The following is a 49843-nucleotide window of genomic DNA, read 5'->3' as shown; positions in this document are numbered from 1 at the left end:
ATGTTCCGGAGACGGGGGGGGTGGGGGGTGTGCGTTCGACGGTGCGGGACGGAGTGGGGGTCGGGGGCCGTCCGGACCGGGTCGGCGCTGTCCCGGTCGGTGTGGGAGCGCTCCCGTCACGGGAGCGCTCCCAAGCAGTGCCGAAAAGTTAACACCGGAGGAAAGCCGCTGCAATGGGGGTAACGAGAAGGATTGCGCGCGGAACTCACACCTCGCGCACGGCCGCGGGGGCGCCGCGCGAGGGTGTGCGGACGAAGGACCTGGTCGTCGTCGTGGTGGGCCTTCCGGGCGGCCCCCCGCGGGGCGCGGGGTCCGCCGGATCGGCCCCGGCGGTGTGGCGGCGGTGGTGATCCGGCCGACCTCCCGGGCCCGGTCCGCCGCCGGCGCCGCCCACGCCGCGGTCCGGCCGGGCGAGGGATTCCCCACCCGGCGGCCGGTCGGCCACGGCCTCAGACGGCCAGGTCGGCCTCGGGCGCGGGCAGGGTCGGCAGGCGGTGCGCGACGGCGCCCGGGTCACCGCTCCAGTCCATGGCGGCGATCTGCCGCGCGCTGCGGCGGCCTGTCACGGCGCGCGCGATCTCGAAGGCGCTGCCCCGCCACTCCAGGTCGGCCCCCTCGCCCAGCCGCCACTCCTGCCCGGTGTCGGTGGCCAGGACGCGTACCCCCGGCAGGTCCGGGGTCCAGCCGCGGGCCAGTCCGCCCAGGACGAAGTGCGCGAGCTGGTCGGCGTCCTGTGTCTGTGCGCCCAGGCCCAGCGCTCCGCGGACGTCGTTCTCGTGGTGCCACACGTCCAGGGCGGGCAGGCGGTAGCGCGCCCGGGTCTCGCGTGCGAAGACCTCCAGCAGGGCGGGGGTCTCGCGGCGCCACTCGGCGCACACGGCGTCCAGGTCGGCGTCGGCGCGCTCGGCGACCTGGCGGGCCGTGACGGTGTCGTCCGAGGGCGGCACCAGACCGCGGACCACGTCGGCGCACACACCCGCCATGTGGGCGTAGGCCTGCAGGACGTTCCAGGCCGGGAGGGCGGGCACGGGAGTGGCGGCCTGCTCGGGGGTCAGCCCTGCGGCCAGGTCGAGCAGGCGGTCCTGGCAACGGGTGTAGACGCTCGCTGAATCCATGGCGACACGTTACCGAACGCCGTTCGGTCAACGCCGCCCGGCCCGCGCCTGGCAGCGGGCGGCGAGATCGGTCCGGCGGGGCCGCGCGGCGCGGCCCCGCCGGACCAGCGGGTCAGGCGCCCAGGCCGGACATCAGGTCGGCGAAGGGCGTGGGCTCGTCGTAGGGGTCCCTCGTCCGGGACTCGTGCTCGGCGACGAACGCCGCCAGCTGGCCGGCCGCGCGTTCGATGCGCTCGGTCAGCTCACGGCCCCCGGCCTCCCCCGCGCCCCAGTCCTCCGACGCGGCGTAGACGCCGGTCGGCGCGACGATCGAGCGGGTGTGGGAGAACAGCGGGCGCAGGGCGTGCTCCAGCACCAGCGAGTGCCGCGGGCTGCCGCCGGTCGCGCCGACCAGGACCGGTTTGCCGTCCAGCGCCTCGGGGTCGACCACGTCGAAGAACGACTTGAACAGGCCGCTGTAGGAGGCGTTGAACACCGGGGTCACGGCGATGACGCCGTCGGCCGACGCGAGGTCGTCCAGGATCCCGCGCAGGTCGCCGGTGGGCACGGCGGTGGTCATGGCGTTCATGACGTCGTGGGCCACGTCGCGCAGTTCAACCGTGCGCGTGCGCACGTCCTCGCCGCGGTCGGCCAGGGCGCGCTCGGTGGCCGCGGTCAGCCGGTCGGCGAGCAGCCGCGTCGAGGACGGATTGCTCATACCGGCCGAGACGGTGACGAGCGAACGGGTGGTCATGAGAGCTCCTTGGTTCCTTCGGCCCCCTGCCCCCTGGCCGCCAGGAGGGAGGAGTGGGTGGGTGCGTCGGGGACGTGGGCGGGCCGGCCCGCGGCGAACTCCTTGCGCAGGACGGGCACGACCTCCTCCCCCAGGATGTCCAGCTGCTCCAAAACGGTCTTGAGCGGCAGCCCGGCGTGGTCCATCAGGAAGAGCTGGCGCTGGTAGTGGCCGAAGGAGTCCCGGAAGCCCAGGGTACGGTCGATGACCTGCTGCGGGCTTCCCACGGTCAGCGGGGTCTCGCGGGTGAACTCCTCCAGGGAGGGGCCGCCGCCGTAGACCGGCGCGTTGTCGAAGTAGGGACGGAACTCCTTCACCGCGTCCTGGGAGTTCCTGCGCATGAACACCTGACCGCCCAGTCCGACGATCGCCTGGTCGCCCTTGCCGTGGCCGTAGTGCTCGAAGCGGCGCCGGTAGAGCGAGATGAGCTTCTTGGTGTGGGTCGCGGGCCAGAAGATGTTGTTGTGGAAGAAGCCGTCACCGTAGTAGGCGGCCTGCTCCGCGATCTCCGGGCTGCGGATGGAGCCGTGCCAGACGAACGGCGGGACGCCGTCCAGCGGGCGCGGGGTGGAGGTGAAGCCCTGCAGGGGCGTGCGGAACCTGCCCTCCCAGTCGACGACGTCCTCGCGCCAGAGCCGGTGCAGGAGGTTGTAGTTCTCCAGCGCCAGCGGGATGCCCTGGCGGATGTCCTGCCCGAACCAGGGGTAGACGGGACCGGTGTTGCCGCGGCCCATCATCAGGTCCACGCGGCCGTCGGCCAGGTGCTGGAGCATCGCGAAGTCCTCGGCGATCTTCACCGGGTCGTTCGTGGTGATCAGCGTGGTCGACGTGGACAGGATCAGGTCCGTGGTCCGCGCGGCGACGTAGCCGAGCATGGTGGTCGGGGAGGACGCCACGAAGGGCGGGTTGTGGTGCTCACCGGTGGCGAAGACGTCGAGGCCGACCTCCTCGGCCTTGAGCGCGATCGTGACCATGGCCTTGATGCGCTCGGCCTCGGTCGGCGTGCGCCCGGTGGTGGGGTCGGTGGTGACGTCGCTCACCGAGAAGATTCCGAACTGCATGGCCGCCCTCCAGTTAACTTCCAAAGAAGTAGTTTCCAATTAAACTATCATCTCGAACGGTCCGGCCCACGCAGGTATTCCCCGTGCGCGCACGCGTACCACGGGCGGCCCCCGCCGTGCTCCCGCACCCCACGGCGGTCGCCCTCCGTGTCCGCTCTGTCCACAGGCCGCCCGGTGTGCGTTCACCCGGATGTGGTGCGCGGGTACGACAATCCCAACGGATCGGCCCCTCCGGGGAACGCGGAGCCCGACGGAACCGGTGAACCGTCGTCACCGCGTGCTATCCCTGGAGGAGTCGGCCCACGGTCACCGGCGGTGACGGCGACCACGACGGCTGAGAGAACGTGAGCACACGAGAAGGAGGAGGGCGCGGCCCACCGGACGCGCCCGACATCCCATGGCCACCACCCTCGATCCCCGACGGCACCCCTCCCCCACCGACACCCCCCGCGACGTCCCCAGCGACATCCACTCGACCGAACGCGAGCCCGTGGTCCTCTCCGACGCCCTCGGAGACGTCATGGCCGCCCTCACCGCCGTGGACCCCGACCTCGCCCTCGTCCACGGCGGCGACGCCGCGTCCGGCCCTCAGCCGCGCTCGATCCCCTCGGGGTGACCGGGCAGGAACGACCGGACGAGCGTGATGGGCCCGCACAGGTGCGCGTTGAACGCGGCCAACTCCTGTGCGGGCACCCACAGTTCCAGGATCGTACGCCCGCCGACCTGCCGCACCGGGTATCGTCCGGCGTAGTGCGCGTCGACGCGAAAGCGTGTGACATGGCCCTCGCCGTCGCGCGGCAGGTTCCACTCCCGGGCGATCCGCGCCGCGTGGTCCTCGTTGAGCACCGGATAGAAGATCGGCTGGCCGGGCAGCCGGGGCGGCCACTCCCGCCAGCCGGAAGCCCGCACCAGCGCCAGTTCCGCGGGCCCGGTGGGGCGCCACAGGGTCAGTGTCTCGGTCACGGGAACGTTCCTTCCGTCGTGGGGGAACGCGAGCATAGGGACCCGTGCCCGAGTCCGCACTCGCTTTTTACCGAAGGAATCGAAAATCCATCGACTGGTCGGGAACACTGGTTGTAGGCGAGGCGTTGTCACAGGTGAAAGCGCCCCAGACTGACTCCCGAAAGCCCCAGCCACCCATCCAGTACCTGTGAGGGCGTTCTCCACACAAACCATGCGCGGATGCGCGCGCTCGTGTCGGCAATGGGGGTTTCCGACACGTATTCAGTCGCCGCATCCGCCTTCCCAGCGGCCAGACCGCACCTTGTGCACACTGGCCGCGCACGCTGTGGCCCGCGTTGGGGGACGCGGGCCACAGCCATGTCCGGGGTCGTACCGGTGCGCCGGTGCGGCCCCGGACCCGTGTCGCACCTCAGCCACCGGCAGGCCGTCCCCCGCCGTTCAGCCGCCACGGTCGGCCGCCTCCGTGGCCGTCAGCCACCGGACGGCCGCCTCCGTGGCGGACCCGGCCGGCCGCGTCCGTCGCCGCTGAGGCGACCTGGGCGGCCGCGTCCGCCGCCGCTCAGCCGGCCGGGGCCGCCACGCTGTCGCGTTCGACGAGGGTCGGGGTGATCACCCGGCGGGTGGAACCGGCCACCTCGCCCGAGATCACCGACAGCAGCACGCTCAGGGCCTCGGCGGCCACGCTGTCGAAGTCGGGTCGCACGGTGGTCAGCGGCGGGATGAAGAAGGGGGCCTCGGGAACGTCGTCGAATCCGACCACGCTCACGTCGCCCGGCACGGACCTCCCGTGCTCGAACATCGCCCGCAGGATCCCCAGCGCGAGGTGGTCGTTGGCGGCGAACACCGCCGTCACCTCGGGCATGCGGGCGAGCATCAGCCCGGCGCGGTAGCCCGAGGCGGCGCTCCAGTCGGCCGCGTTGACGGGCGGCACCTCCGCGCCCGCCTCCTCCAGGGCCCGGCGCCAGCCGCGCACGCGCCCGGCGGCGTCGAACCAGTTGGCCGGACCCGACACGTGCCAGACCGTGCGGTGTCCGGCGTCCAGCAGGTGCCGCGTGGCCAGCCGGGCACCGGCCTCCTGGTCCACGGTCACCAGGGTGGCGTCGCGTTCGGGGTCGCCGTCCACCGCGACCAGGGGGACCTCGGTCGGCACCTCGCCCAGCGCCTCGGCGGCGGCCGCGGTCGGCGCGATCACCACGATCCCCGCCACCCGCTGTTCGCGGTGGTGCTCCACGGCGGCGGCGATGGAGCCGCGGTCCAGGACCCGCACCCGGCGCACGCTGACCACGAACCCCTGCGCCGCCGCGGCCAGCTCGAACGCGGCCAGGAGCGAGGAGGGGCCGAACAGCGTCGAGTTCTGGGCCACCACGCCGATCAGCTGGGACCGGCCGGTCGCCAGGGCGCGGGCGGCCCGGTTGGGGCGGTAGCCCAGTTGTTCGATGGCGGCGCGCACGCGCAGCCGGGTCTGCTCACGGACGTTGGGGTGCTCGTTGAGGACGCGGGACACCGTCTGGTGGGACACGCCCGCCAACCGGGCGACGTCCGTCATGGCGGGGTCGCGGTTGACCCGGACGGACGAAGGCGTGTGGTCCACCCATGACTCCTCGGCTGTCGGCGTGGTCCGCCCACTGGGTCGTCGGCGGCCACCAGGCTATGTGATCGGCCGTTCGGTGCCGCGGCGGCGGACCGGTCGCGGCTCCGGGATCGGGGTCCGGTACGGCCCGCATCCCGGGCGTCAGCTCCCGAAACACGGTTGGCGCTAACATACGCCGTTCCGCGACGGGGAGCAATGTCGTCGAATCGTGCCGCCCAGAGGGGTTGACTCACAAAATGTTAGCGCTCACTATATTGGCCACGTGATCCTGATCACCCCCACATCCGAGGGATCACCGTCGAGATGGAGGCTCCCCCCAATGAAGAGGTTCACCACGGTCGCCGCGGCGCTCGTTCTCACGACGGTGACCGCCTGCGGTTCGGGCGGCTCCGGCGGCTCGGACGAGGCCGACGACGGAACGATCACCATGGGCTTCGCCCAGGTCGGCGCCGAGAGCGGCTGGCGCACCGCCAACACCCAGTCCATCCAGCAGGCCGCGGAGGACGCCGGGATCGAACTGCAGTTCTCCGACGCCCAGCAGAAGCAGGAGAACCAGATCCGGGCCATCCGGTCCTACATCCAGCAGGACGTCGACGTCATCGCCTTCAGCCCGGTCGTGGAGACCGGGTGGGACGCGGTCCTGCTGGAGGCCCAGCGCGCCGACATCCCCGTCATCCTCACCGACCGGGCCATCGACTCCGACGACACCTCCCTGTACGAGACCTTCCTGGGCTCCGACTTCGTCGAGGAGGGCCGCAAGGCCGGGCAGTGGCTGGTCGAGAACGCCGAGGGCGAGACGAACGTGGTGGAGCTGCAGGGCACCACCGGCGCCGCCCCCGCCATCGACCGCAAGGAGGGGTTCGAGGAGGTCATCGCCGACAGCCCGGACATCGAGATCATCGCCACCCAGACCGGCGACTTCACGCGGTCGGGCGGCAAGGAGGTCATGGAGGCCTTCCTGCGCTCCCACGACGACATCGACGTGGTCTACGCGCACAACGACGACATGGGTCTGGGAGCGATCGAGGCGATCCGCGCCGCCGGCATGGAGCCCGGCGAGGACATCCAGATCATCACGGTCGACGCCGTCGAGGCGGGCATGGAGGCCCTGGCCGCGGGCGAGATCAACTTCATCGTCGAGTGCAACCCGCTGCTGGGCGACCAGCTGATGGAGCTCGCCGAGCAGGTCGTGGCGGGTGAGGAGGTCCCCGAGCGCGTGGTGGTGGAGGAGACCACCTTCACCCAGGAGGAGGCCGAGGCGGCCCTGCCGGACCGCCAGTACTAGGCGCTCCACGGGTCCACGACCCCGGCGGCGCCCCGGCCGGCGGGCACCCCCCGCACCGCCGCCCGCCGGGCCCCGCCGGTGACCGACCCCGTTCCCCGGCGGCCCTGGCGACAGCGGCGCCGGGGAACGCTCACGACGACGAAAGCAACGGGCCATGACCGATTCCCCAGCGCCACCGACCGACCCGGTGGTCGACATCCGCGGCATCACCGTCGACTTCCCGGGCGTGCGGGCGCTCTCCGGCGTCGACTTCCAGCTGTTCCCCGGCGAGGTGCACGCGCTGATGGGCGAGAACGGCGCGGGCAAGTCCACTCTGATCAAAGCCCTCACCGGCGTGCACCGCCCGACCGCCGGCGAGATCCGCCTGCACGGAGAGCGCGTGGAGTTCACCGCACCCGTGCAGGCGCAGAACGCCGGGATCAGCACGGTCTACCAGGAGGTCAACCTCTGTCCCAACCTGTCGGTGGCGGAGAACATCCTGCTGGGCCGGGAGCCGCGCCGCCTGGGCGCCATCGACACCCGGGCCTGCCGGGCCCGGGCCGCCCGGCTCCTGGAGCGCATCGGCCTGTCCATCGACCCCGGCTCCGGCCTGGACAGCCACCCCATCGCCGTCCAACAGCTGGTGGCCATCGCCCGGGCCCTGGCCGTGGACGCGCGGGTCCTGGTCCTGGACGAGCCGACCTCCAGCCTGGACACCGACGAGGTCGCCGAGCTCTTCCGGATCGTGCGCCAGCTGCGCGACGAGGGCGTGGCGATCCTGTTCGTCTCGCACTTCCTGGAGCAGGTGTACGAGATCGCCGACCGGATGACCGTGCTGCGCAACGGCGCGCTGGTCGGCGAGTACCTGCCGAGCCGGACCGACCGCCTGGAGCTGGTCTCGGTGATGCTCGGCCGCGAACTGGGCGTACTGGAGGAGGTCGAGCGCCGCTCCGAGGACCGCGCTCCCGGCACCGAGCCGGTCCTGACCGCGCACGGGCTGGGCCGCTCGGGGTCGATCGCCCCGTTCGACCTGGAGATCCACGCCGGCGAGGTGGTCGGCCTGGCCGGCCTGCTCGGCTCCGGGCGCACGGAGATGGCCCGGCTGCTGTTCGGGGCCGACCGCGCCGACACCGGGACGCTGAGCGTCGGCGGGCGGACCGTCCGCCCGCGCGGTCCGCGGTCGATGATCGCCCGCGGCGTGGCCCTGTGCTCGGAGGACCGCAAGGCGGAGGGGCTCATCGCGGACCTGACCGTGCGCGACAACCTCATCCTGGCCCTGCAGGCCGCGCGCGGATGGATGCGCCCGGTGTCCCGGCGCGCGGCCGACGCGCTGGTGGCGGAGTACATCGACAAGCTCGACATCCGCCCCGCCGATCCGGGCGCCGTCATGAGCACCCTCTCCGGGGGCAACCAGCAGAAGGTGCTGCTGGCCCGCTGGCTCGTCACCCAGCCTGACCTGCTCATCCTCGACGAGCCCACGCGCGGCATCGACGTCGGCGCCAAGGCGCAGATCCAGAAGGTGGTGGCCGACCTGGCCGCGGACGGTATGGCGGTGCTCTTCATCAGCGCCGAACTGGAGGAGGTGGTCCGGGTGTCGGACCGCGTGGTGGTCCTGCGCGACCGTCACAAGACCGCCGAACTCACGGGCGACGCGATCAGCGTGGACGACGTGATGGGCGCCATCGCCGCGCACGACGGCCAGGGCACGGCGGTGGCCTCATGACGCGGCACCCGCTCTTCTGGCCGGTCGCGGCCCTGGTCGGCCTGATCGTACTCAACGCCGTGGTCAACCCCTCCTTCCTGGAGGTCCGGATCCAGAACGGAGCGCTGTACGGCGGTGTGGTCGACATCCTCCGCAACGGGGCGCCGACACTGCTCATCGCGGTGGGGATGACCCTGGTGATCGCCACCCGCGGCATCGACCTGTCCGTCGGTGCGGTCGCGGCGATCGCGGGCGCTATCGCCTGCTCCTGGATCGCCGCGGGCGGGGACGCCCCCACCGCGATGCTGCTGGCGCTGGCCGTGTGCGTCCTGCTGGGCCTGTGGAACGGATTCCTGGTCTCGGTGGTGGGCATCCAGCCGATCATCGCGACCCTGGTCCTGATGACGGCCGGGCGCGGCGGCGCGATGCTCGTCACCGAGGGCCAGATCATCACGGTGGACGACCCGGTCTACCGCCAGATCGGCGCGGGCTTCGTGGTCCTGCCGATCGCGATCCTCATCAGCCTGGGCGTGCTGCTGGCCGTCGCCGCGCTGACCCGCGGCACCGCCCTGGGCATGCTCGTGGAGTCGGTCGGCACCAACCCGCGGGCCAGCCGGCTGGCCGGGGTGCGCTCGCGCCGGATCGTCTGGACGGTGTACGTGTTCGCGGGGCTGTGCGCGGGTGTGGCCGGCCTGATGATCAGCTCGAACGTCAACGCCGCCGACGCCAACAACGCGGGCCTGTGGATCGAGATGGACGCGATCCTGGCCGTGGTCATCGGCGGGACCTCGCTGGCCGGCGGGCGGTACTCGCTCACCGGCACCCTGGTGGGCGCCCTGGTGATCCAGACGCTGACCACGACCGTCTACAGCATCGGCGTGCCGCCCGACGCCATCCTCGTGTTCAAGGCGGTCGTGGTGATCGCCGTGTGCCTGCTGCAGTCCCCCCGCACATCCGAGCTGTTCCGGCCCCGGCGCCGAGCCGAACCCGCCGACACCCGCGCCCAGGAGGTGGCCGCGCCATGAACGTCCTGGACGTCCGACGCGTGAAGGACCGCGTCGACCGCATCCCCCGCCGGTTCCTGCCGGTCATCGCCACGTTCCTGGTGTTCGTCCTGACCTTCGGCACCGGGTCGGTGCGCTACGAGGGCTTCGCCTCGCCCCAGGTCATGACGAACCTGTTCGTGGACAACGCCTTCCTCATCGTGCTCGCGGTGGGGATGACCTTCGTGATCCTCACGGGCGGGATCGACCTGTCGGTGGGCGCGGTGGCGGCGCTGTCGACCATGATCGCCGCGGCCACGCTGGAGGCGGGATGGCCCCCGCTCGCCGCGGCCCTGGCCGTGCTCGCCTCGGGCACGGCCCTGGGGCTGCTGATGGGGCTGGTGATCCACTTCTTCGACGTGCAGCCCTTCATCGTCACCCTGGCGGGCATGTTCCTGGCGCGCGGGCTGTGCTTCCTCATCAGCGTGGAGTCGGTCTCCATCACCGACCCGGTCTTCCGTGAGCTGGCGACGGGCACGATATCGCTGGGTGAGGGGGTGACCCTGACCTACAGCGTCCTGATCGCGCTGGCCGTGGTCCTGGTGGCCGTGTACGTCCTGCACCTGACCCGGTTCGGGCGCACGGTGTACGCGGTGGGCGGCAGCGAGTCCTCCGCCCGGCTGATGGGGCTGCCGACCGGCCGGGTCCGGGTGGGCGTCTACGCGGTGAGCGGGTTCTGCTCGGCGCTGGGCGGTCTGCTCTTCAGCCTCTACATGCTCTCCGGCTACGGACTGCACGGGGTCGGCATGGAGCTGGACGTGATCGCCGCGGTGGTCATCGGCGGCACCCTGCTGTCCGGCGGGGTGGGCTACGTGGCCGGGTCGGTGGCGGGCGTGCTGGTGCTCGGCACCGTGCAGACCATCATCTCCTTCGAGGGCACGCTCAGCTCCTGGTGGACGAAGATCGTCATCGGGGTGCTGCTGCTGGTCTTTATCATCTTCCAGCGGATGATGATGCGCCGCCCCGGCTGACACGTCGGGAGGGAGGGCCGGGGTACGCCCCGGCCCTCCCTCCCGGTGCCGTCATCCCCCGTTGAGGGTGCGGCTGCGGCCGCGGAACTCGGCGACGACCTCCTCGCCCCGGCGGACGGTGACGTCGTAGAGGCCGCTGCGGCCGAAGACCACGCGTTCGGCGGCGGTGGCCACCAGCAGGTCGCCCTCGCGCACGGGCGCCACGAAGGTGATCTCCGCGCCCGAGGCGACCGTCACCCCGCGGCCGTCCGCGTTGCAGGCGCACGCGAACGCGGTGTCGGCCAGCGTGAAGACGAACCCCCCGTGCGCGATGCCGTGCCCGTTGACCATGAGCGGGCCCACGGCCATCTCCACGGTGGCGGTGCCCTCCCCGAGGCCGACGAGCCGCATCCCCAGGTTCTTCGACGCGCGGTCGGACTCGAACATCCGCCGCGCCGCGCTCTGCTCCGCCCCGCTCACGAGTCGAAGTCCACGGTCAGGGTCCCGGTCTCGGGCAGCGACTGGCAGGCCAGCGCGTACCCGGCCGCGACCTCGTCGTCGCTGAGCGCGTAGTTGCGGCGCATGCGCACCTCGCCCTCGCGGACCCGGACCCGGCAGGTGCCGCACACCCCGCCCTTGCAGGCGAAGGGCAGGTCGGGGCGGTAGCGCTGGGCGGCGTCCAGGACGGGTGTGTCCCGCGGCAGGGTCAACGTGCTGGTGCGGCCGTCCAGGACGACGGTGACCTCGGTGGCCGGGCCCTCCACGCCGGGTTCCTCGTGGCGCGCCTGCGGCGGCGGCTCGTCGCCCTCGACGAAGAACAGCTCCTGGTGGACGCGCTCGCGCGGCACGCCCCGGCGGGCCAGGACCTCCTGGGCGTCGGTGACCATGCCGAAGGGGCCGCACAGCCACCAGTGGTCGGTCGCGTCGGGGGCCACGATCGTGGACAGCAGCGCGTCGAGCTTGGCGGCGTCCAGGCGGCCGGTGAACAGCTCGGCCTCGCGCGGCTCGCGGGAGAGCACGTGCACGAGTTCCAGGCGGGCCCCGAAGGCGTCCTTGAGGTCGGCCAGCTCGTCGGCGAACATGACCGTGTCGCTGCGCCGGTTGCCGTAGAGCAGGGTGACGTGGGAGTCGGTCGCCCGCAGCAGGGAGGCCGCGATGGACAGCACCGGCGTGATGCCCGAGCCGGCGGCGACCATCACGTGGCGGCCGGAGGCGGTCAGGTCGGGGCTGAACCGCCCGGTGGGGGTGCCCACCTCGATCTCGTCGCCCGGCGCGACCTCGGTGACCAGCCAGGTCGAGAACAGGCCGCCGGAGACCAGGCGCACACCCACGCGCGGCGCGTCGCCCACGGGCGCGCAGATGGAGTAGCTGCGCCGCTCCTCGGCCCCGTCCACCACGCGGCGCAGGGTCAGGGACTGACCGGGCGCGAAGGCGAACTCCTCGGCCAGGTGGTCGGGGACGTCGAAGGTGACGGCGACGGCGTCGTCGCACAGGCGCTCGACGGCGGCCACGCGCAGGCGGTGGAACGCCGCCGCGCGGCGCGGCGGCGCGGGCGCGTCGGTGACGGGTGTGGTCACGGTCAGATCTCCTTGACGTGCTCGAACGGTTCGAGGCAGGACCGGCAGCGGTGCAGCGACTTGCAGGAGGTGGCGCCGAACCGGGACAGCTCCTCGGTGTCGGCGGCCCCGCACAGCGGGCAGCGCGGGGCGGTACGGGTGGGCAGCAGGGTCAGCGGCACCGGGCCCGGGGCGCGCCGCGGCGCCCGCCCGGGCGGGGAGATGCCGTGCTCGGCGAGCTTGGCCCGGCCCTCCTCGGTGATCCAGTCGGTGGTCCAGGCAGGGGAGAGCGCCATGCGCACCCGCACGCGGTCGAACCCGGCCGAGCGCACGGCCCGGTCCACGTCGGCGCGCATCTCGGCCAGGGCCGGGCACCCGGAGTAGGTGGGGGTGATCCACACCTGGACGGTCCCGTCCCGGTCGAGGTCGACCCCGCGCAGGATGCCCAGGTCGGCCAGGGTGAGCATGGGCAGCTCCGGGTCGGCCACGGCCGCGGCCGCCGCCCGGGCGCGCTCGGCGGCGGTCCGGTCCCCGGCGGTCGGCCCGGCGTGCGCGGCCGCACGGCCGGTCTCGTGCGCTGTGGTCACCATGTCGCCTCCGGGTGCTCCCGGGCCACCCGTTGGAGTTCGTCCAGCAGGGGCGCCAGGTCGGGTGTGTGGCGGCCGTCGCGGCCCGCCACGGCCGGCTCGGGGAAGGGCGCGGGCGCGGCCAGGGTCGCGGTGGTGAGGACCTGGGCGAGCACGCCGTGCACCTCGTCGGCGAGCGCGGAGGGGTCCACGCCCGCGCCCTGGGCGGCCAGGCGGGCCTCGACCGGGTGGGCGGCGAACAGCTCGCCGGTCAGGGGCCACACGTCGGCGACGGCGGCGGCCATGCGCTCGTGGGAGTAGGGCGTGCCGTCGCCCAGCCGCAGTGTCCAGGACACCGCGTACTCGCGGTGGTAGGCCAGTTCGTTGACGGCCTTGGCCGCGATGGCGGACAGCACCGGGTCTGCGCTCTCGACCAGGCGGGTGAACACCGCCAGGCGGGCGGTGGAGAGCACCAGCAGAGTGGCCACCGCCCGGGCGAAGTCGCCGCGCGGGGCCTCGGCCAGGTGGACGTTGCGGAACTCGGCCGGTCCCCGCCCGTAGGCGAATCCGTCCTCGTCGCGGCCGGTGCCGTCGGCCTGCCCCGCACGGGAGAGCAGCAGGCGCGCCTGGCCGAGAAGGTCGAGCGCGATGTTGGCCAGGGCCACCTCCTCCTCCAGCTCGGGGGCGTCGGTGACCCAGTGGACGAGGCGCTGGGCCTGTACGAGCGCGTCGTCGCCGAGCATCTGGCAGTACAGCGCCAGGTCGTCGCCGTCGACGCCCTCGGGCAGGGTGGTGTCCACGCCCGCGAGGGCGTCGGTGAAGCCGGTGCCGAAGGCCCAGCGGTCGTCGCCGCCGTGTTCCTGGCCCAGGACCGAGTAGATGTGGTCGTCGCCGCTCATGGACCGTTCCTTAGATGTGCGGGACATCGTCGGGGATGGAGTAGAAGGTGGGGTGCCGGTACACCTTGTCGCCGCTGGGCGCGAAGTAGGGGTCCTTCTCGTCCGGGCTGGAGGCGCTGATGTGCTCGGCGCGCACGACCCAGATGCTGACGCCCTCGTTGCGGCGGGTGTAGAGGTTGCGCGCGTTGTGCAGCGCCATCTGGTCGTCGGGCGCGTGCAGGGAGCCCACGTGGACGTGGTTGAGCCCCCGCTTGCCGCGGACGAAGACCTCGTACAGGGGCCACTCGGGCCGGGACGCGTCCGCCGTGCCGTGTTCGGTGCTCATACCGCGGCCTCCCGGTCGCTCTGGTGCTTGGTGGCGTAGGCGGTGGCGGCCTCGCGGACCCACGCGCCCTTCTCGTGGGCGGCGCGGCGGCGTTCGATCCGCTCGGCGTTCTTGGGGCCGCTGCCGGAGATGACCTGCTTGAACTCGACCCAGTCGGGTTCGCCGAAGTCGTAGCGGCCGCGCTCCTCGTTCCAGGCCAGCTCGGGGTCGGGCAGGGTGACGCCGAGCTTGTCCGCCTGGGGGACGGTCATGTCGACGAACTTCTGGCGCAGGTCGTCGTTGGTGTCGCGCTTGACGCGCCAGGCCATGGACTGCCTGGTGTTGGGCGAGTCGGCGTCGGGCGGTCCGAACATCATCAGCGACGGCCACCACCAGCGGTCGACGGCGTCCTGGACCATCGCGCGCTGGTCCGCGGTGCCCTCCATCATCCGCATGAGCAGTTCGTAGCCCTGCCGCTGGTGGAAGGACTCCTCCTTGCAGATGCGCACCATCGCGCGGGCGTAGGGCCCGAAGGAGCTGCGGCACAGCGGGACCTGGTTGCAGATCGCGGCGCCGTCGACCAGCCAGCCGATCACGCCGACGTCGGCGAAGGTCAGCGAGGGGTAGTTGAAGATCGACGAGTACTTCTGGCGGCCCTCGATGAGCCGCGTCGTCAGGTCGGCGCGGTCGACCCCGAGCGTCTCGGCGGCGGCGTACAGGTACAGGCCGTGCCCGGCCTCGTCCTGGACCTTGGCCAGGAGGATGGCCTTGCGGCGCAGGCTGGGAGCCGAGGCGATCCAGTCGCCCTCGGGCTGCATGCCGATGATCTCGGAGTGGGCGTGCTGGGACACCTGGCGCACCAGGGTCCTGCGGTACCCCTCGGGCATCCAGTCGCGCGGTTCGATGCGCTGGTCGGCGGCGACCTTGGCGTCGAACTCCGCCTGGTGGGCCTCGTCGGAGCCCGAAGGCGCCGGGTCGGCCGTCACGGTGGACATTGCTCTTACCCCTTCATAACCGAACGTTCGGTCAGTAATTAGTATCCCTGGATTCCCCCGCTCGGGCAAGTACCGGGGCGGGGGAATCCGGGCTGGTCAGCTACCGGTGAAGGTCGGCGCCCGCTTGTCCAGGAACGCCTTGACCGCGCCCGCGTGGTCGGCGGTCACGCCCAGCTGGTTCTGCAGGTCGGCCTCCTCCTCCAGCAGCTCGGGCAGCTCCTGGGTGCCCGAGGCCGCCGCGCGCACCTCGCGCTTGGCCGCCACGAACGCGCTGGTGGGGCCCGAGGCCAGCCGGAGCGCGACCTCGCGGGCGCGCTCGGCCCAGGCGTCGTCGTCCACGACCTCGGTGACCAGGCCCAGTTCCAGGGCGCGCTCGGCACCGATCACGGTGCCCAGCAGCATCATCTCCATGGCGCGCGCCTGTCCGAGCGAGCGCACCAGACGGTAGGCCAGCCCCGAGTCCGAGGCCAGCCCGATCCCGGTGAAGGCGGTGCCGAACTTGGCCCGGCGGGCGCTGACGCGCACGTCGCCTGCGAGCGCGAACCCGAGCCCGGCGCCGACGGCGGCGCCCCCGATCCCGACCACGACCGGCACCTGGATCTCCTCCAGGGCGAGCACGATCGGGTTGTAGTGCTCGTGCACGGTCGTCAGCGCCTGCTCGGGCGCCTCGTCCAGGATCCGGGCGTGCTCGGCCAGGTCCTGGCCCACGCAGAAGGCCTTGTCCGAGCCCAGCAGCAGGACCGCGCGCGCCGTGGTGGACTCCGCCGCCCGCCGCAGCGCCGCCAGCAGCTCCTCCTTGACCCGCCGGGTCAGCGCCGGGGTGTGCAGGCGCACCGTCGCGAGCCCGTCGGCCTCGTCGAACTCCGCCGCCCTGTGTTCACTCACGCTTGTGTTCTCCCTCGTCCCAGGTGTGGAATCCCTGCCCGGTCTTGCGACCGAGCCTTCCCTCGGCGACCATACGGCGCAACAGCTCCGGCGGGGCGAACCGGTCCCCCAGCTCGGCGGCCAGGTGCTCGGCGATGGCCAGCCGCACGTCCAGCCCGACCAGGTCGGTCAGGCGCAGCGGACCCATCGGGTGCCGGTAGCCCAGCTCCATGGCGGTGTCGATGTCGGCGGGCGAGGCCACCCCCTCCTCGACCATCCGGATCGCCTCCAGGCCCAGCGTGACGCCCAGGCGGCTGGTGGCGAAGCCCGGCGCGTCGCGGACCACGATCTCGGTCTTGCCCAGGGCCGTGACCCAGCCGCGCACCGAGGCCAGCACGTCGGGCGCGGTCTGCGGGGCGGTGACGATCTCCACCAGTTTGGAGGCCGGGACCGGATTGAAGAAGTGCGTGCCCAGGAAGCGCTCGGGCCGCGTGAGCGCGGCGGCCAGGTCGGTGACCGACAGCGAGCTGGTGTTGGAGGCCAGGACGGCGCCGGCGCCCACGACCCGCTCGGCGGCGGTCAGGACGGCGATCTTGAGCTCGGGCCGCTCGGGCACCGCCTCCACCACCAGGCCGGCGTCCGCGGGCAGGTCGGCGATGTCGGTGACGGTGCGCAGGCGCGCCAGGACCTGTGAGGGGGCCTCGTCCAGCTTGCCCCGCTCCCGGGCCCCGTCCAGCCCGGCGGCCACCCGGGCCCGCCCGGACCGGGCGGCCTCCTCGGTGGCCTCGGCCAGCACCACGTCGGCCCCGGCGGTGAGGAACTGCTGGACGATACCGGCGCCCATGGTGCCGCCGCCGACGACGGCGACGGTCGCGGGGACCGCCCGCGCGGTGGTGCTCATCGCTTCTTCCCCTCCAGGAACCGGGTCATCCGGTCGTGCTTGTCGGCGCTCTCGAACAGGACCGCCTGCGCCAGGTCGTCGGCCAGCGGGTGCGGCCCGTCGGCGTCCAGGACCATCTTGGTCATCCGCAGGGCCAGGGCCGAGGAGGCGGCCATGCGGTCGATGAGGGCGTGGGCGCGCTCGCGCAGCTCCGCGGCCGGGACGACCTCGGCGACCAGCCCGTGGCGCAGGGCCGTCTCGGCGTCCAGGCGCGTCCCGCCCAGGAGCACCTGCTTGGCCACCGAGGTGCCGACCAGCTCCTTGAGCCGCCAGCAGGCGCCGGCCCCGGCGATGATGCCCAGGCCCGGCTCCGGCTGGGCGAAGACGGCGTCGGGTGTGGCGATGCGCAGGTCGCAGGCGTAGGACAGTTCGGCGCCGCCGCCCAGCGCGAACCCGTCCACGGCCGCCACGGTCGGGGCGGGCAGCCGGGCCAGGCGGTCGAACAGGCGGCTGTTGATACCGGCGAGGGCCTCCTCGCGGCCGCGCTCGCGCAGCTCGGCGATGTCGGCGCCGCCCGCGAACACGGTGCCGTGCCCGGTGAGCAGCAGCGGCCGGGGCGAGGCCTCCAGTTCGGCGCAGACCCGGTGCAGCTCGTCGATCATCCGGGCGTTGATGGCGTTGCGGGCCTCGGGGCGGTGCAGTTCCACCACCAGGCGGTCCTCGCGGCGCTCGACGCGCAGTGCGGTGAAGCCGGGGTGCTCGGTCACGGGCGCTCCAGCAGCAGTGCCTGGCCCTGGCCCACGCCCACGCACAGGGTGGCCAGGCCGCGGGCGGTGTCCTCGCGCTCCATCCGGCCGAGCAGCGTCACGACCAGCCGGGCGCCGGAGCTGCCCAGCGGGTGGCCCAGGGCGATGGCGCCGCCGTCGGCGTTGACGCGGTCCTCCTTGAGCCCGAGCCGGCGCATCACGCCCAGGGACTGGGCGGCGAAGGCCTCGTTGAGCTCGACGGAGCCGACGTCGCCGAGCGCCCAGCCGGCGCGGTCCAGGGCCTTGTGCGTGGCCGGGACCGGTCCCAGGCCCATGATCTGCGGGGCGACCCCGGCCGAGGCGGAGGCGACCACGCGGGCGCGCGGGGTGAGTCCGTGCTCGCGCACGGCCGCGGCGCTGGCCAGCACGAGCGCGCTGGCCCCGTCCGAGAGCGAGGAGGAGTTCCCGGCGGTGACGATCCCGCCCTCGCGGAAGACGGGCCGCAGCGCGGCCAGGGACTCCAGGGAGGAGCCGGGGCGGGGCCCCTCGTCGGCGGTGACCTCGTGCGTCGCTCCGCGCCGCCCGGTGACGGTGACCGGGACGATCTCCGCGTCGAAGCGCCCGGACTCCGCCGCGGCCACGGCGCGCTCGTGGCTGCGCAGCGCGAAGGCGTCGCACTCCTGGCGGGTGAGCCCCTCCAGGACGGCGACCTCCTCGGCGGTCTCGCCCATGGAGAGCGTGTAGCGCAGGTCCTCGGGTGCGGCGCCGTCCGGGACCCCGGCGTCGTGGGCGGCGAAGCGGGGGTTGGTGAAGCGCCAGCCCAGGGAGGTGTCGGCGACCTCGCCCGGCTTGGCCCACGGGGTGCCTGGCTTGGCCATCACCCAGGGCGCGCGGGTCATGGACTCCACTCCCCCGGCCACGACCAGGTCGGCCTCGCCTGCGCGGATGGCCTGGGCCGCGGAGGCCACGGCGGTGAGTCCGGAGGCGCACAGCCGGTTGACGGTGTAGCCGGGCACGGAGGGGTCGAGTCCGGCGAGCAGCGCCGCCATGCGGGCCACGTTGCGGTTGTCCTCCCCCGCCTGGTTGGCGGCCCCGAGGATGACCTCGTCCACGGCCGAGCCGGGCGCGCCCGAGCGGCGCAGGGCCCCGGCCACGGCCGTGGCGGCCAGGTCGTCGGGTCGGACTCCGGCCAGGGCGCCGCCGTAGCGGCCCTGGGGTGTGCGCACCCCGTCGACGACGTAGACCTCGCTCATGCACGACTCCCCTTGTGAGGCCCGGTGGCACACGCCACCGGCACTGGTGATCCCATCGACACCCGTCCTTGACACGGCCGCCGGGCAACTGCGTTAATGCATTAGTAACCGAACGTTCGGTCAGTAAGCAAGTCCGTGCGGCCCGCCCCCGCCGACGACGGCCCGAACGCCCCTCGGGCGCACGTCCGAGGACGCGCGGAGCACAGTACCCGGAGACATCCATGGCAATCCAGGACACCACGACGAAGCCGACCGACGCCGACGCCCCGCGGCGCCTGGGCCGGGCCCCCTCCCCCGCGTCGCTCGACCCGGCCGAGCGGATGAGCGTCGACGAGCTGCGCGACCTCCAGCTCCGTCGCCTGCGGTGGACCCTGGAGCACGCCTACGCCAACGTGCCGCTCTACCGGGCCAAGTTCGACGAGGCGGGCGTCCACCCCGGCGATCTCGGGGACCTGGCGGACCTGCGGCACTTCCCGCACACCACCAAGGCCGACCTGCGCGACAACTACCCGTTCGGGATGTTCGCCGTCCCCCAGGACCAGGTCAGCCGCATCCACGCCTCCAGCGGCACCACCGGGCGCCCCACGGTCGTCGGCTACACCCGCCAGGACATCGACACCTGGGCCGAGGTGGTCGCCCGCTCCATCCGCGCCTCGGGCGGGCGCCCCGGCCAGAAGGTGCACGTCTCCTACGGCTACGGGCTCTTCACCGGCGGCCTGGGCGCCCACTACGGCGCCGAGCGGCTGGGCTGCACGGTCATCCCCGCCTCCGGCGGCCAGACCGCCAAGCAGGTCCAGCTCATCCAGGACTTCCGCCCCGAGGTCATCATGGTCACCCCCAGCTACATGCTGACGCTGCTGGACGAGTTCGAGCGCCAGGGCGTCGACCCCCGCGCCACCTCCCTCACCACCGGCATCTTCGGCGCCGAGCCCTGGACCGAGCGCATGCGCCTGGAGATCGAGGAGCGCTTCGACATCCACGCCGTGGACATCTACGGCCTGTCCGAGGTCATGGGACCGGGCGTGGCCAACGAGTGCGTGGAGACCAAGGACGGCCTGCACGTGTGGGAGGACCACTTCCTGCCGGAGGTCCTGGACCCGGTCACGCACGAGGTGCTCGACGACGGCTCCTACGGCGAACTCGCCTTCACCTCGCTCACCAAGCAGGCCATGCCCGTCATCCGCTACCGCACCCGCGACCTGACCACGCTGCGTCCGGGCACAGCCCGCCCGATGCGCCGCATGGACAAGGTCACCGGCCGCAGCGACGACATGATCATCCTGCGCGGCGTCAACGTCTTCCCCACCCAGATCGAGGAGATCGTCCTGGGCCTGGACGGGCTGGCCCCGCACTTCCAGCTGGTCCTGACCAAGGAGGGCCGCCTGGACCACATGGCGGTGCGCGTGGAGGCCCGCCCCGACTGCACCGCCGACCGGCGCGCGGCGCTCTCCCGGGAGATCACCGCGGCGGTCAAGGACCGGGTCGGCGTGAGCGTGACCGTGGACGTCGTGGACCCCGAGCGGATCGAGCGCTCCGTCGGCAAGTTCCGCCGCATCATCGACCAGCGCCCCAGGGACTGAGCCCACCGGCGGGCGCCCCGCCGGCTGCACGCGCGCGCGTGCGGCCCCGGGCCCGGGAGGGAGCGGGGGCCGCACGCGGACGGTTCAGGCCTTGCGGGCCACGCCGCCGTACTCGGACACCGGCCGGACCTCGCCGACCTCGGTGGGGTCCGGGCGCCACAGCGAGCACGAGACCACACCCGGCTCCAGCAGTTCCAGGCCGTCGAAGAGCGCCGCGATGCCCCGCGCCGAACGGATCGTCAGCTTGGGCGTGCCGCTCTCGTTCCACGCCGCCGCCACCTGGTGGGCGCGGTCGTGGTCGAGGTCGTCGGTGGGGTGGGAGACCACCAGGAAGCTGCCCGGGGCCAGCGCGCCCAGCAGCCGGTCCAGGATCGAGCGCACCTCGGCGTCGTCGGCGACGAAGTTGACCACGCCCAGCAGCATGAGCGCGACCGGCCGGGACAGGTCGAGGGTCCGCGACGCCGCGGCCAGGATCGCGTCCGGGTCGCGCAGGTCGGCGTCGACGTAGTCGGTGACGCCCTCGTCGGTCCCGGTCAGCAGGGCGCGCGCGTGCGTCAGCACCAGGGGGTCGTTGTCCACGTAGACCACCCGCGCGTCGGGGGCCACGGACTGGGCGACCTCGTGGGTGTTGTTGAGCGTGGGCAGGCCCGTGCCGATGTCCAGGAACTGCCGCACGCCCTCGTCGCGGGCGAGGTGGGTGACGGCGCGGACGAGGAACTGCCGGTCGGCGACCGCGTTGTCCACGATCTCGGGGAAGAACGAGCGGATCTGCTCGCCCATCTCCCGGTCCACCGGGTAGTTGTCCTTTCCGCCCAGCCAGTAGTTCCAGATCCTGGCGTTGTGCGGGGCGGAGGTGTCGATCTGGGGAGGGGAGGTCTCGGACACGGTCCTGCTTTCTCGTCGTCGTGGGCCGCGGCACGGCGGTGCGCACCAGTCAACGCCCTCCGGATCCCACCCGGCAAGCACCGAATCGCCCGAATGCCCCACTATTGTGCGAATGTCGCTTCCATCGACCGAAGGGCCGCACCGGTGAGGCACTCCACACCCGAGTTCGCGCGCATCGCCAAGCAGGGCACCGTCCTGCGGTGCCAGGTCGGGTCCACCGTGCACGGCCTGGGCATCGACGGGCGGACCGACCGCGACGAGATGGGCATCTGCGTGGAGCCGCCGGAGTACGTCATCGGCCTGCGCGCCTTCGAGCAGTACGTCCACCACAGCCGGCCCGAGCACACCCGGTCGGGCCCCGGCGACCTGGACCTGACCGTGTACTCCCTGCGCAAGTGGACCCGGCTGGCCCTGGACGGCAACCCCACCGTGCTGCTCCCGCTGTTCGTCCCCGACCACGAGATCGTCACCGCCACCGCGATCGGGCACGACCTGCGCGGACAGCGCTCGCGGCTGATCTCGCGCCGGGCGGGGCACCGCTTCCTGGGGTACCTGCGCGCCCAGCGCGAACGCATGGAGGGGGTGCGCGGCGGCGGGCACACCAACCGGCCCGAACTCGTCGAGCGGTACGGGTTCGACACCAAGTTCGCCTACCACATGGTCCGGCTGGGCGTCCAGGGCATCGAACTCATGGAGACCGGCGCGATCACGCTGCCCATGCCCGAACCGGACCGCTCCTGGCTGCTGGCCCTGCGAAGGGGCGGGCACACCCGCGAGGAGGCCCTGCGGCGCGCCCGCGACCTGGAGGAGCGGCTGGTCCGGCTGTGCGCGACCAGCGACCTGCCCGAGGAACCCGACACCGCCTGGGCCGACCGCTTCCTGGTCGACACCTACCGGCGCGCGTGGTCCGACGGAGTGACGGCGACCCCGCGCGGGGGCCGTGACCGGGCGGGATAGGGTGATCCACCGTAGGGGTCCACGAGGAACGGTAAGGAAACACCATGGTCGGAACAGCCGCGTTCGTGCTCATGATCGTGAGCCTGTCGATGATGATCTTCGCCGGTGTCCTCGCGACGCTGGTCAAGACCCGCTAGGGCCGCTGGAGCCGTTCGACGCGCGTGACGGGTGCGGCCCCGCGGACGCACCCGTCCCGGTCCGGGGCTACTCCGGAACGTCGGTCTCCAGCAGGTCGAAGCGGGCCACCTCCTCGCCGTGGGCCGTGATCACGACCTGCCCGCCGGTGATCTCGTAGCGCGTCGTGCCCGCCTCCGCGACGAAGCCGTCCCCGGTCCGCCGGGCGGGCACCACGACCGGCTCACCGCTGTCCTCCAGGAACTCGCCGAAGTAGGAGAGGCCGCCCTCCCCGTCCTCGCAGAGCACGATGCGGTGCCGCTCGGTCTCGAAGGCCGCCACCAGAACCCCCTCCCCCGTGCCCGGCAGCAGTGCGGCCACCCGCGCGGGACACGCCTGCGGGGCCGCGCCCCCGTCAGCGCCCCGGTCCGGCACCCCGCCCTCGCGGGGCAGCACCCACCACGCGGTCAGCGCCAGCAGGCCCACCACGGCCAGGGCCAGGGCGCGGACGGTGCCGGGCGCTCGCCGGGGCGTGCGCCTGCCGCCCGCTCCGGTCCCGGCGGGACCGCCGCGCCCACCGGAACCGCCGGATCCGCGCCCGGTCCGGGCCCCGCCAGGGGAGGGACCACGGCGCGCCGTCGGCCGACGCGCGGGGACGCCCGCCGTCAGCCCCCACCCGGCCACCCGCGACGTCCGCGGCCGCGCGGTCCTTCCCGGTGGCTCGTCGGCCGGGGAGGAGTCATCGGCCGGAGAGCCGTCGGCCGTGCGCGGAGGTGCGGCCCGCGCGCCCGCGCCGCGCGTCGGCTCCATCAGCCGCACCGGCGGCAGCCCCTCGCCCCCGGCCCACACGCCGTCGTCGTCGGCACGGCCCGCGAACGCCTCGTCGGTGACGGTCGGTGCCAGCAGGTCGCCCGGCACACCGCGCCCGGGCGCGCCCGCGCCGCCGTCCCGGCGCTCGCCCAGGACACGGAAGGTGTCGCACACCATGCAGGCGTGCTTGGCCGCCTCGTTGTAGGCGGCGCACATCGAGCACTGCCAGTTCTCCTCGGGCACGGTCGCACCCCTCAGGCCTCGGTCACCATGGCGCCGACGGGATCCGCCGGACCCTCACCGTACGATCACGCGCGCCGACGCGGCGGCGGAATCAGCACACATCGAACACGCCGCCGCGCCCGGGCACAAGGGCCGGGCGGCACTCACCGCCGTGACATCGGCCGACGCCCAGGGGACTCACCCGCGCACACGTGTCCACCGCCGCCCGTGGCTCGACGGGCTCCCGTCAGACCCCGAAGGGCGGGGCGTAGCGGACGGTGCCGGAGGGCAGCGGGTGGGCCGGGTCCAGGGCGAGCGCCATCAGGGCCTCGTCGGGGACCTCGAAGCCCACCCGGATGCCGTGGGCCGAGGCGCGGGAGAAGCCGAACCGCGGGTAGTAGGGCGGGTGCCCCAGGACGACCACGAAGCGCTCGCCCCGCCCGGCGGCGGCCGCCAGTGCCGCGCGGATGACGGCGGACCCGGCGCCGCGCCCCTGGTGCTCGGGGCGGACCGAGCAGGGGCCCAGGCACAGCGCCGGGACGCCGTCGACGTGGCAGCGGGTGAGCAGTGCGTGCGCCACGACGCGGCCGTCCCCGTCCTCTGCGACGAGCGAGAGCCCGTCGATCCAGGCGGGGTCCCGGCGCAGCGCGTCGACGAGGTCGGCCTCCAGGGGAGTGTCGAACGCGGCGAGCGTGAGGTCGCGCACGGCCGCGGCGTCGGCGGCGGTCTCGGCGCGCGTGGTCCAGGTGGGGCTCATGGACGGTTCCGTTCGTGGTGGCTGCCGCGTGTGTGCGGCGAGGCGGACGGCCCGGAGCGGGGCCCGCGTCCGCACCGCCCTCGGTGGTCCGGGGTACGGACCCGCGGCCGCACGGGAGTGAACGATGGGACACGTCCTGGGCGTTCTCGTCGGGTGGGGGCTCCGATGGTGGGGGGACGGGTGAGCACGGCGTCGTCTCGGTGACGCGGACCTCGCGGAGGCGGGGCCGGGGGCGGCCTCCTCAGGGGCGGGGCCGGGCCGCCCCGTGCCGAGTGGCACGGGGGCACGGCCTCGTACCGCCGGCCTGGACGGCCGTGGTCTGCTCGGGTTCGCAGGAGAGGGTCGGGGCTCGATGGCGTGGCTGGGGTGGACGCGAAGACGCCCCCGGGGACGGCGCCCAGGTCCGGGCTCACGAAAGGCGTCCGGAGCGGCTCGGACGGCCTCGGCGAGGTCATGGCGTTGGCTTCCTTCGGTCGGTGGACACCCAGCCCCGCCGGTCCGGAGAGCGCCGTCAGGATGCAACGGCGCGCCGCTGGCGGACAACCACCGACGCGCCGGCACCCTCAGGAACACGAAGGGCCAGAATTCTCTCTCGGACACTCCGGCCACATCGGTGGGAGCACCTGTGACCGTATCCGGCCGGCGGACGCGGTCGGCGCGCGGCGTTGTCCCGCACCCCCGGCCTCGTTAGGGTGGACGCATGTCGATTTGGTCTCGCGGTGACCGTACGGGCCGGGTCGAGGAAGCCCTGCTGATGCTGGAGGGTCAGGGCATCATCGACGGGCTGGACATCCTGCTCACCGAGGACAAGCCCTACCGTGTGCGGGTCCCCGCCGGGATCGTCCACATGGACGAGGACGAGGCCTCCATGTTCGCGCTGGGCGCGGTGGTCGGCGCCTTCGGCGGCGTCGCCCGCGGCGGCTAGGTCGTGATTTTTTGCAGCGTTCCGGGCTCGCGGCCGCCAGGCCGCCCCTCGCTGCGCCTCTGCACTCGTGCAGCACCACCAAGGCTGAACTTCGCACATCGTCGTGCGAGCGAGGGACTGACGACCGCTCGCTCACCCGAAGCCTTCATAAGAACACTCCCCAAGCCGCCTCCGGCCCGTCCCTGGCCGGGGCCGCCGGTACCGGAAGGCGCGGGCCCTCGAACGGAGCCGCACCGGCCGCCCCGGGAGCGGGGGTGTCCGCCGGGGTCCCACTGGGACGGGCTCAGGAGGGGAAGACCGGGGGTGGCGGGACCCACCGGTCGGCGCGGGACGCGGTGGAGCCGAGGCCGTACTCCTCCCTGAGCCGTTCGGGGACGGCGTACTGCATGACCCTGCCCCGGGTGAGGGAGCTGAGCTCCAGGTGGGTGGTGAGGTGGCCGAGCCGGTCCAGTGCCCAGGCCCCCAGCGGAGAGCGGTCCTCGATGCTCTCCAGGACGCCGAGAAGCGCGGGGGAGGTTCTGACGGCCGTGTCCCAGGCGCTGCGCGGGACCTGGAGCCAGTCGGCGCAGGTGTCGCCGACGAGGTAGCGGATGAGGGCGGCGACCACGGGGTCCAGGAGGGTCCCGGGAACGACCTCCTCGTAGAGGTCGATGAGCTGGCGGGTCAGCCGCGCGCCCTCCTCGGAGGGCCCCATGTACCGGGTCATGTACAGGTCGGAGAACCGACGGGCCTCGTCCAGGTCGGCCGGGGCCTGCCCGGGGCTGATCCCGAGCATCTCGCCGACGACGCGCCAGGCGTAGAAGTAGGACGCCGCCCCCTCGGCCGACATGTGGACGCCCAGGCGGTGCAGGGCGTCCAGGACCTGGATCGAGAAGATCATCAGGCCGCCGATCATGTCCTCCTGGCAGATCGGGGTGCCGAGCGCCTCCTCGTCCCAGAGCCCCTCGCGGCGCATGTGGTAGCGGACGGAGGCGTGCAGGAGGCGCACCTTCTGGACCGCGGGGACGAACCGGCTCCCCGCCTCGAAGGCGTCCGGCTGCATGAGGTAGACGGTGAACTGCCCGGTCTCGGCCATCCGCCGCGAGGGGAACTCCAGGCCGTGGGTGGCGCTGAGCAGCCTGGCCACGTGCGGGATGACGTAGCAGGCGGGCATGGCGGAGAAGGCCAGGGCGGTGGAGACGTGCACGTTGTTGTCGATGAAGAACAGCCGGGCCCGCTCCATCTCGTCCCAGTCGACCCAGGCGGGCGGTGCGGCGGTCGCCCGCAGGTACTCGTGGGCCACGTCCGGCAGCCCCTCGGGCAGCTCCTGCCCGGCCGTGGAGAAGTAGCGCATGAGGGTGTTGAACCTGCCGACCTCCCCGCGCTCGAACAGTGTCTCCACCGTGGTGTCGGCGAGTTCGTCCCCCACGAGCCGTAGCGCTCTCATGGACTCCGGTGTGTGGTGCATGGCATCCTCTCGGCGGCTCAGTACTGTCGGTCCGCGGCCAGGGCCGCCATGTGGGACAGGGCGGTGGCGGCCTCATCGGGCAGACCCGCGCGATCGAGTGCGGCGGTCGCCTCCCGGGTGCGCCGGGTGATCATCTCCTCGACGCGGTCCTGGGCGCCGGTGCGCCGCGTGATCGTCCGGACCGTGGACAGGCCTCCCTCGTCCAGGTCGCGCCGGCCGAGCTGAGCGCGCAGCTCCCGCCGCTCGGCCGCGGTGGCGGCCGACCAGGTCTCGGCGAACAGGACGGTCGGCCGGTCGCCCCGGACGTCGTCCAGGTTCGACTTGCCCGTGCGCTCCGGGTCGCCGAAGAGCCCCAGCAGGTCGTCCCGGAGCTGGAAGGCCTCGCCCAGCGGGATCCCGTAGGCGGTGAAGGCCGCCATCAGGGCCCCCGGAGCGCCGGCCAGCGCGCCGCCGATGTGCAGGGGGTGCTCGACCGTGTACTTGGCCGTCTTGTAGCGGATGACCTGGAGCGATCTGGCTGTGTCCGGGCGGGAGCCGGTGCGCAGGACCTCCAGGCACTCCCCGGCGACCAGCTCGCGGGCCATGACCGACCACGGTCCGCGGGCACGGGCCAGGTAGGCCGAGGGCAGGCCGCAGAGGAGGAACATCTGTCCGGCCCACGCCATCAGCAGGTCCCCGGTGAGCAGGGCCAGGGCGCGGCTCCGGGCCTGGGGCCGGGCCCCGCCGGTGAGCGCCGCTCGCAGGGCGGCGTGCGCGCTCGGAGCACCGTGGCGCGTAGGGCTCTCGTCGATGAGGTCGTCGTGGACGACCGCCGCCGCGTGCACCAGCTCCATCGCCGCGGCGGCCCTGACCAGGGCGTCGCTGTCCGGTTGCCCGGCCGCGCGCCACCCCCAGTAGCAGAACGCGGCGCGCAGGCGCTTGCCGCCGGCCACCGCCGCGGTCAGCTGTTCGGCGACGGGCAGCAGGTCGGCGTCGACGGCGAGGAGGTGCTCGGTCTCCTGCCGCGCGAAGGCCGCCAGCTCCGCGTCCACCCGCGTCCGGAACAGGGCCTGCTCCGGCGGTTCAGGCATCGCCCGGGCCGGTTCCCCGGGAGGCGGCACGACGGGCCAGCAGCTCCATGTGGGACTCGGTCGCGCGGGCGTGCCGCCGCAACGCCAGGCGCCCCCGCTGTCTCAGCTCCTCCCGGCCGTCCTGGGCCAGTGCTGCCAGGTCCGACCGGCCCAGCAGCGCCCCGGCCCTGCGCAGGGCCGTTCCGACGCCTTCGACGACCAGGTCGGCGGCTCCGGCCGCGATCAGTACCGGATCACTCACGCGTTCGCTCTCGGCACCGTCACCGGTGTGCGCCACAGTGTTCCCCCATCCGCGTCTCGGCACGACAGTGATCACGGCTCCGGAGGCCCGATGGAGTCGCGTCGTGGATCCTCTTTCGAGGATCATCTTGGGACATGAACTCATGTGTCAATGCGCTGGTGTGGTCCGGTTTGTTTTGTTGCGGGGCGGAACGCGCTTCTTTCGCCCAGGAAGCAGACAATAAGGATAAGAATCAGACAAGGAGGAGGAAAAAGCCCGTGGCATTCCGTCCAGCAGGAAGGACCCGACCGGGGACCTCGCGTGTGCACCGCCTCCGGTCCGATTTCGTGCCAGGTCGGATGGCCGCGATCGGACAGCCGCAACCCCGGCCGCTCGGATCGACGACGTTCTCCGCATTCCGGTGACCGACGCGGGGAAAGCCGAGTGTTCGTGATGGCTCGGGCGATTTATTCCTTTTGTCGACGGACGGATGCAGGGGTTCGCCCGTCCGTTTCCACGTGTCGCCGTTCCGTTCCGCATCGGAGCCGAACGCGTCGGGCCCCGCATGCCGACACGGGGTCGGCGTGCGGGGCCCGCGCGGAGCGGTGGCTCGCGCCTTCGGCCTCAGCGCGCGTCGGGCTCGGCCTCCCTGCGCGCACGGTGCTCGCGCAGGAAGTCCCGGTACCAGCGGAAGCTGTCCTTGGGGTGGCGCTCCAGGGTCTCGTAGTCCACCCGGACCAGGCCGAAGCGCCGCTCGTACCCGAACGCCCACTCGAAGTTGTCCAGCAGCGACCACACGAAGTAGCCGCGCACGTCGACCCCCGCCTCGATCGCGGCGGCCAGCGCGGCCAGGTGGTCGCGCAGGTAGTCCACGCGCTCGGTGTCGTGCACGCGGCCGTCGGCGTCGGGCCGGTCGTCCTCGGCCGAGCCGTTCTCCGTGATGAGCAGCGGCGGCAGGCCGGGGTAGCGGCGCTTGAGGTCGACCAGCAGGTCGGTGAAGGTGTGCGGGACGACCGGCCAGCCCATGGTCGTGTGCCGCACGCCCTCGAAGGGGACCTGCTCGGTGCCGATGTCGGCGGCGGTGCGCAGCGCCGGGTCGGGCTCGGTGTGCGGGGCGTCGCGCAGCATGATGGGCCGGTAGTAGTTGATGCCCACGAAGTCCAGCGGTCGGGCGATGGTGTCCAGATCGCCCTCGGCGCGGTAGGAGCCGTCGGCCAGGCCCGGCCAGGTCTCCTGCTCGTTGTCCGGGTAGGCGCCGGTGAGGATCGGGTCCAGCCAGGTCCGGTTGTGCAGGGTGCGCGCCCGCTCCACCGCGGCCCGGTCGGCGTCGGAGTCGGTGGCGGGCAGCAGGTGGTCGGGGTTGAGGGTGATGCCGACCTGGTCGGCGCCGGCGGCCCGCAGCTCGCCCACGGCCAGCCCGTGGGCGAGGAGCAGGTGGTGCGCGGCGGCCAGCGCGGGGCGGCCCTCCCGGGTGCCGGGGGCGTGGCGGCCCACGGCGTGGCCCACGAACGCCGAGCAGAAGGGCTCGTTCAGCGTGATCCAGCGGTGCACCCGGTCCCCGAGGCGGTCGGCGACCACGCGGGCGTACTCGGCGAAGCGGTGGGCGGTGTCGCGCGTGCGCCAGCCGCCCCCGTCCTCCAGGGCCTGGGGCAGGTCCCAGTGGTAGAGGGTCAGTGCGGGCTCGATCCCCGCCTCCAGGACGGTGTCCACGAGCCGGTCGTAGAAGGCCAGCCCCTCGGCGTTGACGGGTCCGGCGCCGGTGGGCAGCACGCGCGGCCAGGACACCGAGAACCGGTACAGGTCCACGCCCAGGTCGCCCATGAGGGAGACGTCCTCGGCATAGCGGTGGTAGTGGTCGCAGGCCACGTCGCCGCTCTCGCCGCGCGCGACGCGGCCGGGCGTGCGGGAGTAGGTGTCCCAGATGGAGGGGCCGCGGCCGTCCTCGGTGGCCGCGCCCTCGACCTGGTAGGCGGCGGTGGCGGTGCCGAAGAGGAGGCCGGGGGGCAGGATCGGGTCGGTCATACTGGGCCCTTCGTGATTGGGAGCGCTCCCAATCCTAGGGGACGCCGACGCGGTGAACCGGACCGGGCTCCGAGCCGTCAGACCCTTCGGCGCGCGCCACCCCCGCGACGCGCGACCGGAAGGGAACACCGAGGATGAGCTGGACCGACTACAGCCAGAACACGCGCATCAGGGAGCTGGAGGAGGCCCTGGACTCCGCGCACGCCAGGATCGCGCACGAGCGCCGCCACCTGCGTTCGGAGCTGTCGCAGGTCCGCGGCAACCTGGAGAAGCGGCTGGACCGCGTCTCGGCCACCCTCGACGCGTTCATCGAGCTCAGCGACGTCCGCGAGACCCTGTCGCTGTTCGGCGACGCGGCACGGGCCCGCCACCGCACGCTCCAGATGCTCGACGGCGCCGCCGTGCCCGACCTGCGTCTGGAGGACGTCCCCGACTACTGGCTCGTGCCCGCCGCCCACGGGCTGCACGCCCTGCGCGCCGGCGACACGGCCACCGCCCGCGTGCGCTTCGACGACGCGGCCCGGCGCGACGCCGACCGGGGCCGCGCGTTCGCCGCGCTGGCCACCGCCCTGACGCACGCCGAGCACGCCCGCGCGATCGGCGCGTCGCTGACCGCGGACCTGCTCCCCCACCTGCCGCTGCCCTCCGAGGAGCTGGACCGGGGACGGCGGGCCCTGTGGCTGCTCACCGCGGACGGCTCGTTCGGCGACGAGGCCCGCGAACACCTGCTGCTGTCCACCCTGCGCCACTGGTCGGCCGAGGGCGTCCGGCCCACCGGGTTCTCGGGCCTGGGGGCGGCTCCCCCGTCCGCGAAGCGCGGTGCGGCGCGCGGCCGGCTCCCGGCCGGGGTCGCCGAGCGCGTGGCCGCCGCCCGACGGCTCACCGGCCTGCGCGAGGACATCGCCCGCATCACCGCGCTGGGCAGCGAGGAGGCCTCCGCGCGGGCGCTCGCGCCGGACCGGGTCAGCGCCGACTTCCTGTGGGAGTCGCTGCGCCTGCTGGTGGAGGAGGGCAGCCCCGAGGAGGCCCCGCTGCTGGCCCGCGCGGGCGAGCTGCGCGGCGTCATCGAGGGCGACGCGAGCGGGCAGCAGGCCTGGGACGACCGGGTCGGCACCGTGGAGGCCCTGCTCGACGAGGACATGGTCCGCGACGAGGCGCCCCCGCACCGGCGCACCTTCGCCCTGGTCCTGCAGCGCCCCGCGGTGTTGGACGCCGCCGAGACCCTTCTCGGGGAGGCCACCGCCCCGGTCGAGGACCGCTCCACGGTGCCGGTCCGCGGCACGCGCGTCGCGATCACCTCCCGGGGCGCCGACGCCCAGGACCTCGCGGACCTCGACGCCCGGCTGGAGCGCGAGCACGACTCCGCGTCGACGCCGTCCTTCCTGGGGCCGACCGGACTGGGGCTGACGGCCCTCCTCGTGGTCGCGGCGCTGGTGACCTCGTCCGGGGTGCTGTGGCTGCTGTGCCTGGCCTCGGCGCTGGCCACCGCGGCGGTGTTCGTCACGAACAGGGGCCGCGGCCGGAACGAGGAGGAGCGGCGGGCCGGCCAAAAACGCGCGCGCACGCAGGTGGACGCCGCGGTGGCATCCTGGCGCGCCGCGCTCGCCGAGGCCGAGGGCGCGTCGGCGACCGCCCGCGAGGAGGCCGGACGGATCCGCTCCCTGCTCAACCCCTCCTGAGGGGCGGCCCCCGCTCGGGGCGGGGCCGCTTCCCCCGGCGGGGCACCGTTCTCCCGGCATGGCAGCGCTCATTCAGGCATGGACCGCTTCTCCGGGCAGGGCACGGCCACGCAGGCAGGGTCCGTTCGCCCCGCAGGCCAGGGCATGCACCCGGGCGGGGACCGCTCCTGCCGACAGCAGGCCGCTCGCACGGACAGCGGTTCCTATCCGGCGGCGGCCCCTCAGCCGGGCAGGGGCGCGGCCACGAGCAGCCGCATCTCCAGGGACAGGTCGGCCACCCGCTCCGTGGTCAGTCCGGCGTCGCGCAGCAGGGACTCGTACTGGTGCTCGGTGCGTTCGGCGCCGGTGGTCATGACCATCATGTGCACGTCGAAGAGGGTCGCCAGCAGAGGGCTCCCGGAGTCGGGCAGGATCCGTTCCAGGATGAGGACGCGCCCGCCCGGTTCCAGCGCCTCCCTGCTGCGGCGCAGGACGGCCCTCGCCTCGTCGTCGGACCAGTTGTGCAGGACGCGGCTGAGGATGTGGACGTCGGCACCGGGGGGCACGGACTCCAGGAAGTCGCCGGCCGCGACCGTGGCGCGCCCGCTCTCCAGGTACGCCGACAGGCGTCGGCGGGCGGCGGGAAGCGCCGTGGGCCGCTCCACGAGGACCCCGCGCAGGTGCGGGGCGTGGTCCAGGACGGTGGCGAGCAGGTCGCCGTCGCCCCCGCCCAGGTCGGCGACCACGCGCGCGTCCGCGAAGTCGTACACGGAGGGCAGGGACGTGCCGAACCGCCCGCCCGCCGCCATCCCGGCGGAGTAGCGGTCGGCGTCCCGCGGATGCTCCGACAGGTAGGAGAAGACGTCGGTGCCGTGGGCGGCCTCGAAGGCGGTCCGCCCGGTGCGCACCGCCTCCTCCAGGCTCCCCCAGGCCTCGGCGAACATGGTGCTGTCGTAGAGCAGCACGAGGTCGTGCAGGCGCGAGGGGTGCTCCCGGTGCAGACAGGCGCCGGTGCCGGTGAGTTCGTACCGGCCCGAGCGGGGCTGGACGACGTCGACCGCGCTCAGCAGCCGCAGCAGCCGGTTCAGCCGGTCGGGGTGGAGCCCGAGCGATCCGGCCAGCTCCTCCGCGTCGGCGGCACCCTCCGCCAGGCGGCCCACCACGCCCAGGCGCACGGCGGCGGCCACCGAGCGGGCCACCCAGGGGCCGGTCATCAGCCGGATCAGTTCGCGGCCGGCGTTCTCGTCGTCGGTCACCGTGTCCCGCCTTCCGGTTCGAGGGTCCTACAACCAGTGGTTGCGCTTGAACACAACGTAGAGGGTGACGCTGGCCAGTGTCATCGCGACCAGGGTGAGCGGCCAGCTGAACGCCCAGTGGAAGCCGCGCTGGGGCGCGATGTTCATCCCGTAGACGGACGAGATGAGGGTGGGCACGACCAGGATGCCGCCCCAGGAGGAGACCTTCTTCATCGCCTCGTTCTGGGCCTGCTGGATGAGGGAGCTGTTGACGGTGAGGATGTTCTGCAGCATCTGGCGGAAGCCGTCGACGCGTTCGCGCACGGCCGTGACGTGGTCGGCGACGTCGCGCACGTAGGCGTGCATGGCCTCGCGGCCGGCGCGGTCGCCGTGGGGCTGGGGCTGGCCCCCTCCGAGCGTCTCCGGGCGCTCCAGTCCGGCCAGGAGTTCGGACAGGACCTCGTCGAGCGGGTCGACCGCCCGCTGGAGGGCGATGACCTGGCGGGAGAGCCGGTAGGTGCGGCGGGAGGCGTCGCGGTCGGCGGCCAGCACCTGCTCCTCGACCTCGTCGATGTCGTCCTGCAGGTCGGAGACGGCGGGCGCGTAGTCGTCCACGACCCTGTCCAGGAAGGCGTAGAGCACGCCCAGGGGGCCGGCGGCCGACAGGCGCGGCGCCTCCTCCAGGCGCTCGCGGACGGCGGCGGTGTCGCCCTGGTCGCTGTGCGCGATGGTGATGACGAAGCGGTGGCCGGTGAAGACGTGGATCTCGCCGACCCGCACGGTCTCCCGCGCGGTGTCGTAGCGCGCCGGGCGCAGGACCACGAAGAGGCCGTCGCGGTAGCGCTCGGCCTTGGGGCGCTGGTGGGCGACGACGGAGTCCTCCACCGCGGGTTTGGGCAGTCCGAACGCGTGGGCGGCCCGGGTGACCTGGTCGGGATCGGGTTCGGTCAGGACGATCCAGGCCGTGAGGCCGGGGTCGACGTCCAGGGCGCGGCGGGCCTCGTCAGGGGTATCGGCCTCGCGCTCGCGGCGGCCGTCGCGGTAGAGCACGGCGCGCACGGTGCCGGGCGAGGCGGGGGCCGCCGCCGCGGCGGCCTCGCTGCCCAGCGCCATCACGCGTTCGGGTGCGGTGTCGGTCATGGCGGCCCCTCGTGTGTGCGGCGTCGACCCGCACGATCCTGGCCCCGGCCGCCGCGCGGTGCGCGCCGACACGCCAGGCGGGCCGCGGGTCGGGTCACGCTCCCCGGGCCCGGATGGTGATGTTGAGCCGCCCGCGCAGGTCCAGGTCCGGTGGCGCGGTTCCCGGCCGGGTGCGCGGGACCCCGTGGTAGGCCAGGCGCGAGGGTCCGCCGAAGACGAACAGGTCGCCGCTGCGCAGTTCGACGTCGGTGTAGGGCCGGGTGCGGGTCTCGGTGTTGCCGAAGCGGAACACGCAGGTGTCGCCGAGGCTCAGGGAGACCACGGGGGCGGGTGAGCGTTCGTCGCGGTCCTGGTGCATGCCCATCCGGGCGTCGGCGTCGTAGAAGTTGACCAGGGCGACGTCGTAGGGGTCGGCGTCGGCCGCGGGCGGCTTTCCGTAGGCGGCCGTCACGGCGCGGACGGCCAGGTCGCCGAGCAGGTCGGGGAAGGGCTGGACCGGGGTGCCGTCGGGCAGGGTGCGGCTGTAGGAGTAGGGAGCCCAGTGCCAGCCCAGGCTGGTCATGCTCACGCTCATGACGCCGCCGCGCGGCATCGCGTGCCGCCGCATGCCCGCGGGGCCCCGGGACCAGTCACGGCAGCGCCGGACCAGGTCGGCCTGGGTGTGGGCCCCGAGCCAGCCGGGCACGTGCACGGCGCCGGGCGCCACCTCCACGGCCGGGGCCCCGAACAACGCGTCGCTCATACCCCCATCGTGGCGCGCGCGGACCCCCGGCGCCAACACGGGTCCGGACGTCCGGAAGCCGGGCCGGGAGCGGCGCGGGCCGGTTCCGCACGCCCCGGCGCCGACCGGAGCCTGGGCCGAGGCCGCCTGGAGCCGGGACCGACACTCCCCCGCCTCCGGGCCCGCGCGTCAGCGCCGGATGAGATCGCGGACGTTGACCACGAACAGCACCACGACCACGATGGCGATCGGGACGGAGATCGCGATGCGCCAGTCGGCGATGAAGGCGGCCACCACGCCCACGATGAGGCCGATCACCACCGCGAGGAACGCGAGCCCGGTGAGGAACTGCAGGAACTTGCGCCGGGCGATGGAGTCGACCGCCGCGAAGGCCACGACGACGCCGAGCATGGCGTACAGCGTGAACGCCCGGTCCAGCAGGAACAGGGGCAGCGCCAGCGAGACCAGGAGCAGCGGCGTGCTCAGGGCCACCCACAGGTGCAGGAAGCGCGTGGTGCGCTGCGAGCCCGAGGCGTAGGGCAGGTGCGGCGCGCGCAGGTGCGCGGTGGGCGGGGGCACCATCGGGGCGTCCGATTCCAGGGCCCGCACGTGGGTGTCACGCTCGTCGGCGGCCAGCACGCGTTCCTCGTAGACCCGCGCCAGCTCCTCCTCCAGCTCGTCGATGCGCTCGGCGTGCTCGCGCGCCCGGGCCCGCGACTGGGCCTCGCGCTCCAGGACCATCCGGGCGGCGTCGAGGCGGCGCAGGTGGTCGCGGCGGCTGATGATGTCGGCGTCGAGTTCGCGGACGCGCTCGTCCAGGCCCCGCACGTGCGCACGCAGTTCGGCGCGGGCGGTGGCCTCGGTGGGCGCGACCTTCTGCAGGCCCACCCAGGCCAGCGGGTCGGCCCAGGAGCGGCGGATGCTGCCGTCGCGTTCGTAGCGGGGGCCGCTGGGCGCGCGCTCGCCGTCGAAGAAGTCGCGGGTGTCGCGTCCCCACAGGCCGCGGAAGCCGCGCAGCCACGGGGTGTCGTCGTCGATGAGGACGGCGTTCCACTCGCGGTCGCCGCCGGGGCCCAGGCGCTCGCCGTCGCCGCGGGCGTAGTCGACGAAGGGCACACCGATGCCGTGCCGGAGGATGGCGCTGTCGGCGCGGAAGATGCGCTGGCTCAGGCGCCGCCAGACGCGGACCAGGCCGCGCAGGACGGCGGGGTCGACCTGGATGAGGTAGTCGCCAGGCAGCATCTGGTGGGAGTGCGATCCGGCGCCGACGTAGATGACGGGGTGGTCGCCCTGCTTGTGCAGGTCGGGGTCGTCCCAGGAGCGGCGCAGGTCGTCGCCCTGGTACTCGTGCGAGGACGCGCCGACCCAGACGGGCCGTACGGTGCCGTCGGGGTTCTCCACGGCGTAGACGGTGACGCGCTCCCAGTCGGCCTCGTGGTCGTTGACGCCGCCGTAGATGGTCCGCCAGTCGTTCATGGCGTAGAAGAACCAGTACTGGAGGATGAGGTAGCCGCCCTCGCGGGTCACCCGGCCGTAGTAGGTGGCGCCGCCGTTGTCCACGCGCTCCCGGTAGCGGGTCACCGCCGCGAAGGTGACGCCGCCGGGCACCGCGCCGCGGATGAGCAGCGAGATCTTCATGAGGATGTCCAGCACGCGGCCCAGGACGCCGACGGCGGCCAGCCGGCCGCTCTTGGGGATGACCGAGCGGGACATCCCCTTGAAGCGCCGCGCCTCCTCGCGCAGCGTCTCCTCCTGGACGAAGCGCAGGTGCTTGTGCCGGTGCGGCCACTCCTCCTCGGCCCCGGCGAGGCGGTCGAGGGTGAGTTCGCCGGCGGGCACGATGACGCGCTCTCCGCCGCCCGGCTCCTCGATCCACAGACTGCAGTTGCGTACGTAGGCGTCCACGTCGGCGGGGAGGAAGAGCTCCCCCTTCGTGCACATGAGCACGGGTTCGTGGGCGCGCAGGAGTTCGAGGTCAGATTTCGCGGCCATGATTCGCACCAAGCTAGTGCATACGCAGACGCGTTCGAGCCGCCCGGGCACCCGTTCGAACGGTGGTGTGCGTCGCGGTGGGCGGTGTGGCGCCGCGGCGGAGTACGCGGGCACCGCCCGATCGGGGGTGCGCCGCCTTGCGCGGCCCGCCCCCGCTGGTCACGGGGCCGAGACCGGTTCCGGAGCGCGGGAGGCGTCCGGTTCCCCGGCACGCCCTCCCGCGCCGCCCCGCTCCTGGTGGTCCGGAACCGCGGCGCCCGGCCTCGCGGAGCCCGTTCCCCCGGCACCCGCCCCGACGGCGTCCGGTTCCCCGCGCACCACCGGGCGGGCGCTGTCCCCGCGCGTGGCGCCCACGCCCGCGACCACCACGAGCGCCATCCCGGCGACCTGCACCAGGGCCGGCGACTGGCCGATGACGACCAGGCCCATGATCAGGCTGGCTCCGGGCTCCATGCTGGAGAACGTGCTGTAGGCGGTCCGGCTCATCCGCTGCAGCGCCATCATCTCCAGCAGGAACGGCACCATGGGGAAGAGGAGGGCGATGCCCAGGGTGAACAGGATGAGGTCCGGGTCGGGCGCGGCGAACACGGCCGGGGCGCCCAGGGGCGCGGAGACCAGGGCACCGACCGTCATCGTCAGCGCCAGGCCGTGCACGGGCGAGAAACCGGCGCCCACCTTCTGGGTGAGGACGATGTAGGCGACCACGCACACCGCGCCCGCGAGCGCGAAACCGACGCCCACGAGATCGAGTTCGCCCAGCCAGGGGCGGGTCAGGCACACCACGCCCACCACGGCGGCCAGGATCCACACCAGCTCCCGGCGGCGGCGCATCGCGGCGACGGCCACCACGAGGGTGCCCAGGAACTCGATGGAGGTCGCGGTGCCCAGCTCGATCCGCGCCGTCGCCTCGGAGTAGAACAGCATCATCCCCGCGCTCGCTGTGCCCAGGATCACCACGGCTCCCAGCTCGCGCCGGCTCGCGGCACGCACGGCGCGCCACAGCGAGGGCCCGCCCAGGAGCAGGAGGAGCAGCGCGGCCCAGGTGAGGCGCAGCCACGTGACCGTGGCGGGCCCCGCGTGGGCGAAGGCGGTGACCGCCAGCGCGCTGCCGGTGTGCAGGGTGAACATGCCGATGAGCAGCATGACGGGCGCCGGTACCCGGTCGGGGGCACGGCGGAGCGAGGGAGTCAGGGAGCGGATCACCCGACCATTGGACCGACACGATTCGTTTCTGTCCACGGACCGATGGTTGATGAACCGTGTAGTTTTGGTGGATGGATTTCACCCGGCTGCGCCTACTCGTCGAACTCGACCGACTCGGCACCATGGCGGCTGTGTCCGAGGTCACAGGGATGAGCACGTCGGCGGTCTCCAAACACTTCGCCGTCCTGGAGAAGGAGGCCCGCGTCCCGCTCATCGTTCCCGACGGCCGCCGGGTCCGGCTGACGCCGGCCGGCCGGCGCCTGGCGGAGCACGCCGTGGAGATCCTCGCGCGGGTGGAGCAGGCCCAGGCGGAGTTCGACGGCGAGGGCGAGCCCGTCGGACGCGTCGACCTGGTCATGTACACGAGCGCGGCGCCCGTGGTGCTGCCCGCGCTGCGCCGGCTGCGCGAGGACCACCCGGGGATCGACATCCGGCTGACCGAGCACGAGTCCGATCAGGCGCTCACGCTCCTGCAGGACGGCGGCGCCGATCTCGGGATCGTCTACCAGTACAGTATTCTCCCCCGAGATTTTCCGGGAACACTGTCCGTTCACCCAGTGGGCACCGAGGGTCTCCTTCTGGCCCAGCCCTCTGGGGACGGCGACAGCCGCACCCTGACCCGGCGCAAGCTCCGCGAGTTCGCGCACGCGTCCTGGATCGCCAGCCCCTACCGGGGCGACGAGGAGGCGCTGATCCGGCGGATGTGCGCCGACGCCGGGTTCATCCCGCGCATCGCGCACCGCATCGACAACCTGCGGCTGTTCGAGGACCTGGTGGCGGCGCGGTCGGGCGTGGGGGTGGTGCCCCGGCTCACGGCGGAGACCCGTCGCGGTGTCGCGCACGCACCCCTGGGCGAGGTGGGCGGGGTGCGCCAGGTCTACCTGGCGGGGCGGACCGGCAACTGGGCCTGGCGCCCCATCCGCCTGGTGGCCCGCTACCTGCACGAGTCCGCCACGGGCATCCTGGACGACGTCCCGCCACTGGATCTGGGGTAGCTGCCGCCGCCGGGGTCAGGTCTTCTCCTTGGGGCGCCACGTCCTGCCCCGGCCCGCCTTCCTGGGCTTGCCCGGCAGCGGCCTGCTGGGTGTTCCGGCGTCCTCCTGCGACTCCTCGGGCGCGGCCTGGGCCGGTGCCTGGGACCGGGCTTGGGCTTGGGACCGGGTGGCGGAGGCGCCGGTGCCGCGTTCGCGGGCCGTGGTCTCCTTCTGGCCGGTCGTCCGTCCGGTGCCGCCCTGGCCCGTCGTGGAGGCGGGCCCGCCCTGGGTGGCGGACTCGACGGCCGGTTCGCGCCACGGGGACGGCTCTGTGTCCGGGGGCGCGTCCGCGGGGCGGGCGGGCTCGGCCCGGCGGAAGTCACCCGCACGCCGGTCCGGCCGCGTTCGGCCGGTTCGTGGTCCGCGCGCGGGACCGGCGGCACGCGAGGGCTCGGGCGTCGCGCCTACCGCGGGGGTGGGACCGGAGGACGCGGGATCCTGTGCGGGCAGGCGCTCCCCGGTGCCATCGGCCGGGGCGGGCGCGGGTCGCCGCGCCTGCGTCGGGGGCGCGGAGGCGGTGGTGTCCGGCACGGGCGCCTTCTCCTCCGCCGCCCCCGCGACTTCGTGGTCCTCGGACCTGGGCTCGGGCGCAGGAGCGAAGGCATCCCAGCCAGTGCCGACCATGGCCCCGGGCTCGGCCCCGGGCGTGTGCGCGGGCACCTCCTCCGCCGATGCCGTCCCGGACGCAGGACCGTCCGCGGCTTCGGATACGGCCTCGGATACGGGCTCAGGATCGGGTACTGCCCCGGACCCCCTTTCGGGCGCGTCTCCACGGGGCCCGCCTACTGCCCCGGACGCGGGTGCGGGCACATGCGCGGGTGCCTCCTCGTCCAGCGCCCCTCCGGATGCGGGACGCTCCGCCGCCTCGGGCTCTGTCCCGGCTTCGGCCCCGGGCTCGGGAACCTCCGCCTCGGACACATCTCCGAACGAGGGACGCTCCGCCGCCTCGGACGCGGGCGCGTCCCCACGAGCGCCGTCCGCTGCCCCAGGCGCGGACGCCTCCTGCTCCTTCGTCCCTACGAGTACGGGACCCTCGGCGACCTCGGGCGCGGGCGCGGATTCAGCCCCGGACACGGGCGCGTTCTCACCGGCACCGTCCGCCGACCCGCTCTCAGGCGCGGGCGTCCCCTTCTCCGATGCCTCCGCGAGCACGGGGTCCTCCCCGGCCCCGGTCACCGCTGGGGACGTCTGCGATTCCTCGTCGTGCGCGTGCCGCGACTCGGTTCGCGCATCGGTGCCGGGGTCGGCGGCGAGCCGCCCGGGCGCACCGAACTCCGGAACGCCCTCCCAGGCGGCGTTGCGCTCGGTGTCGTCTGATTCCGACGCCGGGTCGGCTCCCACCCCCGTCTTCTCGATCGTGCCGAGTTCGGGGACGCCCTCCCAGAAGGCGTTCGGCTCGGCGTCGTCGTTCTCGACCAGCGAGTCCCAGAACCCGGACAGCGCCACCGCCTCGGCGGGCGTCCGACGCCGCGCGGGCTGCGGCGCGGGCTCGGCCGCCGCCTCGGTCGCCTCGTCCTCCCGCGGGAAGCGCGCGTCCGCGACGGGCCGCGAGTGGCGGTGGGCGCGGATCGCCCGGAGCACCTCGTCGCTGTCGCTCCCCGGCCAGGAGTGGTGGAAGATCGGGGTGAGCGGCGTGCTGGTCTCGGTGATGAGGCCGTCCTCCTCGACCACGCAGCTCCCGCCGAGCGGCCATCGTCCGAGCAGGACCGCGCTGATACCGCGGTGCTGCCCGTGCAGCAGCAGCGCGGACAGCGCCAGCTCGTGCTCCGGGGCGGGCCGCGCGACGAGGACCAGCGGAGCGGGCGCGTCAGTCGTCAGCGCCTCGTCGGAGGCCTGGTGCAGTTCGTGTTGGAGCACCGCGAGCGCCTCCGGCATGCCCGCGACCATCCGCACGGGCTCGCACGGATGCTGGCCGAGCAGTTCCCGGCCGCGCTCACCGATGAGCCACCCGGTGTCGGCCTCGGTGATCACCACGCGCGCCGCCCCCGCTCCCGGTGCGTCGAGCGCGTTGACCAGCAGTCGTCGGGCCGCGCCCATCATGCCCGCGCCCGTGAGGCCGATCCCGGGCACGTGGCCCAACTCCACGCTCACGCGGTCGTCGATCTCGTCCCCGGGAGTCGGCCGCGGCGGCACGGGCGGCAGCGCGAGCCGGGCGGACCCGGGGGTGAACGGCAGCCGGGGACGCGGCAGCGACAGCACGGCCCTGGGCAGGCGCACCCCACCCTTCGCGAGAACGTAGCCGCCGACCACGCCCGCGAACGCCGCGGAGGCGGTGACCGCGTGGTCGGGCACCTCCAGGACCACGACGCGGTCCTCCTCCGGCTCCCCTTCGGTCTCCTCGTCCTGCGTGTCCGGCTGCGACACCGACGTCAGGGCGACCTCCTCCCCCCGCTCCTCGGCCCCGTCCGCGCCGACCTCCTCCCCCGGCTCCTCGGCCCCGGGTTCCTCGGCCTCCTGCGGTACCGGTTCGGGCGGGCCGGTCCGGACCGTGTAGACGAGTTCGGCCCTGCGCTGGTCCGCGTGGTCCCCCTCGCGCTGCTCACTCGAACCGGCGCCCTCGACCGTCGTCTCCGGGGCGCGGTCGCCGAGTTCGGCGGCGAGGTGGTCGGCGACCGCCTGCGCCCTGCGTTCGGACAGCTCCTGGTTGGTGCGCGCGTCGCCCGTCGGATCGGTGTGCCCGGTGACCAGGACGGGCGCGTCCGGGTCGCCGTGGTCGCGCAGCAGGTCCACCACCGGGGCCAGGTCCGCGCGCATCACCTCGGTCAGTTCCGCCGACCCGGTCGCGAACCCCGCGACCACGCGTTCGCGTTCGACACCGCGCGGCCCCTCCTCCGCGTCCGGCGCGGACGCCGGACCGCCGTCCCCGTCCCCCGCGCCGGGCGCCTCCTGGCCTCCCGTCTCGTGCTCACCGGTGACGGTGTCGGCCAGCGCGTAGGTCGGCGCGACCACGCTCGCGCCGACGGCGGTGGCCGCGACGACCTGCAACGGACCCAGCGGTCGCAGCAGGCCGGGGGTCCCGCGCACGCGCGCCGCGCCCTCCACCACGAGCCCCGCCAGGTACAGGCCCCACAGGGCCCACAGCGCGACGATCAGGAGCGCGGCGCCCAGTCCGGGCGGCAGCCGCAGTCCGCGCAGGTGGACCAGGGCGCCAGACCACGACAGGTCGAGCTGCGGCCACGACAGGTGCCACACGAGGAGGTAGGGAATCCCGAGCAGGACCACCGTCGCGAGGGCGATCGCGCTCGGCTTGCGAAGTCGTGACATGGCCGCCTCACTGAACGACTAGGGGGTGGGCTGCGTGTAGGGGCGGGCGCTGGCGGTGGACTCGGTCGTGGTCGTGCCCAGGGGCAGGAGGGTGAAGGTGTAGGGCACCTGGGCGGTCACGGTCACCGTGTCGCCGTCCACGGTCACACTGCCCGTGGCGCCGGAAGCGCTGAGGAAGCCCTGGGCGGCGGCGGCCGCGGCGGCGGAGTCCAGCCGCACCGTCTCCCCGCCCTCGCGGTAGGCGGCCCAGTCCAGCTGCTGGGTGCCCAGCCGTGCGGCCTCCTGGGAGAGCGTCAGGGCCTGGGTGTGGCTGCGCAGTAGTCCGCCGCCGTCGAAGACCAGGCCGAGGCAGAACACGAACGCGGTGGTCAGGACGACGACGAACGCCGTCGCCTGGCCGTCGTCGGACCGGGGGCCGCTCACGGCCGCCCCCGGAAGGTGTCCACGGCCACGGTCGCGCTTCCCTGGATCGTGACGCTGCCGGGCACGCCGAGCCCGGACAGGTCGTCCAGGCCGACCTGGCAGTCCAGTACGGCCGTCACGGAGCCGCCGGGTTGGAGGCCGCCGTGGTCGAGGGCCAGCGTGTGGTCCGAGCACGTCAGTCCCGAGGCGGCCAGGCTCTGCCCGGCGATGCCGTGGGCCCCGGCCTCGGCCGCGGGGACGGACCGCTCCAGCGAGGCGGCGCGCGCGGCGGCGTGGGCGGCCTCGTCGGCGATCGCACCGGCGCCCACCACGCGCCCGGTCAGGATCATCAGCAGGGCGAAGCTGATCATCATCGGCGTGAGCAGGGCCAGTTCGACCGAGGCCGCTCCCCGGTCGTCCTTGTGCTCGCTCTTCACGGTCGTACTCCCGTCTGCGGCTCCGGTGGCACGAAGCGCTCCACCGGTACGGACAGTTCCTGGCGCACCGGCCAGGTCAGTCCGGGGATGAGTGAGGTCACGCGCGCCTCCACCACCGCCCGGACCTCGGTCTCGCCGCGCTCGACCGTGACGCTGCGCTCGACCAGCAGCGATCCGCCGAGTTGGTCGGCGACCGCCTCGGCCCCCGCCTGGCCGCCCGCGGCGTCGGCGGTACGGGCGGCCTCCGCGGACTGGCGTGCGATGGCGGCGGCCAGGTGGTCGCCGTGCGCCCACAGGGCCGTCTGGATGACGAAGAGCATCAGGAGCAGGAGCAGCGGGGTGGCGACGGCGATTTCGGCGCTGCCCTGGTCGTCATCGGGGGAGGCCATCGCTCAGAGCGTGATGCTGTCGGCGTAGGTCTGCACGGTCTCGGAGATCGCCGCCACCGCGCCCGCGGCCATGAGCACCAACAGGGCGATCACCACGACCGTCTCGGTCGAGTAGCCGTGGTCGTCGCGCGGCAGGCCCAGACGGGTGCGGAGGAAGGAGGTGATGCGTTTCATCGGGGAGCTCCCAGGGGTCGGAAGGATGTCAGAGACTGAACAGGACGTGGCTCAGGGCCGGGTAGCCGAGCAGGACGAGGAAGCCGGCGAAGAGCAGGACGACGGGCAGGCTCATCCGCTCGGTGTCGGACTGGGCGTCGGCGTCCAGGTCGGCGAGGAACTGCGTGCGCAGGGTCTTGGCCTTGGCGGCGAGCGAGGAGCGGATACGCGCCCCGTCGGCGCCCGCGAGCTGCAGGCTGGCGGCGAGTTCGTCGAACTCGGGGGTGTCGTAGCGCTCCCCGAGGTCGCGCAGCGCCGTCCAGGGCGGTCGGCGCCGCAGCGCGGCGTCGCGCAGGGCCTCGCGGATGCGGACCATGGCCCACCCGTCGCCCGCGGACCCGGCGTCGGTCAGGGCCCCGTTGACGCCCGCTCCCCCCGCGAGGGAGACCACGACGAGGTCGGCGAACGCGGCCAGGGTGTGCCGCATGCGCTCACGGAGCTTGCGCGCCTCGTCCCGCAGGGCCAGGTCGGGGGCGAACCAGACCACGAGGGCGAAGACGCCCCATCCCAGGGCGGCGTAGCCGGTCGGCAGGTTCACGCCCGCCACGCCGAGGAGCAGGCCCAGGACCGGCGGCACCGTCACGGCCAGGACCACTCCGGTGGCCTTCTCGGCCAGGAAGGCGGCCGGGTCGCGTTCGCAGATCTCCAGGTCGCGCAGCGTGCGGGTCCGGGGCAGGCCGAGCCCGGCCAGGAGCGGCACCCCGAGCGCGCCCAGGCGTGAGAGCGGACCGGTGCTCCGGTCGCGGACCGGTGCCGTGGGGGCGGGCGGCCGGGCGGCGAGGCGCTCGGCGAGGGTGGGTCCGGCGAAGCGCACGGCCAGCAGCAGCCACAGGCCCAGTCCGACGAGGGCTCCGGCCGCGGCGGCCGCCAGGATCGAGTCGGGTATCACGCCACCGCCTCCGTCTCGCGCGGGGCGCCCGCTGAGAGCACCCGCGGTCCGAGTTTGGGCCGCGACAGCCGGACCAGCCAGGCCAGGGCGGCCGCCCACAGGGCGCCGATGGCGGCGAGCACGGTCTGGCCGAGCACGCCGTCGAAGGGGTCCAGGTAGTCGGGGCTGAACAGCAGCATGAGCACGGCCATCCCCAGGGTGACCGCGATGATGATCCGGGTGGAGGTGCGCACGCGCGCACGCCCGGCCGCCGCCCGCACCAGCATCGCGGCCTGTTCGCGCGCGGCCTCGGCGAGGCTGCCCAGGAGGACGCCCAGGTCGGTGGCGTGCCGCGAGGTCGCGCTGCTCAGCGCCGCGGCGACCAGGTCGGCGGTGGGGTTGTCGACGTCGTCGGCGAACCGCCGCAGCGCGGTCTGGGGCGGTGTCCCCTGGCGCAGCGCGTCGGTGAGGCGGACGACGTCGGCCCGCACCGGCTCGGGCGCGATGGGGATGGTGGCGGCGATGGCCTGGTGGAGTCCGGCGGCGCCCGCCATGAGGTCGCGCAGCATCTCCGTCCACGCCGCGACCGCCTCGATCCCGGCCACCTGCCGTTCGTGGTGGCGGTCGGGTCCGAGCATGAGGGGCGCCCACCAGGCGCCCGCGGCGAGCAGGATCCCGGCGACCGGCCATCCGGTGGCGAACCAGACGAGGGCGCCCACGCCCACCGAGGCGGCCAGGCGGGCGGGCCGGTGCCGTTCGAGCAGCGCGGTGCGCAGGCGGGCGGGGCGAGTCGCGTCCCGGGGCGGGACCAGGGAGGCGAGGGCGATCCACACCCCCGCTCCGGCGAAGGCGCCGCACATGGCGACGAGGAGGGTCGGGGTCACGAGAACGGTCCCCCCACGCTCACGTCGGTGTGCAGCAGGCCGGCGTCGAACCCGGCGTCGACCAGGGCGTCCAGGGTGTCGGGGCTGGGCGGCGCCGCGGGCAGGCGCTCGCCCGTGCGGGCCCGGCGGTAGATCTCGTTGGAGACCACGTTCTGCCCCTCGGCGCCCACGACCTCGCGGACGCTGGTCACGCGGCGCCCGCCGGTCGGAACCGCCGAGACGTGCACCACCAGGTGGACGGCCGCGGCGACCAGGGAGGCCGTGGCCTCCAGGGGCAGGCGTTCGGCCGACTGGGCGGCGTAGGCGCCCAGCTTGGTGAAGGCGCCCGAGGAGTCGGCGGCGTGCAGCGTGGTCAGGCTGCCGTCGTTGCCCTGGCTCATCGCGTTGAGCAGGGGGACGGTCTCCTGCCCGCGCGTCTCACCGACGATGACCCGGTCGGGGGACATGCGCAGCGCGGTGCGCACGAGGTCGGCGATGGTGATCTCGCCGACGCCCTCGATGTTGGCCGGGCGCGCCTGGAGGGCGACGCAGTCGGGGTGGGCGTCGGTGTCGCGGTCCAGCCCGAGCTCGAAGACGTCCTCGATGGTGACGAGGCGTTCGGTGGCGGGGATCTCCGAGGCCAGGGCCCGCAGCAGGGTGGTCTTGCCCGCGCCGGTGCCTCCGGTGACGACCGTGTTGCGCCGGGCCAGCACGGCGGCGCGCAGCAGCCTGACCAGGAACGGGTCGAGGGTGCCGAGCTTGCGCAGCCGTTCCAGGGAGGTGCGGCTGTGGCGGTGGCGGCGGATGGACACCGACGGCTGGCGGGCGACCTCCATGACGGCGTTGAGCCGCTCGCCCCCGGGCATCGGCATGTCCAGGATCGGGGCGCCCGGGTCGAAGCGGCGCTCGCCGGTGGCCGACTCTGCGGCGATGCGCCGGACCAGCGCGACGAGGCTGTCGGGGTCGTCGAACAGCGGCGGCCGCTGCTCGCGGCGCCCGTCGGCGTAGCGGACCCACACGCTGGAGCCGTTGACGTTGATGTTCTCGATCTCGGGGTCGTCGAGCAGCGGTTGGAGGGGGCCGAGGCCGCAGACCTGGGCGATGGCGCGGCGGGAGATGCCCGCCTCGGCGGCCGGGGAGAGCACGGGCCGACCCGCGGACAGGGCCTCGCTGGCGGCCTCGTCGAGGATGCGCGCGATGACGCGTTCGGCCTCGCGCCGGTAGTCGGCGGCACCGATCTCGGTGTTCTCGCGCAGCAGTTCACTGAGTCGGCGGGTGGCCTCGGCCGCTGTCCACTCCACCCACTCGTCCTGGCGTTCGGTGGCACCGGAATCCAGGTCGAGGGGCTGGGTGGGGTTCTTCTCGAACATCTCGTCGATCCTGCTCATACAGCGACCTCCGTGTGCTCGCGCGGCGACGCCGCGTCCTGGACGAGTGCGTGGGACAGGGACGCCGCCGCGCGGAAGAGGGGTCGGCGCTCGGGGCGGCGCAGCCCCTTCTCCCCGCGGAGGAAGGCGGCGCCGGCGCGGTCCTCGGGGATCCGGCCCCAGACGGGGACGCCCACGGCCCCGGCGATCTCGGAGGTGGAGCCCCGGCCCCCGGTGATGACGGTCCGCAGCCCGGGCAGGGTCTCGAAGAGGTAGGCCGCCGACTCCTGGACGCGGCGCAGCTGGGCGAGGTCGTCCCCGGCCAGCAGGAGCGCGGTGTCGGCCTGGGCGGCCAGGTGGGCGGTGGCGGTGCGGGGGGCGAGCCGCCCGAGGTCGAGGACGGTCACGGGCCCGGGCGCGGCGGCGAGTGCGGCGGTGTTCTGGGCGAGGAGCCGGACGGCGCCGTCCGCGCGGTCGGGGGAGGCCGGTGCCGGGCAGACGGGGAGTCCGCCCGGAAGAATCTGGGCGTGCTCGGCGGGACCGGCGCCGTATCCGCCGTCCGCTCCGTGGCGCAGGGCGGCCGCGAGGTCGGTCAGTCCCGGCGAGGTCTGGAGTGTGCGCCAGGTGCCGATGTCACCGCCCGAGGCGTCGGCCTCGACCAGAACGGCGCCGGTGTCCCCGGGCCAGACGGCGGCCAGGGCCATGGCGGCCAGGGTGACGCCGGGTGCGCCGCCGAGCGAGAACAGGGCCACGGTCCGGGTCATCAGGCGCCTCCCCTGGGCGGGACCTGGACGACGGCGACGCTCTCCGTCGCGGCGGCGGCGGAGATGCGGGCGGCGTCCAGGGCGGCGACGGCGAGTTCGACGATCACCGACCCGTCGGTGGCGGAGGGCTCCACGCTCTGGACGCGGGCGGGGTAGGCCTCGGCTCCGTCCTGCGAACCCTCGCCCCCGGCCTCCTCGGTGAAGACCACGACCGACACCGCCGATCCGGGCTGGAGGGAGGCGGGGAAGCGCCCGGGCTGGAGGGAGGCGCCCACGACCGCCTCCTCGGCGGCGGGGTAGGCCGCGTCGGGGCCCAGAGCGGTGCCGGACAGGACGGAGCCGTCCGCGACGGGCACGGTGAGCGGGCGGCCGATGACCTGTTCCAACTCCTGCTCGCCGATGACGGAGACCCCGTCGGCCACGGTCATCCGGACGACTCTGAGGTCGCCGGCGCCCACCACGTGCCCGGCGGGCAGGTCGCCCTCGGCGACCAGGACCCCCTGGCGCTGGTCCAGCCGTTCGACCGCGGTGACGCCCGCCAGGGCTCCGGTCGTGGCCAGGGCCAGGCCCAGGACCAGCCAGCGCCATCGCCGCGGCCCGCTGCCCAGGAGCCGGACCGGCGGCGCCGGGCTCGGTCGGGTGCGGCTCGCCGGGCCGGTGCTCGTACCCACCATGTCGTCTCCACTGCCTTCCAGAGTCAGCGGCCGGAGCCGGAGACCAGTCCTTGTGCTTCCTCGACCGTGACGGCGACCTCGGAGGAGGTCGCGGCGGTACCGAGCGTGCCGTTCGTTCCGTCGGAGAACTCCCAGGAGATCTCCCAGTTGATGGCCGCGGTGACCGTGTAGGCGCCGCCGTCCTGGGTGCCGGAGGCCCGGGTGTAGACGTGGCCACAGTCGGGCGACTCCGACGCCGGGTCGTGCGCGGCCGGGTCGTACGGAGTGCCCGATCCCTCGCAGACGATCTCCGTCCCGTCGCCCATGGTCCAGCGGATGCCGGAGGGGACGGCGGTGACCGTCATCGACAGGCCGGGGACCTCGGCCGTGGCCGTGGCGTCCGCCCAGTCCTCCTCCTCGACCCACAGCCAGACCGGAGTGTGCACGAGCACGAGGCCGTCGGCGTCAGGCGAGGTGCTGATCTTCGGCGCGGGGAGTTCGAAGGCCGCGATGGCCTCCTGGATCGCGGTCGTGGCATCGGTGGCCGGCCCGCCCTCTTCGCCGCCCTCGCCCTCTCCGCCGCTGTAGTCGACGGAGTCCCAGTCGATCGCGTCCCAGTCCACGGCGTTCTCCCAGTCGATCGCGTCCCAGTCGACGTGGTCGTAGGGTCCGGGCACGGAGGGAGTCGCCCCCGTCCCGCCGGAACCGGGGGTACCGGGCGCCCCGGGGGTACCGCCCTGTTCCTGCGACCAGCGCAGCATGATCGAGCACCCGGGGCCGCCGGAGCCGCCGCACTCGACCTGGCCCAGGAAGGACCCCGGGTCGGCGCCCGCGGGGGGCGGCGCGACCAGAACACCCACGAGGACCGCGAGTGAGGCCGTACCTGTCCGTTTCAGCATGTTCCCGGCTCCCAGATGCGAAGGTCGGACACGCGCCAGGCGAGTCCGTCGTGTACGAGTACGGCGTCCACCCGGCGCGGTTCCGCCGACGCGGCCTGCGCGGACAGGCGCCATGAGGAGTCATCGAGGCAGTCGGTGACCTGGGCGCGGTCGGTGGACTCGATCAGCACCTCGGGGTCCAGGGCGGGCTCACCGGAGACGTCGGAACCGGTCCGGCGCGCGTCCTCCAGCGCCTGGGTCATCAGGACCAAGGCACCGTCGACGGCATGGCGTTCGAGTTCGGCGGAGGCGCCGGTCCCCTCGTGGGACGCGGTGACCACCGCCTCCCACATGCCGGTGTAGGCGGTGAGCACGGCGGCCTCGTCGTCCGCGGCCGAGGCCGTCGGGGACGGATCCGGCGCGTCGGCCGCCTCCTCGGCGGCCGACGCGCACCCGGTGGGCAGGAGGAGCGCGATGAGGCATCCCGCGGCCACCGCGCCACGGGGGGCGGTCGAGACCCTGGACCTCATCGCGGACGCCTTCCGTTCGGTGGGGGTTCCACTGCCGTGGACTCGGACGTGGCGGGGTCGGCCGATCAGCCGCGACGCCGTCGCGCGCCGCCGCGGAACGCCGTCCTCCGGCGGGGCGGAACGGCGGTCGTTCGAGGGGCGCCGACCCGTCCGACCGGCCCTTTCGCGGGGCGATGGACGGGCTCCGCACGACCCGCGCCCGCGACCACATCCCGTGCGGATCATGTGGACTTCATTGGTTTTGATTGACTTTATAGCAGGGTTTGACCCTCGACAAGCCCCTCCCCCACCTCCCCAAACCCTGTGTTCACAGAGATGCGCTCACTATTTCACTCGTGGGCCACCGGGCAAGCCAAGCACACACGAAACCACATAGGAGGCACGACGAAGAGAGGATCATCCGATGTTTCCTTGCCGCGCGGGGCCCGGGGCAGGCGGAACCCGGGTGCCCTCCCCGCCTCAGGAGGGCGCTCGCGGACCGGCGCTCAGGCCCGCACCACGCGCAGGACGCGGGTGGCCAGGCGTGCGGCCGGTTCCGGGCCGAGTTCGGTGCCGGTGATGAGGCAGTCGGCATCGCCCAGGGCAGCGAAGCGCGACATGCGGTCGTGGTCGATACGGGTGTGCTCGGCCAGGACCACGACCGTGCGGGCGGCGTCCATGAGCGCCCGCTTGCTCCTCCCCTGAACCGGGTCGACGCTG

Annotated in this window: 49 protein-coding genes and 1 pseudogene; 10 read left to right on the top strand and 40 right to left on the bottom strand. The window is 73.8% G+C overall.

Annotated elements, in window-relative coordinates:
* Window positions 1-449: 449 nt before the first annotated feature.
* The 3 genes from ADL05_RS19275 to ADL05_RS19265 all read right to left on the bottom strand — a co-directional run bounded on the left by ADL05_RS19275 (window position 450) and on the right by ADL05_RS19265 (window position 2948).
* Window positions 450-1115, bottom strand: coding sequence for a maleylpyruvate isomerase N-terminal domain-containing protein (locus tag ADL05_RS19275; RefSeq protein ID WP_053618388.1), 666 nt, complete (start codon window positions 1113-1115; stop codon window positions 450-452).
* 112 nt (window positions 1116-1227) lie between these two features.
* Window positions 1228-1848, bottom strand: coding sequence for an FMN reductase (locus ADL05_RS19270; RefSeq protein ID WP_053618387.1), 621 nt, complete (start codon window positions 1846-1848; stop codon window positions 1228-1230).
* Window positions 1845-2948, bottom strand: coding sequence for an LLM class flavin-dependent oxidoreductase (locus tag ADL05_RS19265; protein ID WP_053618386.1), 1104 nt, complete (start codon window positions 2946-2948; stop codon window positions 1845-1847). Before ADL05_RS19265 ends, ADL05_RS19270 begins: the two co-directional genes overlap by 4 nt.
* Before the next feature lie 397 nt (window positions 2949-3345).
* Here ADL05_RS19265 and ADL05_RS19260 point away from each other — a divergent pair, with 397 nt between their 5' ends.
* Window positions 3346-3564 (top strand): hypothetical protein, encoded by a 219-nt coding sequence (locus tag ADL05_RS19260; protein WP_053618385.1) that lies wholly within the window; start codon window positions 3346-3348, stop codon window positions 3562-3564.
* On the opposite strand, the gene ADL05_RS19255 is transcribed toward ADL05_RS19260, so the two are convergent.
* Both ADL05_RS19255 and ADL05_RS19250 read right to left on the bottom strand, forming a co-directional pair.
* A complete protein-coding gene (locus ADL05_RS19255) occupies window positions 3537-3911 on the bottom strand; it encodes an ADP-ribosylation/crystallin J1 (protein ID WP_156365923.1) in 375 nt (124 codons plus the stop codon). The genes ADL05_RS19260 and ADL05_RS19255 overlap by 28 nt on opposite strands.
* A gap of 559 nt (window positions 3912-4470) precedes the next feature.
* On the bottom strand, window positions 4471-5502 hold the full coding sequence (locus ADL05_RS19250; RefSeq protein ID WP_231640818.1) for a LacI family DNA-binding transcriptional regulator: 1032 nt from the start codon (window positions 5500-5502) through the stop codon (window positions 4471-4473).
* A gap of 319 nt (window positions 5503-5821) precedes the next feature.
* On the opposite strand from ADL05_RS19250, the gene ADL05_RS19245 reads away from it, so the two are divergent.
* The 4 genes from ADL05_RS19245 (at window position 5822) to yjfF (ending at window position 10482) form a co-directional block, all read left to right on the top strand.
* Window positions 5822-6787: an ABC transporter substrate-binding protein gene (locus ADL05_RS19245; RefSeq protein WP_053618383.1), complete on the top strand. Its 966-nt coding sequence runs from the start codon at window positions 5822-5824 to the stop codon at window positions 6785-6787.
* Window positions 6788-6941: 154 nt separating this feature from the next.
* Complete coding sequence (locus ADL05_RS19240; protein WP_053618382.1) at window positions 6942-8489, top strand: sugar ABC transporter ATP-binding protein; 1548 nt, start codon at window positions 6942-6944, stop codon at window positions 8487-8489.
* Complete coding sequence (locus ADL05_RS19235; protein WP_053618381.1) at window positions 8486-9493, top strand: ABC transporter permease; 1008 nt, start codon at window positions 8486-8488, stop codon at window positions 9491-9493. The genes ADL05_RS19240 and ADL05_RS19235 overlap by 4 nt, the downstream gene beginning before the upstream one ends.
* Window positions 9490-10482 carry a galactofuranose ABC transporter, permease protein YjfF gene (yjfF, locus tag ADL05_RS19230; RefSeq protein WP_053618380.1) on the top strand — a complete coding sequence of 331 codons (993 nt, stop codon included), beginning with the start codon at window positions 9490-9492 and terminating at the stop codon, window positions 10480-10482. Before ADL05_RS19235 ends, yjfF begins: the two co-directional genes overlap by 4 nt.
* A gap of 51 nt (window positions 10483-10533) precedes the next feature.
* Here yjfF and paaI read toward each other — a convergent pair whose 3' ends face one another.
* From paaI to ADL05_RS19180, 10 genes are all read right to left on the bottom strand, one after another.
* Window positions 10534-10908, bottom strand: coding sequence for a hydroxyphenylacetyl-CoA thioesterase PaaI (gene paaI / locus ADL05_RS19225; RefSeq protein ID WP_053618395.1), 375 nt, complete (start codon window positions 10906-10908; stop codon window positions 10534-10536).
* A gap of 29 nt (window positions 10909-10937) precedes the next feature.
* On the bottom strand, window positions 10938-12038 hold the full coding sequence (gene paaE / locus ADL05_RS19220) for a 1,2-phenylacetyl-CoA epoxidase subunit PaaE (RefSeq protein ID WP_053618379.1): 1101 nt from the start codon (window positions 12036-12038) through the stop codon (window positions 10938-10940).
* Window positions 12039-12040: 2 nt separating this feature from the next.
* The gene (paaD, locus tag ADL05_RS19215) at window positions 12041-12607 is read right to left on the bottom strand and encodes a 1,2-phenylacetyl-CoA epoxidase subunit PaaD (RefSeq protein ID WP_053618378.1); all 567 of its coding nucleotides are present in this window, start codon (window positions 12605-12607) and stop codon (window positions 12041-12043) included.
* Window positions 12601-13482 carry a 1,2-phenylacetyl-CoA epoxidase subunit PaaC gene (gene paaC / locus ADL05_RS19210; RefSeq protein ID WP_053618377.1) on the bottom strand — a complete coding sequence of 294 codons (882 nt, stop codon included), beginning with the start codon at window positions 13480-13482 and terminating at the stop codon, window positions 12601-12603. Before paaC ends, paaD begins: the two co-directional genes overlap by 7 nt.
* A 10-nt stretch (window positions 13483-13492) precedes the next feature.
* The gene (paaB, locus tag ADL05_RS19205) at window positions 13493-13807 is read right to left on the bottom strand and encodes a 1,2-phenylacetyl-CoA epoxidase subunit PaaB (protein ID WP_053618376.1); all 315 of its coding nucleotides are present in this window, start codon (window positions 13805-13807) and stop codon (window positions 13493-13495) included.
* Entirely contained in the window at window positions 13804-14781 is a 978-nt protein-coding gene (paaA, locus tag ADL05_RS19200) for a 1,2-phenylacetyl-CoA epoxidase subunit PaaA (protein ID WP_053618375.1), read from the bottom strand. The genes paaB and paaA overlap by 4 nt, the downstream gene beginning before the upstream one ends.
* A 96-nt stretch (window positions 14782-14877) precedes the next feature.
* On the bottom strand, window positions 14878-15666 hold the full coding sequence (locus ADL05_RS19195; protein ID WP_053618374.1) for an enoyl-CoA hydratase-related protein: 789 nt from the start codon (window positions 15664-15666) through the stop codon (window positions 14878-14880).
* The gene (locus ADL05_RS19190; protein ID WP_053618373.1) at window positions 15659-16546 is read right to left on the bottom strand and encodes a 3-hydroxyacyl-CoA dehydrogenase family protein; all 888 of its coding nucleotides are present in this window, start codon (window positions 16544-16546) and stop codon (window positions 15659-15661) included. Before ADL05_RS19190 ends, ADL05_RS19195 begins: the two co-directional genes overlap by 8 nt.
* A complete protein-coding gene (locus ADL05_RS19185) occupies window positions 16543-17292 on the bottom strand; it encodes an enoyl-CoA hydratase/isomerase family protein (RefSeq protein ID WP_053618372.1) in 750 nt (249 codons plus the stop codon). The genes ADL05_RS19190 and ADL05_RS19185 overlap by 4 nt, the downstream gene beginning before the upstream one ends.
* Window positions 17289-18524: an acetyl-CoA C-acyltransferase gene (locus ADL05_RS19180; protein ID WP_053618371.1), complete on the bottom strand. Its 1236-nt coding sequence runs from the start codon at window positions 18522-18524 to the stop codon at window positions 17289-17291. The genes ADL05_RS19185 and ADL05_RS19180 overlap by 4 nt, the downstream gene beginning before the upstream one ends.
* 221 nt (window positions 18525-18745) lie before the next feature.
* Here ADL05_RS19180 and paaK point away from each other — a divergent pair, with 221 nt between their 5' ends.
* Entirely contained in the window at window positions 18746-20104 is a 1359-nt protein-coding gene (gene paaK, locus ADL05_RS19175; protein ID WP_053618370.1) for a phenylacetate--CoA ligase PaaK, read from the top strand.
* 84 nt (window positions 20105-20188) lie between these two features.
* On the opposite strand, the gene ADL05_RS19170 is transcribed toward paaK, so the two are convergent.
* Window positions 20189-20989 carry an SAM-dependent methyltransferase gene (locus ADL05_RS19170; protein ID WP_053618369.1) on the bottom strand — a complete coding sequence of 267 codons (801 nt, stop codon included), beginning with the start codon at window positions 20987-20989 and terminating at the stop codon, window positions 20189-20191.
* Between the two features lie 144 nt (window positions 20990-21133).
* On the opposite strand from ADL05_RS19170, the gene ADL05_RS19165 reads away from it, so the two are divergent.
* Window positions 21134-21946 carry a DNA polymerase beta superfamily protein gene (locus ADL05_RS19165; RefSeq protein ID WP_053618368.1) on the top strand — a complete coding sequence of 271 codons (813 nt, stop codon included), beginning with the start codon at window positions 21134-21136 and terminating at the stop codon, window positions 21944-21946.
* 204 nt (window positions 21947-22150) lie between these two features.
* Here ADL05_RS19165 and ADL05_RS19160 read toward each other — a convergent pair whose 3' ends face one another.
* Together ADL05_RS19160 and ADL05_RS19155 are read right to left on the bottom strand one after the other, a co-directional pair.
* Complete coding sequence (locus tag ADL05_RS19160) at window positions 22151-23113, bottom strand: hypothetical protein (RefSeq protein ID WP_156365922.1); 963 nt, start codon at window positions 23111-23113, stop codon at window positions 22151-22153.
* Window positions 23114-23339: 226 nt separating this feature from the next.
* Window positions 23340-23849, bottom strand: coding sequence for a GNAT family N-acetyltransferase (locus tag ADL05_RS19155; protein ID WP_053618366.1), 510 nt, complete (start codon window positions 23847-23849; stop codon window positions 23340-23342).
* Window positions 23850-24549: 700 nt separating this feature from the next.
* Between ADL05_RS19155 and ADL05_RS19150 the strand changes: the two genes are divergently transcribed.
* Window positions 24550-24774 (top strand): hypothetical protein, encoded by a 225-nt coding sequence (locus ADL05_RS19150; protein ID WP_053618365.1) that lies wholly within the window; start codon window positions 24550-24552, stop codon window positions 24772-24774.
* Window positions 24775-25057: 283 nt separating this feature from the next.
* Here the strand turns inward: ADL05_RS19150 and ADL05_RS19145 are convergent, their stop codons facing one another.
* The 4 genes from ADL05_RS19145 to ADL05_RS19130 form a co-directional block, all read right to left on the bottom strand.
* Window positions 25058-26221: an oxygenase MpaB family protein gene (locus ADL05_RS19145; RefSeq protein WP_053618364.1), complete on the bottom strand. Its 1164-nt coding sequence runs from the start codon at window positions 26219-26221 to the stop codon at window positions 25058-25060.
* A gap of 17 nt (window positions 26222-26238) precedes the next feature.
* Window positions 26239-27291 (bottom strand): polyprenyl synthetase family protein, encoded by a 1053-nt coding sequence (locus ADL05_RS19140; protein WP_053618394.1) that lies wholly within the window; start codon window positions 27289-27291, stop codon window positions 26239-26241.
* Window positions 27284-27532, bottom strand: a complete 249-nt coding sequence (locus ADL05_RS19135; protein WP_231640817.1) for a hypothetical protein — start codon at window positions 27530-27532, stop codon at window positions 27284-27286. Before ADL05_RS19135 ends, ADL05_RS19140 begins: the two co-directional genes overlap by 8 nt.
* A gap of 603 nt (window positions 27533-28135) precedes the next feature.
* Window positions 28136-29533 carry a GH1 family beta-glucosidase gene (locus tag ADL05_RS19130; protein ID WP_053618362.1) on the bottom strand — a complete coding sequence of 466 codons (1398 nt, stop codon included), beginning with the start codon at window positions 29531-29533 and terminating at the stop codon, window positions 28136-28138.
* 134 nt (window positions 29534-29667) lie between these two features.
* Here ADL05_RS19130 and ADL05_RS19125 point away from each other — a divergent pair, with 134 nt between their 5' ends.
* On the top strand, window positions 29668-31212 hold the full coding sequence (locus tag ADL05_RS19125) for a hypothetical protein (RefSeq protein WP_053618361.1): 1545 nt from the start codon (window positions 29668-29670) through the stop codon (window positions 31210-31212).
* A 221-nt stretch (window positions 31213-31433) separates the two neighbouring features.
* Here ADL05_RS19125 and ADL05_RS19120 read toward each other — a convergent pair whose 3' ends face one another.
* The 5 genes from ADL05_RS19120 to ADL05_RS19100 form a co-directional block, all read right to left on the bottom strand.
* Entirely contained in the window at window positions 31434-32447 is a 1014-nt protein-coding gene (locus ADL05_RS19120) for a methyltransferase (protein WP_082376574.1), read from the bottom strand.
* Window positions 32448-32474: 27 nt separating this feature from the next.
* Entirely contained in the window at window positions 32475-33566 is a 1092-nt protein-coding gene (locus tag ADL05_RS19115) for a magnesium and cobalt transport protein CorA (RefSeq protein ID WP_053618360.1), read from the bottom strand.
* Window positions 33567-33660: 94 nt separating this feature from the next.
* On the bottom strand, window positions 33661-34308 hold the full coding sequence (locus tag ADL05_RS19110; protein ID WP_053618359.1) for an alpha-ketoglutarate-dependent dioxygenase AlkB: 648 nt from the start codon (window positions 34306-34308) through the stop codon (window positions 33661-33663).
* 168 nt (window positions 34309-34476) lie between these two features.
* Window positions 34477-36279 carry a hypothetical protein gene (locus tag ADL05_RS19105; protein WP_053618358.1) on the bottom strand — a complete coding sequence of 601 codons (1803 nt, stop codon included), beginning with the start codon at window positions 36277-36279 and terminating at the stop codon, window positions 34477-34479.
* A gap of 159 nt (window positions 36280-36438) precedes the next feature.
* The gene (locus ADL05_RS19100) at window positions 36439-37482 is read right to left on the bottom strand and encodes a DMT family transporter (RefSeq protein WP_082376573.1); all 1044 of its coding nucleotides are present in this window, start codon (window positions 37480-37482) and stop codon (window positions 36439-36441) included.
* 71 nt (window positions 37483-37553) lie between these two features.
* Between ADL05_RS19100 and ADL05_RS19095 the strand changes: the two genes are divergently transcribed.
* Entirely contained in the window at window positions 37554-38477 is a 924-nt protein-coding gene (locus ADL05_RS19095) for a LysR family transcriptional regulator (RefSeq protein ID WP_053618357.1), read from the top strand.
* Window positions 38478-38492: 15 nt separating this feature from the next.
* On the opposite strand, the gene ADL05_RS32300 is transcribed toward ADL05_RS19095, so the two are convergent.
* The 13 genes and pseudogenes from ADL05_RS32300 to ADL05_RS19035 form a co-directional block, all read right to left on the bottom strand.
* Complete coding sequence (locus ADL05_RS32300; RefSeq protein ID WP_053618356.1) at window positions 38493-41780, bottom strand: OmpA family protein; 3288 nt, start codon at window positions 41778-41780, stop codon at window positions 38493-38495.
* Window positions 41781-41798: 18 nt separating this feature from the next.
* Window positions 41799-42203 (bottom strand): pilus assembly protein TadG-related protein, encoded by a 405-nt coding sequence (locus tag ADL05_RS19085; protein WP_053618355.1) that lies wholly within the window; start codon window positions 42201-42203, stop codon window positions 41799-41801.
* Entirely contained in the window at window positions 42200-42619 is a 420-nt protein-coding gene (locus tag ADL05_RS19080; RefSeq protein ID WP_053618354.1) for a TadE/TadG family type IV pilus assembly protein, read from the bottom strand. The genes ADL05_RS19085 and ADL05_RS19080 overlap by 4 nt, the downstream gene beginning before the upstream one ends.
* A complete protein-coding gene (locus ADL05_RS19075; RefSeq protein WP_197285854.1) occupies window positions 42616-43008 on the bottom strand; it encodes a TadE/TadG family type IV pilus assembly protein in 393 nt (130 codons plus the stop codon). Before ADL05_RS19075 ends, ADL05_RS19080 begins: the two co-directional genes overlap by 4 nt.
* A 3-nt stretch (window positions 43009-43011) precedes the next feature.
* On the bottom strand, window positions 43012-43182 hold the full coding sequence (locus ADL05_RS31195) for a hypothetical protein (protein WP_197285853.1): 171 nt from the start codon (window positions 43180-43182) through the stop codon (window positions 43012-43014).
* 28 nt (window positions 43183-43210) lie between these two features.
* On the bottom strand, window positions 43211-44110 hold the full coding sequence (locus tag ADL05_RS19070) for a type II secretion system F family protein (RefSeq protein ID WP_231640816.1): 900 nt from the start codon (window positions 44108-44110) through the stop codon (window positions 43211-43213).
* A complete protein-coding gene (locus ADL05_RS19065; RefSeq protein ID WP_053618390.1) occupies window positions 44107-44949 on the bottom strand; it encodes a type II secretion system F family protein in 843 nt (280 codons plus the stop codon). Before ADL05_RS19065 ends, ADL05_RS19070 begins: the two co-directional genes overlap by 4 nt.
* A 20-nt stretch (window positions 44950-44969) precedes the next feature.
* Window positions 44970-46340, bottom strand: a complete 1371-nt coding sequence (locus ADL05_RS19060) for a CpaF family protein (RefSeq protein WP_082376572.1) — start codon at window positions 46338-46340, stop codon at window positions 44970-44972.
* The gene (locus ADL05_RS19055) at window positions 46337-47083 is read right to left on the bottom strand and encodes a hypothetical protein (protein WP_053618353.1); all 747 of its coding nucleotides are present in this window, start codon (window positions 47081-47083) and stop codon (window positions 46337-46339) included. The genes ADL05_RS19060 and ADL05_RS19055 overlap by 4 nt, the downstream gene beginning before the upstream one ends.
* Window positions 47083-47757, bottom strand: a complete 675-nt coding sequence (locus ADL05_RS19050; protein ID WP_053618352.1) for an SAF domain-containing protein — start codon at window positions 47755-47757, stop codon at window positions 47083-47085. The genes ADL05_RS19055 and ADL05_RS19050 overlap by 1 nt, the downstream gene beginning before the upstream one ends.
* A gap of 23 nt (window positions 47758-47780) precedes the next feature.
* The gene (locus ADL05_RS19045) at window positions 47781-48635 is read right to left on the bottom strand and encodes a hypothetical protein (protein ID WP_053618351.1); all 855 of its coding nucleotides are present in this window, start codon (window positions 48633-48635) and stop codon (window positions 47781-47783) included.
* Window positions 48629-49144: a hypothetical protein gene (locus tag ADL05_RS19040; protein WP_053618350.1), complete on the bottom strand. Its 516-nt coding sequence runs from the start codon at window positions 49142-49144 to the stop codon at window positions 48629-48631. The genes ADL05_RS19045 and ADL05_RS19040 overlap by 7 nt, the downstream gene beginning before the upstream one ends.
* A gap of 485 nt (window positions 49145-49629) precedes the next feature.
* A pseudogene (locus ADL05_RS19035) lies at window positions 49630-49843 on the bottom strand (DeoR family transcriptional regulator); the annotation flags it as partial.

This window comes from Nocardiopsis sp. NRRL B-16309 (assembly GCF_001279585.1).
In the GTDB taxonomy this organism is placed as follows: domain Bacteria; phylum Actinomycetota; class Actinomycetes; order Streptosporangiales; family Streptosporangiaceae; genus Nocardiopsis.
This window is presented reverse-complemented; position numbering and strand designations above follow the sequence as displayed.

Bases quoted from the DNA above. Each gene is read 5' to 3' on its own strand.
- ADL05_RS19275 (WP_053618388.1), bottom strand. From the start codon at position 1,115: ATGGATTCAGCGAGCGTCTACACCCGTTGCCAGGACCGCCTGCTCGAC.
- ADL05_RS19270 (WP_053618387.1), bottom strand. From the start codon at position 1,848: ATGACCACCCGTTCGCTCGTCACCGTCTCGGCCGGTATGAGCAATCCG.
- ADL05_RS19265 (WP_053618386.1), bottom strand. From the start codon at position 2,948: ATGCAGTTCGGAATCTTCTCGGTGAGCGACGTCACCACCGACCCCACC.
- ADL05_RS19260 (WP_053618385.1), top strand. From the start codon at position 3,346: ATGGCCACCACCCTCGATCCCCGACGGCACCCCTCCCCCACCGACACC.
- ADL05_RS19245 (WP_053618383.1), top strand. From the start codon at position 5,822: ATGAAGAGGTTCACCACGGTCGCCGCGGCGCTCGTTCTCACGACGGTG.
- ADL05_RS19240 (WP_053618382.1), top strand. From the start codon at position 6,942: ATGACCGATTCCCCAGCGCCACCGACCGACCCGGTGGTCGACATCCGC.
- ADL05_RS19235 (WP_053618381.1), top strand. From the start codon at position 8,486: ATGACGCGGCACCCGCTCTTCTGGCCGGTCGCGGCCCTGGTCGGCCTG.
- yjfF (WP_053618380.1), top strand. From the start codon at position 9,490: ATGAACGTCCTGGACGTCCGACGCGTGAAGGACCGCGTCGACCGCATC.
- paaI (WP_053618395.1), bottom strand. From the start codon at position 10,908: ATGTTCGAGTCCGACCGCGCGTCGAAGAACCTGGGGATGCGGCTCGTC.
- paaD (WP_053618378.1), bottom strand. From the start codon at position 12,607: ATGGTGACCACAGCGCACGAGACCGGCCGTGCGGCCGCGCACGCCGGG.
- paaC (WP_053618377.1), bottom strand. From the start codon at position 13,482: ATGAGCGGCGACGACCACATCTACTCGGTCCTGGGCCAGGAACACGGC.
- paaB (WP_053618376.1), bottom strand. From the start codon at position 13,807: ATGAGCACCGAACACGGCACGGCGGACGCGTCCCGGCCCGAGTGGCCC.
- paaA (WP_053618375.1), bottom strand. From the start codon at position 14,781: ATGTCCACCGTGACGGCCGACCCGGCGCCTTCGGGCTCCGACGAGGCC.
- ADL05_RS19190 (WP_053618373.1), bottom strand. From the start codon at position 16,546: ATGAGCACCACCGCGCGGGCGGTCCCCGCGACCGTCGCCGTCGTCGGC.
- ADL05_RS19180 (WP_053618371.1), bottom strand. From the start codon at position 18,524: ATGAGCGAGGTCTACGTCGTCGACGGGGTGCGCACACCCCAGGGCCGC.
- paaK (WP_053618370.1), top strand. From the start codon at position 18,746: ATGGCAATCCAGGACACCACGACGAAGCCGACCGACGCCGACGCCCCG.
- ADL05_RS19155 (WP_053618366.1), bottom strand. From the start codon at position 23,849: ATGAGCCCCACCTGGACCACGCGCGCCGAGACCGCCGCCGACGCCGCG.
- ADL05_RS19150 (WP_053618365.1), top strand. From the start codon at position 24,550: ATGTCGATTTGGTCTCGCGGTGACCGTACGGGCCGGGTCGAGGAAGCC.
- ADL05_RS19145 (WP_053618364.1), bottom strand. From the start codon at position 26,221: ATGCACCACACACCGGAGTCCATGAGAGCGCTACGGCTCGTGGGGGAC.
- ADL05_RS19140 (WP_053618394.1), bottom strand. From the start codon at position 27,291: ATGCCTGAACCGCCGGAGCAGGCCCTGTTCCGGACGCGGGTGGACGCG.
- ADL05_RS19130 (WP_053618362.1), bottom strand. From the start codon at position 29,533: ATGACCGACCCGATCCTGCCCCCCGGCCTCCTCTTCGGCACCGCCACC.
- ADL05_RS19125 (WP_053618361.1), top strand. From the start codon at position 29,668: ATGAGCTGGACCGACTACAGCCAGAACACGCGCATCAGGGAGCTGGAG.
- ADL05_RS19115 (WP_053618360.1), bottom strand. From the start codon at position 33,566: ATGACCGACACCGCACCCGAACGCGTGATGGCGCTGGGCAGCGAGGCC.
- ADL05_RS19110 (WP_053618359.1), bottom strand. From the start codon at position 34,308: ATGAGCGACGCGTTGTTCGGGGCCCCGGCCGTGGAGGTGGCGCCCGGC.
- ADL05_RS19105 (WP_053618358.1), bottom strand. From the start codon at position 36,279: ATGGCCGCGAAATCTGACCTCGAACTCCTGCGCGCCCACGAACCCGTG.
- ADL05_RS19095 (WP_053618357.1), top strand. From the start codon at position 37,554: ATGGATTTCACCCGGCTGCGCCTACTCGTCGAACTCGACCGACTCGGC.
- ADL05_RS32300 (WP_053618356.1), bottom strand. From the start codon at position 41,780: ATGTCACGACTTCGCAAGCCGAGCGCGATCGCCCTCGCGACGGTGGTC.
- ADL05_RS19075 (WP_197285854.1), bottom strand. From the start codon at position 43,008: ATGGCCTCCCCCGATGACGACCAGGGCAGCGCCGAAATCGCCGTCGCC.
- ADL05_RS31195 (WP_197285853.1), bottom strand. From the start codon at position 43,182: ATGAAACGCATCACCTCCTTCCTCCGCACCCGTCTGGGCCTGCCGCGC.
- ADL05_RS19065 (WP_053618390.1), bottom strand. From the start codon at position 44,949: ATGTGCGGCGCCTTCGCCGGAGCGGGGGTGTGGATCGCCCTCGCCTCC.
- ADL05_RS19060 (WP_082376572.1), bottom strand. From the start codon at position 46,340: ATGAGCAGGATCGACGAGATGTTCGAGAAGAACCCCACCCAGCCCCTC.
- ADL05_RS19055 (WP_053618353.1), bottom strand. From the start codon at position 47,083: ATGACCCGGACCGTGGCCCTGTTCTCGCTCGGCGGCGCACCCGGCGTC.
- ADL05_RS19050 (WP_053618352.1), bottom strand. From the start codon at position 47,757: ATGGTGGGTACGAGCACCGGCCCGGCGAGCCGCACCCGACCGAGCCCG.
- ADL05_RS19045 (WP_053618351.1), bottom strand. From the start codon at position 48,635: ATGCTGAAACGGACAGGTACGGCCTCACTCGCGGTCCTCGTGGGTGTT.
- ADL05_RS19040 (WP_053618350.1), bottom strand. From the start codon at position 49,144: ATGAGGTCCAGGGTCTCGACCGCCCCCCGTGGCGCGGTGGCCGCGGGA.